Origin of the sequence: Cupriavidus sp. KB_39 (genome assembly GCF_052114485.1) — a bacterium.
In the GTDB taxonomy this organism is placed as follows: Bacteria; Pseudomonadota; Gammaproteobacteria; order Burkholderiales; family Burkholderiaceae; genus Cupriavidus.
In genome coordinates this window covers 1-57,671 of the sequence record NZ_JBFREV010000024.1, presented here as the reverse complement: position 1 = coordinate 57,671, position 57,671 = coordinate 1, and the positions used below count along the sequence as shown (strand labels likewise).

Sequence of the window (57,671 nt, the reverse complement as noted above, 5' to 3'; positions counted from 1 at the left end):
TTTAGCCGGGGGGAATGATGTAGCTCCATGTCTCGGATAGGGTTGTATTGCCGTTGCGAAGATAGCCGCGCAACTCAACCGGCTTTGTCTCGTCCTTGCGGCGCATGAACAGCGTCATGCGCCAGCCGCCCGTGGCTTCGTTGCGGCGGACCGAGGTCTTCAGCAGTTCGCCGTTGGCGTCCGCCGAGATCACGGGGTCCAGCCGCGCATCCTCGGCCAGCTTCTTGAAGGCCGGGCCTTCGAAATCCACGGTCAGCGAGAAACTCGTGTCGTCCTGCTTGCGGGTCAGCCCCTGGCCGCGCCGGGTCTGCGTGACCCACGACAGCGGCGGCAGGTTCTCGCCATCCTTCTGCCATTTCAGGCGGTATTCATAGTCGAAGGCCTGCTTGGGCTTGGGCGGGTTGTCCGGCACCCAGAAGGCCACGATGTTGTCGTTGGTCTCGTCCGGCGTCGGAATCTGCACCAGCTCCACACGGCCCGAGCCCCAGTTGCCCTTGGGCTCCACCCAGCCGCTTGGCCGGCGCTCGTACCACGCGCCCAGCTCCTGGTAATTGTCGAACGTGCGGTCGCGCTGCATCAGGCCGTAGCCCTGCGGGTTGGTCGCCGCGAACGACGTCACCAGCAGCCGCTTGGGATTGACCAGCGGGCGCCAGACCCACTCCCCGGTACCCAGTTGCACGGACAGGCCGTCCGAGTCATGCACCTCGGGTCGGAAGTCCGCATTGGCGGACGGCTGGTTTTCGCCATACAGGTACATGCTGGTCAGCGGGGCCAGACCGAGCTTGGTCACGTTTTCGCGCAGGAACAGGCGCGACTTCACTTCCATCACCGTCTCGTTGCCCGGCTTGATCACGAAGCGGTACGCCCCGCTCATGCGGCGCGAATCCATCAGCGCGTAGATCGTCACCTGCTTGTCGTTGGCGGACGGCCGCTCGATCCAGTATTCGACGAAACGCGGAAATTCCTCGCCCGAATTCARTGCCGTGTCCACAGCCAGCCCGCGGGCCGACAGGCCATACCACTGGTCCTTGCCCAGCGCGCGGAAGTAGCTGGCGCCCAGGAACGAGGCCAGTTCGTCCTTGCGCTTGCCCTGGTTCAGCGGGTATAGCAGGCGGAARCCGGCAAAGCCGAGTCCCTTGAGCTTGGCCGCATCCACCTTGTGCGAGCCGTAGTTGAACGCGCCCGGGTCGAAGCGGAACTCGCGCACGCTGTTGCCCACCACCTCGTTGATGCGCACGGGCTGATCGAACACCATGCCCTCGTGGTAGAACGAAATCTCGAACGGCAGTCGCGCGCCGCGCCAGGCAAAGCGCTCCGGCTTGTATTCGATCTCGCGATAGCGCTCGTAGCTCAGGTCCTTCAGCTCGGCGGGCAGGTTCTGCGGCGCCGGCTTGTAGGGCGCGCCCGAGAGCTGGCGCGCCTTGGCGGCCACGGTCTCGAAGTCGAACGCATGCGCGGACAGCGCCGCCACGGCCAGCACCCCGCCCCCCAGCCAGCGTCCCAGCCCTCCCAGCATCCCGGATAAGCGGCGCGCGGGCGCATCGGTCGGGGCGTGGATGGGGCGGAACGGCGAGGTGGTTGCGGTCATGAAGGCCGGAAAATGGATGGATGGCGACCCGGCACGTCGGCGCGGATCGAAAGTGTTCAACAGACGTTTCAGCGTGCGTCCGACTGTCGGTCGCAGGTCTCCAGAGCAAGAGACGGACCAGGCGTCGGATCCGATTCAGTCGGGATCGGTATCGACCGGTCCGTAACGGATTTGTTGCATTGCGATGCGAAACCATAACAATTCGAGACTTAAAAGTCACGTTTCGCTGGCGCAACGTTTGCAACAAAATGTTCAAGCGGTAGCTCCAAAGCCGCTTGGGACAAGCGTTTCCGGGATATGGGCAGGGTTCGCCCCAGCGTCCGGCCCATGACCGTGCCGCGCCCGGATGGCTGCGCGGACACATGGCAATCCACGCTAGGTCAGCGGCGGCACGGTGTCAAACCGCACTGCGGCGGAGGCGATGCTGCGCCGCACCGGGGCGCCAAGTGTCTCGGGAAGCATCGCGATGCCCCCAAGCGGCGTGGGCGCGCTTACAATCGCCACGTCATCCATTCTCACGAGGAATCGTCATGCACGCCCGGGGTACCCTTCGCCGTTCCCATCTTCGACTGGCGCTTGCCGCCAGCCTTGGCTGCGCCCTGCTGCTTGGCACCGCCCAGCCCGCCCTCGCCTATTTCGACAACTACCTGTCCGGCAGCATCATCGGCACGCTGAACCAGAAGGAAGCCGCCTCGCTGCAACAGACCGTGCGCAAGATCCTCGACGGCGGCCCCGACAACGAAAGCGTGACCTGGAACTACCCGGGCGCCGGCAAGCGCGCCGCCATCCTCGGCACCATCACGCCCGTCACCACCAAGGAAGACAAGGGCCAAAAGTGCCGGCGCCTGAAGTCCGAACTGCAGCGCGGCAGCGCCACCGAAGCGTGGTCGGGCTGGTTCTGCAAGCAGTCCAACGGCGCCTGGAAGGCCCGCCACGTGGCGGAGTAAGTCCGAAGCTGGCCGAGGTTGCACTCACGGCCGCGTGGCCCGGCGATGCGGGTGCGCGGCCGGGTCCACCTCGGCATGGCCCGGCGCCTCGAACCAGCGGGCCTGCGGTACCACCACGCTCTGGCCCGGCTGGTCGATGAAATGGGGCGACATGATCTGCACGCCGTGGGTGTTGAACACATCCTGGATGGCCGCGTGCAGTGCCGACAGCGCAAAAAAGCGATTGCGCGGATTGTCGATCGCCGTGAACAGCTCATATTCGACGTAGAAATCCGATAGCCCGCGCTGGAGCACGAACGGCGTGGGCGCCGCCACCACGTGGGTGGCGTGGGCGGCGGCTTCCAGCAGCATTGCGTGGACCTGCCGCCACGGCGTGTCATAGCCGATGGTGACCGAAGTGGACACCATCGCGCCCTGCTCGGCGGTGCCAGGGTCGCGCGTGGCGCCATGGCGCGAGAAGTTGTGGATGGCGCTGCCCACCACCACTGCGTTCGGCAGCGTCACCTCCTCGTTGCGCAGGTTGACGACCTTGACCGACAGCGCGTCCAGCCCGATCACCGTGCCCACCGTATCGCCAATGCTGACCATGTCCCCCCGGCGCAGCGCGCGCGAATAGACCACCACCATCCCGCTCATGATCTGGTTGACGATATTGGCCGAGCCCAGCGTGATCATGAAGCCGATCAGCACGGACAGGCCCTTGAACACGTCGCTCTGRGAGCCGGGGATATAGGGATAGGCGAAGGTGAACCCGAGCGCCCAGACCAGCACGCTGGCCAGCCGCCGCGTGGCGCCGGCCGTTTCCGGGTGCATGCCCGGCACCGTGATCTGCCCCTTYTGCACGGCGACAAAGATATTGCCGACCAGCCGCTGGATCGCGCGGGTGATCAGCAGGATGACCACCACCGTGACCAGCCCCGGGATCGACTCCACGATCGACACGCCGATATGCCGCAGCAGGCCAAGGAAGAAGGCGCCCATGCGGTCGCCGAGCGGTTCGGTCAGCGGAAACTGCTCGAGCGCGAACTGGAGCCAGAGGAAGCCCAGCGCGATGACCGAGCCCACCGCCAGGATCTGGACGATGCGGCTGACGAGCTGGTAGACCGCGCCGGTCCAGTCGAACTGGCTGCCGCTGCGCTGTTGCAGATGAACGTCCAGCGCGTGTTGCAGTGCGCCGCGCATGCGGCTGCGGGCGCGGCCAATGCCCCAGATCAACCCGACCATCAGCGCCAGGCTGCCCAGCGACAACAAGGCCCCGCGCAGCAGGTTAGGCCAGTAGAGCTGGGCCCGGCGGGCGTCGATAACGGCCTGGAGCCGCGCGCGCGTCTGGGCGGCTGCCACTTCGATCGTCAGGCCATCGGTAGGATCGAGATCGCCCTCGACCAGGGCGAAGAGCACGCGGTCGCCAAGGCGGAAGGCCACGCCGCTGACATCGCCGAGCGTGCCGCTCAACTGGCTCAGTGGCAGCCCCAGCTCTGACTCGCTCAGGTTGTCGAACGTGGTTTCGGCCCGCTCGGCGCGGGTGGCGGGGCCGGCGCCGCCCAGGGTGCCGCGCAGGGTGGCGACGGGCCGGTTCATCAGCCGCAGTTCCACGGGCGTGGACTGGGCTGCGGCCGTGGCGGCCGCCGGAGGAGAGGATGGTGCGGCCGGCGCTGACGCCGCGTGCACCCATCCACAGAAGATGCCGACCAGTCCAATAGTCGTCAGCCAGAACCATGCCACCTGCCGCCATGCGTGCGCCATGCCTGCCCCCTCGTGTGGACGTGAGGCGAAGCATAGCGTGTCGCGGCGGAAAACGGGACCGCTATTGACGAGCGGCCTTAGCCCGTGGCGGTTGGCCTCAGCGGCAGAGCCGGCTCATCAGCTCCCCGGCGAGGGTGCCGGAGGCAATCGGCTGGGGCATGCCCGTCTGCGGGGCGCGGATCGTATATAGCGATTCGCCGCGCGCGTAGCGCTTGCTGTAGAGGGTCTGCTCCACCACCGCGAACATCGACGTGGCGCAATTCAGCACCATCCGCTTCAGCGACGAGCGAATGGCGTCGCCGCTGGCGGTGCGGATCACGCCGCCCGTTGGGGCGTTATGCATCAGCACGACGCCCACCTCGGGGCCGCGACGGCGCACGGCGGTCTGATCGAAGTAGGAGGTCATGCCGGTGGCGCCCACCATCGGCACCCAGCGTTGGGGGTCCGGCGGGGCGGGATCGGCCTGCCCGCCGGCGTGGGCGGTCAGGCAGAAGCACGCGCCGGCCAGGACGGTCAGGCGTGCGAGAAATCGGGGAAATCGCGAAAAATGCGGGAGGAACGCGCGAACAGACATCGGGAAGCCCTCGTCATGACGGGAAAAAAGCAGCCCGCATTGTCGCACAGCGAGGCTGCCTATTCGCCCGTTTGGCGCGATGAAACTGCATCAGATTGCGTCATCGCGCCGGGCCGAAGGCGCCTGAGGCGCCCTTCCGGGCTCCCTCAGCCGTTGATTTCACGCCAGGCGGCGAGGTCTTCGATGGTCAGCACCGGCAACTGGTACATCTCGGCAAACGCCAGCGCCTCGGGGCGGCGCGCCATGGTGCCGTCCGGATTCATCAGTTCGCAGAGCACCGCCGCCGGCGACAGTCCCGCCATCCGCGCGAGGTCCACCGAACCTTCGGTATGGCCGCGCCGCACCAGCACGCCGCCGTCGCGGGCCACGAGCGGGAACACGTGGCCGGGGCTGACCACGGCGTCCGTGCCGGCATCCTCGGCAATGGCCGCGCGGATGGTGGTGATGCGGTCGGCGGCGCTCACGCCAGTGGTCACGCCCTCGCGCGCCTCGATGGAGACGGTGAAGGCGGTGCCGTACTGGCTGAGGTTGTTCTCCACCATCGGGCGCAGGCCGAGTTCGCGGACCTTGGTCTCGGTCAGGCACAGGCAGACGATGCCGCTGCATTCGCGGATCATCATCGCCATATTGGCCGTAGTCAGGCGCTCGGCGGACAGGATCAGGTCCGCCTCGTTCTCGCGGTCGTCGTCATCGAGCAGCACGACGGGACGGCCCTCACGCATGGCCTCGAGCGCGTGCGCGATGCGCTCGGCCAGCGGGCGCGGATCGGCATCGGCGATGGCAAGGTTGGCGCCAGAATTAACGTTCGGGAGATTGACTTCGGTGTGGTGCAGCATTGAAACGCTCCATATATAGGGATCAGTGGGCGTTTCAGGGTGGATCAGCGAAAACCCGCAAAAATACGACGACGCTCCGCCGCGCGGGCGGACGTGTCCACGCGCGCAAGGCCGGCTTGCGGATTTTCGCCCATCTTCTTTCATCCGGACTCTGACCGTCGGCCCTGGCCTCTCACCAGGTCTGCTGACCCCGCACGGGAATGCGGGCGCTCGCGGGCTCGCTGCCTCGCGTCATCGATGCACGACGCTGGCAACATACCGCCGGTGGGGACTTTCACCCCGCCCTGAAGACGTAACGACGCCGTGGCGGCAGGCGTTTTCCGCACTGCCACAACGGCCCGGCGATGTTAGCACGAGCGTGCGATTCTGGCTGAACTACGACTCGAGCGCGCGCTCGGGCGCGGGAGTGCCGGCCAGGGACTCAAACAGGTCRCGGGTGGCCTCGTCGGCCGGGAAGAARCACTCGATGCGCAACTCTTCCAGCGTGACGTCCTGCGGAATGCCCAGCGTGGTCAGGGTGGAGAACAGCGACGCGCGGAACCGTCCAGCCTGGACGATCACGGGCAAGACCGGCGGCGGCGCGCCGTCCGCCTCGGGGTCATCCTCATCCGCCAGCAGCTCGCCGCCGGGCCCCACCATGTCTGGATGCCATGCGGCGATGCGGCGAAACATCTCACGCGCCACCTCATCGTGCGCCTGCGCCTGCAACGCCTGCCAGACCCGGCGCACGAGGTAGCGGCCCACCTGCTGCGCGTTCTCGATCATCGGCCAGAGGCCGTCCGGGTCGAACACGGTCAGCATCAGGTTGATGCGCCGGCCGTCCTCATCGAGCGAAGCGGGCCGGCGCCCCGCCAGCAGCGTGCCGAACATGCGCCGGTACGCGGTGTTGGCGTCCACCAGATTCCAGAACCGGTCCAGCACCACGGCGGGATAGGGCTCCTGCTTGCTSAGGATCAGCGCAATGGCCTGCCGCACCATGTGCAAGGGCGGCGCCGCCAGCGCGTGTTCGCTATAGGCCGGCGCGAAGCCGCTCGCCAGCAGCAAGCGGTTCCGCTGCCGCAGCGGCACGGCGAGGCGGTCTGCCAGCGCCAGCACCATCTCGCGACTGGGCCGCGCCCGGCCCGACTCCAGAAAACTGATATGGCGCTGCGATACACCGGCCGCGAGCGACAGCGCGAGCTGGCTGTAACCGCGCTTGCCGCGCCAGTAGCGCAGCAGGGCGGGGAAATCGAGAGCGGCTTCGGAGCCGGGCGTGAGGGATTCCATGGCGGGTATTACAGCATGGGCCGGGAAGCGTGACGATTCCCTYGCAGGTAATCATCGTGATTCACAGGTTTCAGATTCGTCCCATGTCGCAATGGCGCGCGGCTTTCTAGGATGACGGTTCACCCTCATCCTAGATGCTGGCCATTTAATGCAATACGTTATACCATCGACATCCATGATCCGGACGTTCGCCAATAAAGCCACGGCGGCCCTGTTCTGCGGCCGGTACGTCAACACCCTGCCACGGCATATTCAGGCCACGGCGTTCAGGAAACTCGGGCTGCTGGACGCGGCGGCATCGCTGGTCGACATGCAGGCCCCGCCGGCGAACCGGCTGGAACCCCTGCGTGGCGCGCGGCGGGGCCAATGGAGCATCCAGATTCACAACCAGTGGCGCATCTGCTTCCGTTTTCAGAACGGCGAAGCATGGGACGTCGACATTGCGGACTATCACCGACAACCGGAGCCAGCATGACCATCACGCGTGAAGACCTGCCGCGCCTCGATGCCAGGGACGTCGAAACGGGCGAGCCCCTCGCGCCGGTGCACCCGGGCGAGATCCTGCGCCAGGACTTCATGGCCCCGCACGGGCTCTCGGCCAATGCGCTGGCGATTGCCCTGCGCGTGCCCGCGCCGCGCATCAACGACGTCGTGCGCGGGCGCCGCGCCATCTCGCCCGAAACCGCGTTGCGGCTCGCCCGCTACTTCGGCACGACGCCACAGTTCTGGGCCAATCTCCAGGCGGCGTACGACCTGCGCATCGCCCAGGAGAAGGCCGGCGAGAAGATCGAGCGGGACATCCAGCCGCTGACGGCATGATCCGTGCTTGCGCTGCCGTGCAAGACCGTCCACCGGACGGGCCATTTTCTTGTGACGTGTGCGCCACCGCGCAGTGGTCCGGTCACATGCCGATGGTATGCTTTGACTTTTCAATTCCCGCGCGCATAGGGCGCGCACCCTGATGGAAATAGCCATATTACTGGCGCTCATTCTGGTTAACGGCCTGTTCGCCATGTCCGAGATCGCACTCGTCACGGCCCGCAAGGCCCGGTTGCAGCGGCAGATCGAGAACGGCGACCGTGGCGCGATAGAGGCCGTCAAGCTCGGAGAGGACCCCACGCGGTTCCTGTCCACCGTCCAGATCGGCATTACTTCCATCGGCGTGCTGAACGGCGTGGTCGGGGAATCCACGCTGGCGGCRCCGCTCGGCGAATGGCTCGCGGGCCTGGGCATGTCGCAGCCCTCGGCAGGCTATACCGCCACGGCCATCGTGGTGGCCGGMCTGACCTATTTCTCGATTGTCCTTGGCGAACTGGTGCCCAAACGGCTCGGCCAGCTGGCGCCCGAGGCCATCGCGCGCGCGGTGGCGCGCCCGATCTCGTTCCTCGCCACGGCGTCCACACCATTCGTCAAGCTGCTGGGCGGCTCCACGCGCCTCGTGCTGCGGCTGCTCGGCGTCAAGACCGATCGCGGCCCGGCCGTGACCGAGGAAGAAATCCACGCGCTGCTGGTGGAAGGCTCCGAGGCAGGCGTCATCGAACGTCACGAGCACACGATGGTGCGCAACGTGTTCCGGCTCGATGATCGCCARYTGGCCTCGCTGATGGTGCCGCGCGGCGATGTGGTCTACCTGGACGCCGGCCTCTCCGAAGAAGAGAACCTGCGCCGGATCGAGGAATCGGACCACTCGCGCTTCCCCGTGGTGCGGGGTGGCATGCACGACATTCTGGGCGTGGTCAGCGCGCGTCAGTTGCTGGCCCGCCGCCTCCGTGGCGAGCGTGCCGAACTGACCGCGGTGCTCCAGCCGGCCGTGTTCGTGCCGGAAAGCGTCACCGGCATGGAGCTGCTCGAGAACTTCCGTGCCTCCGGCGGCCAGATCGCCTTCGTGATCGACGAATACGGCGAGGTGCTGGGTCTGGTCACGCTGCAGGACCTGATCGAGGCGATTACCGGCGAGTTCAAGCCCGATGAGGCAGGTGGCGAGTGGGCCGTGCAGCGCGACGATGGCTCGTGGCTGCTGGACGGCATGATCCCGGTGCCAGAATTCAAGGACCGCCTGGGCCTGCGCGCCGTGCCCGAGGAAGACAAGGAGCGCTACCACACGCTGTCCGGCATGCTGCTCTTGCTGCTCGGCCGCCTGCCGCAGACCACCGACAGCGTGCAATGGGGCGACTGGAAGTTCGAGATCATCGACATGGACGGCAAGCGYATCGACAAGGTGCTGGCCTCCCAGGTGCCGCCCGAGGACGGCCCGGAGCCCGAAACCACCGGCTGACCGCCCTGCCCGCCTCACCCCGAAACGGACGCTTATGCGTCCGTTTTTTATTGCCCGCGCCCTAACGCGATTCCTGCTCACTGGTCAAGACGACTTTTGTAGCGACATGCGATTCGTTGTGCAGAATCAAACATCGCTGTTACGCACTGTGCACGTGGGCCTAGCCGTTCTCCTAGTTCTACGCGGCTGCCGTATGATCTGCCTTGCAGCATCCGCAGTACCACGCAGTCGCTAACAAAATCGAGCGGCGCCAGCAGAGCGCCCCGAAAGATGGAATGCATGAACGGGAACGCAAAACGGGTATTGCCGGTGGCTGATGTCTGCCACGGCCTCTACGGCGCCGCGAGTCACTGATGAGCGCGGACACTCACGACACGCCACCAGCCATGGACGGCAACCGCGCGGCCCAGCCGGCGGTGTTCATTGCCGCGCTGGACGAACATCGCGCGCAGGTCGGCACGGCCCATCCTCTGGCCGTGCTGGTCATCCGCCTCGACCGCTTCCAGCATGCCTGCGACACCCTCGGTCCGGCGCGCGCCAATCTGCTGCGCGCAGAGGTCAAGTCGCGGGTGGCAAGCCTCGCCACCATGCCGGCCGTGATGCAATGGCTGGGCCCGGCCGATCTCGGCGTTGCCTGCCTGCTCCCCGAGGGCACGGACGACCCCGGCTGCCTGAGCATGACGATTGCAGCCGTGCTGGGCCGGCCCTATCTGGTCGATGGTTTCGAATTGTTTCTGTCGTGCAGCATCGGCGCGGCGATGGATCACCCCGACAGCGCCACCGAACGCAACCTGCAGCAGGCCTTCGACGCCATGCTGCAGATCAACCGGCGCGGCGGCGACGGCGTTGGCCGCGCCAGCCTGCCCACGCCCCCGCGCATGGCACCGCTGCTCGCCGCCCTGCCCCATGCCATCGCCCGGGGCGAACTGAGCCTGCATCTGCAGCCCCGCGCGTTACTTTCCACCGCCAAGATCGTCGCCTACACGGTGCGGCTGCGCTGGCAGCACGCGGTGCTGGGCCGCATTGCGCCGCACGACTTCCTGCCCGCCGTCGAGGCACTCGGCATGATGGACGAGATGGGGCAATGGATTCTTCAGCAACTGCTGCCCCTGATGCGGGCCACGGAGACCGTGGCGCCGGTGCCCTTCACGCTGCTGGCGTCAAGCTCGCAGTTGCAGTCGCCCGGCAGCATCGACATGCTGCGCCGGGCCGTCGAGGCCTACGGCGTGGGCCCCGGCCGGCTGTGTGTGGAGGTGCCGGTGAGCATCGTGCCGGACAGTCCGGAGACCGCCCACAAGGCTACGCTGCTGCATGACACCGGCATCGGCATGGCGCTCAGYGACTTCACCGACAACGCAGCAAGCCTGCGCGCACTGGAAATCACCCGGCCCGATGTGGTCACGCTCGATGCGCGCCATCTGGGGCACGCTACCCGCAGCGGCGACATCGCCGCCCACCTGCGCGCGGCGTGCGTGCTGGCCCACGCGCATGGCGTACCGGTCTGTGCCAAGGGCGTGGAGACGCGCACCCAGCTGGAGGCCGTGCGCGACTGGGGCTGCGACAGCGTCCAGGGCTATCTGCTCGCCCAGCCCTTCCCCGCGCACTGGCTGGCGCAGACCCACGCGGCCATCGTGGACCGCGCGCGGCAACTGCTCGGCCCCGGCCTTCGCCCTTGATCGGGCACGGTGCCGGAGGGCCTGTTTGTCAGCCGTTTGTAGCCGTTTGTCAGCGTTTTCCTACTTACAAATTGGCACACATCCTGCATCGAGATCGATTGGGGCGACGGTAGAATGTGCCCACTTCTCACTATCCCTAAAGGAGCCACTCGTGAAAAAAGGATGGATCTGGTGCGTACTGTGTGCCACCCTGCTGGCAGGTTGCAACACCATGGCCGGCGTCGGCCAGGACGTGCAGAAGGGCGGTCAGAAACTCGAGAACTCCGCTGAAAAGGCGAAGTAAACGCTCTCCAGCCGAGGCGCCGTAGCGGGCGCTCCGAGGACTAAAAAAGCCGACCGGGAATGAATTCCCGGTCGGCTTTGTAGTTTTTACTCCCCGCTTTCCAGCGGTCGGGCGATCAGCCCTTGCAGAGCCGTGCGGCTTCCTCGGCCAGCTTGCGGATGCGGCCCCAGTCCTTGGCGGCCACGGCGTCCTTGGGCACGACCCACGAGCCGCCCACGCACACCACGTTCGGCAGCGCCAGGTAGTGCTGGGCCTTGATGAGGTCGATCCCGCCGGTCGGGCAGAACTTGAGCTGCGCCAGCGGCCCGTACAGCGACTTCAGCATCGGCACGCCGCCGGCTGCCTCGGCCGGGAAGAACTTCAGGAAGGTGAAGCCGGATTCCAGCGCCGCCATGGCCTCGCTGGCAGTCGCTACGCCCGGCAACAGCGTGATGCCCGCGCCTTGCGCGCCATCGGCCAGCTTGCGCGTCAGGCCGGGCGAGACCGCGAACTGGGCGCCGGCGTCGCGTACGGCGTGAAGCTGTTCCACGGTCAGCACCGTGCCGGCACCCACCACGGCCTGCGGCAGCGCCTTGGCCACGGCCTGGATGGCCTCCAGGGCGACCGGCGTGCGCAGCGTGATCTCCAGCAGCGGCAGGCCGCCGGCGACGAGCGCCTCGCTGACGTGCAGCGCGTCGTCCACCGAGTGGTATTCCAGCACCGGAATCACCGGCACATTGACGAGTCGTTCTAGCAGCGGGGAAGGTTGATTTGGCATGACAGTCCCGATGTTGGGTGGCAAATATGGGGGGCGAAGCACGCCCGTCTGGTTCCAGTCAGGCAATCACCGAAACGGATTGTTCCAGGCGCGCCTGCACGGTATCGGCGCGCGGGATCGGCGCGACCGCGCCGTAGCCCGTAGTGGACAGCGCAGCCGCCACGTTGGCGTAGCGCGCGGCATCGAACGGATCCGCGCCCGCAGCCAGCCGGGCGATGAAGCTCCCGCCGAAGCAATCGCCCGCGCCGGTGGCGTCGAGCGGCCGCACCGGGTACGGCGGCACCAGCGAGCGCGCCTCGGGCGTGGCCACGTAGCTGCCCTCCTCGCCCAGCTTCAGCGCCACCAGCCCGATGCCGCAGCCGAGCAGGTAATCGACGATGGCATCGCGGTCGTCCAGCCCCGTGAGCACGGTAATGTCGTCCCAGCTCGGCAGGCAGACGTCGGTCAGCGAAAACGCCTCGCGCATGATGCCGCGCGCGCGGGCCAGCGACCACAGCCGCAGCCGCAGGTTGGTATCGAGCGACACCTGCGTGCCGCCCTTGCGCGCGTGCTCCATCGCGGCCAGCCCGGCGTCGCAGGCGCTGGTGCTGATGGCCAGGCTGATGCCGGACAGGTGCAGGAAGCGCGCCTGGGCAATCGCCGCCAGCGGCAATTGGTCATGGTGATAGCGGCTCGCGGCCGAGCCCTCGCGCAGGTAGTCGAAACGATGGCCGTGGCTGTCGTGCGAGACGAAATAGACGCCCGTGGGCGCCGCCGCATTCACGCTGACGTGCCGCGTATCCACGCGCTCGGTRGTCCASAGSGCCAGCAGGCGCTCGCCKAAGCTGTCGGCGCCCACCGCGCTGATGTAGCCGGTGGTGGCGCCCTGCCGCGCGGCGGCGATGCAGAAGTTCGAGGTRTCGCCGCCAAAGCCYTGCAGGTAGCGGCTGGCGTCGTCGGGCTGCTGGTTGAATTCCACCAGCGGCTCGCCGTAGGCAAGAATGTCGATGCTCATGTCGCAGGGTCTCCCTCAGAAGAACGTCTGCACGATGTCGATGACGCGCAACTGGTCGTCCAGCACGGGGATGTGCCGCCACTTGTCGAACGTCAGGCAGGGATGCGAGATGTCGAAGGCAATCATATCCCCGACGCGCACATCGTCGCCAGCCTGAATCTGCAAATAGGCATGCTGGTCCATCATGCCGGTCACCTGCCAGTGCGCCGGGGTGTCCACCGGGGCGTCCGTGCCGGGCCGGTACAGGCGCGCGGGAATCGGCATGCCGGCGTCGAACGCGGCATCGCGCTTGCCCATGCCGATGATCGCGCGCGTCGGCTCGGGAATCGACTGCACATAGGCCCAGAGCTGCAGCGCGGGCAGCAGCCCCTCGCGCATCTGCTGCGCCACGGGGTTGTTGGCCAGGATGCGCGTCTGCGCGGCACGGTAGATACCCACGTCGTGGGTCAGGTAGCAGCCGGGACGCAGCACGATGTCGATGGGGGCGCCGATGTCGGCCCGCGAGAACTCCTCGGCCACCACGTCATACCAGGCCGAGCCCGCGCCCGACATGACCACTGGGCTGCGGCTGAAGCGGCCTTCGGCGGCCAGCTGGCGCGTCACGGCCACAGTGCGCTGCAGGAAGGCGCGGATGTCGGCCTCCTGCTGGAGCACGCCTTCGTAGACTTCCACGCCGGCCAGCGCGAGCGCGTCGGGCCAGCGCGCCAACGCGTCCATCACGGCCTGCTGCTGGGCGGCGTCACGCACGCCAGTACGACCACCCTCCACGCCCAGTTCCACCAATACTTGCAGCTTCTGGCCGCGCGCACGGAAAAACGCGCCGAGCTGATCGACGAGATCCGCTGAATCGACGAGCGAGAAGAATTCGAAGGAAGGATCGCGCAGCAGGTCCGCCACGATCTCCATATTGCGGCGGCCAACCAGCTGGTTGGCCATCAGCACGCGTTTCACACCATGCGCGGCGGCGGCTGCGGTCTGGTGCGCGGTGGCCAGGGTGATGCCCCAGGCACCTTCCTGCAACTGTCGCGCAAACAGCTTGGGCGCCATGGTGGTCTTGCCATGCGGCGCCAGCTGCACCCGGTATTCACCCATGAAGCGGCGCATCCATGTGAGGTTGTGCGCGAGACGTTCCTCATAGAGCACAGCCGCGGGCAGGCTCAGGTCCTCCGACAACAGGTTCCAGCCGACCTGGCTGGCGTTTGCGGGGGCCAGCGGGGTGTCCATCCGGCCCAGCGCCTTGTTCAGCGGATCGATGATTCCGGCTTGGTATTCACCCTGATACTTTGTCTCACGCATGCTGTCATCACCCCGCAAAAATTCTGATTGACGTAATCATAGCCTTGAAACTACGATATTTCATCCTTGTTATAAAGTAACATGCCTCGCCCGACAGCCCTGCCGGGGGACGCGCATCCGCCCGCCATGACCGCGCCTTTCGACATCCTGACCCGCATTGCCGAACGTGGCCCCGCGCTGCGTCTGGCCGAGCAGAAGGTCGCCCAGGTGATCCTGGAAGACCTGGCCGGCGCGGCGGCGGCCAGCATCAATGAACTGGCGCGCAAGGCGGCGGTGAGCGAGGCCAGTGTCACGCGCTTCGCCAAGGCCATCGGCTGCCGCGATGTGCGCGACCTGAAGCTGCGGCTGGCCCAGGCCACCGCCGTAGGCTCGCGCTTCCTGCAGCCGGTGCCGCTGGCGGAGCCCGGGGCGCCCGCCTCGCTGGCAGAAAGCATTCACGCCGATGTCATCAACACGCTGGAGGTCAATCGCAAGCTGATCGACCCTGAACGCATCGGCATTGCCGCGCGGCTGTTGCTGGACGCGCGCATGGTCTACGCTTTTGGCATGGGTGGCGGCTCGACGTTCATGGCCGACGAGGCGCGCTACCGGCTGGCGCGGCTCGGCCACCCCGTGGCCTCGTATCAGGACGCGGTCCTCCAGAAGATGGTGGCGGCCACGCTGACGCGCGACGACGTGGTCCTGGCGTTCTCGGCGAGCGGCAACATGCCCGAGATGCTGGCCAGTTGCGACATCGCGCGCGAGTACGGCGCCCGGCTGATCGCTGTGACGGCGCTCGGTTCGCCGCTGGCGGCGCGTGCCGATGTGCTGCTGCCCGTGCGCTCGCTGGAGACGGATTTCATCTTCAAGCCATCGGCCTCGCGCTACGCRATGCTGCTGGTGCTCGACGTGCTCGCCACGCGCCTGGCCCTGCTGACGCAGGAACAGAGTGCYGAGAAGCTGCGCCGCCTCAAATACGTGCTCGACGCCCACCGCGGCGTGAGCCAGGACAGCGACGGGCCGGACAGCCGCCAGCCGCTGGGAGACTGACCATGCCACACCTGTTCGACACCCTGATCCGCCTCGTGAGCCTGATCGACGGCTCGGGCGCCGCGCCCCGGCTGGCCGACGTGGGCATCCGCGACGGCCGCATCACGCGCATCGACGCCCCCGGCGCCATCGACCCGGACACCGCCTCCCACGTGGTGGAAGGCCACGGGATGGTGCTCTCGCCCGGCTTTATCGACGTCCACACGCACGACGACACCAACGTRGTCCGCCAGCCCGAGATGACGCCGAAGATCTCGCAGGGCGTGACGACSGTGATCGTCGGCAACTGCGGCATCAGCGCGGCGCCGGTCACGCTGGCGGGTGAGCCGCCCGATCCGATGAACCTGCTGGGCCGCGCCGAGGCGTTTCGCTACCCGAGCTTCCAGGCCTATGTCGAGGCCGTCAACGCGGCGCAGCCGGCCGTCAATGTGGCCGCGCTGGTCGGCCACACGGCCCTGCGCAGCAACCATATGGACCGGCTCGACCGCGCCGCCACCCCCGACGAGACCGCCGCGATGCGCGCGCAGTTGGAGGAAGCCCTGACCCACGGCGCCCTGGGCCTCTCCACCGGGCTGGCCTACGCCAACGCCTTCTGCGCGCCGACCGAGGAAGTCCTCGCCCTGGCGGAGCCGCTCGCGGACGCCGGCGCGCTCTACGCCACCCACCTGCGCAGCGAGTTCGCCGAGATCCTCGACGCCATGGACGAAGCCTTCCGCATCGGCCGCCATGCGCGCGTGCCGGTGGTCATCTCGCACCTGAAATGCGCCGGCGTGCCCAACTGGGGCCGCAGCGGCGAGGTGCTGGACGCGCTGGAAGGCGCCCAGCGCTGGCAGCCGGTGGGCTGCGACTGCTATCCGTACACGGCCAGCTCGTCCACGCTCGACCTCAAGCAGGTGACCAGCGATTTCGACATCCAGGTCACGTGGTCGGAGTCGCATCCGGCCATGGGCGGCCGCCTGCTGGCCGACATCGCCGCCGAGTGGAATGTCGATCTGGAGGAAGCCGCGCGGCGACTGCAACCGGCCGGCGCGGTCTACCACTGCATGGAAGATGCCGATGTGGACCGCATCCTGCGCCATCCGGCCACGGTGGTCGGCTCCGACGGCCTGCCCAATGACCCGCTGCCGCACCCKCGTCTCTGGGGCGCGTTTCCGCGCGTGCTGGGCCACTACGCGCGCGACCGCGAGCTATTTCCGCTGAGCGTGGCCGTCAACAAGATGACCGGCCTCTCCGCCGAGCGCTTCGGGCTGACCGGGCGMGGCTTCGTGCGCGAAGGCTACTGGGCCGACCTGGTCCTGTTCGACGCCGCCACGATCCGGGACGCCGCCAGCTTCACCGACCCCATGCAGCCCGCCGAGGGCATCGCGGCGGTCTGGGTCAACGGCGAGCTGTCGTGGCAGCAGCGCGAGGCCACCGGCGTGCGCGCCGGCCGCTTCCTGCCGCGCGGCCCCCGCGCCACGGCCTGACCCCTTTCATCATTCAGTAAACAGGAGTTTTCATGGACATCAAGCGTTTCGGCGTGGAAGGCGGCACGGGCCAGGGCGGTTCGCACATGCCGTTCGCCCGCGCGGTAGCCGCCGACGGCTGGCTCTACGTATCCGGCCAGGTGCCGATGGTGGGCGGCGAGGTGATCGACGGCGGCATCGTGGCGCAGAGCCACCAGGCCATCAAGAACGTGCTGGCGATCCTGGCCGAGGCCGGCTACGGCCCCGAGCACGTGGTGCGCTGCGGCGTCTGGCTGGACGACGCCCGCGACTTCACCTCGTTCAACAAGATCTTCAAGGAATACTTCGGCGCCAACCCGCCGGCCCGCGCCTGCGTGCAGTCCAGCATGGTGGTGGACTGCAAGGTCGAAGTGGACTGCATTGCCTACAAGAAAACCGCGGCATAAGCCCGCACGGTGAGCCAACCGATTTATCAACCCGGCCGCTAAGCCCCACAGGAATAGCGGCCTTTTCATAGCGGAAGCGGACCGTCCTCCGGACGGCACCCGCGCAAGGAGACAATATGGGTGCCGTAACAGGAACCACACTCCTGGTTTATGCGCTGATCGCCGTGATCGCGCTGGTCATACTGATCGCCAGGTTCAAGCTCAACCCGTTCATCACGCTGGTGATAGTGTCCGTCGCGCTCGGCTTTGCCGTGGGCATGCCGATGGGCGACATCATCAAGTCGTTCGAGGCCGGCGTGGGCGGCACGCTGGGCCACATCGCGCTGGTGATCGGGCTGGGCACCATGCTCGGCAAGATGATGGCCGAGTCGGGCGGCGCCGAGCGCATCGCGCTGACGCTGATCGACTTCTTCGGCGAGAAGAACGTGCACTGGGCCATGGTGACCATCGCGTTCATCGTCGGCCTGCCGGTGTTCTTCGAGGTCGGCTTCGTGCTGCTGGTGCCGATCGCCTTCAACGTGGCCAAGCGCACCGGTACCTCGATGGTGCTGGTGGGCATTCCGATGGTGGCCGGCCTGTCCGTGGTGCACGGGCTGATCCCGCCCCACCCGGCTGCGCTGCTGGCCGTGACGGCCTATGGCGCCGACATCGGCAAGACCATCATGTACGCGCTGATCGTGGGCGTGCCCACGGCCGCCATCGCCGGCCCGCTGTTCGCCAAGCTGATGGACCGCTACGTGAAGCTGCCCGATGTGAACCCGCTGGCCGCGCAGTTCACCGAGGAAGACGAGGGCGTCAAGGCCACGCACGCCCTGCCGAGCTTCGGCATCACGGTGTTCACCATCCTGCTGCCGGTGATGCTGATGCTGATCGGTAGCTGGGCCGACCTGTTCACCACGCCGAAGACCTTCGCCAACGACTTCCTGAAGCTGATCGGCAACTCGGTGATGGCGCTGCTGATCGCCGCACTGGTGAGCTTCTACACCTTCGGCAAGGCACGCGGCTTCAGCCGCGAGATGATCCTGAAGTTCACCAACGAGTGCGTGGCCCCCACGGCCATCATCACGCTGGTGGTGGGCGCCGGCGGCGGCTTTGGCCGCATCCTGCGCGACTCGGGCATCTCCACGTCCATCGTGGACGTGGCGACCAGCGCCCACGTGTCCGTGCTGGTGCTGGGCTGGCTGGTGGCGGTGATGATCCGTATCGCCACGGGCTCGGCCACGGTGGCCATGACCACGGCCGCCGGCATCGTCGCCCCGATCGCCGCCAGCGTGCCGGGCACCCGCCCGGAACTGCTGGTGCTCTCCACGGGCGCCGGATCGCTGATCCTCTCGCACGTGAACGACGGCGGCTTCTGGCTGGTGAAGGAGTACTTCAACATGTCCGTGGCGCAGACGTTCAAGACCTGGTCGGTCTGCGAAACCATCATCTCGGTGGTGGCGCTGGGCCTGACGCTGGCCCTGGCAACGGTGGTCTGAGCCTTGGTTTTCCCCCTCTCCCGCCTGCGGGAGGGGGAGCGAAACACGGGATTGCGCACAGCCGCCCTCCCCCCTACACTCCCGTTCGATGCGGTCGCCTAGTACCGCACTTTTCGGGAGACTTCGATGACCTTCACCCCGCTGCGGCGCGCCGTCCTGGCGTGCGGCGCCCTCGCCGTCCTGGCATTCCCCGCTTCCAGCTTTGCGGCCGATCCGGTCAAGATCGGGCTGATCGCCCCGTTCTCGGGCAGCTTTGCCGACTACGGCAAGCAGATGGAAGGCGGCGTCAAGGCCTGGCAGAAGCTCCACGGCGACACCGTGGGCGGCCGCAAGATCGAAGTCATCCTCAAGGACACCACCGGCCCGGTGCCGGACGTGGCCAAGCGCCTGGCCCAGGAACTGGTGGTGCGCGACAAGGTGGACATCCTGGCCGGCTTCGGCCTCACGCCCGAGGCGCTGGCCGTGGCGCCCATCGCCGAGCAGGCGAAAAAGCCGATGGTGATCTTCAACGCGGCCTCCTCCGTCATCACCACCAAGTCGAACTACATCGCACGGGTGTCGATGACGCTGCCGCAGATCTCGGCGCCGATGGCGACCTGGGCGGTGCGCAACAACATCCGCAAGGTGGTCACGCTGGTGGCGGACTACGCGCCCGGCATCGACGCCGAAACCGCGTTCAAGACCAACTTCCTGGGCGGCGGCGGGCAGATTATCGAGTCGATCCGCGTGCCGCTGCGCAACCCCGAGTTCGCGCCCTTCATCCAGCGCATCAAGGACGCCAAGCCGGAGGCCGTGTTCCTGTTCCTGCCCGCCGGCGAGCAAGGCGTGGCCTTCATGAAGGGCTTCCGGGAGCGCGGCCTGGCCGCCGCCGGCATCCGCGTGATTGCCACGGGCGACCTGACCGACGACCACGTGCTGCCGGCCATGGGCGACGCCACGCTGGGCGTGATCACCTCGTTCCACTACTCCGCCGCCCATGATTCGAAGGAAAACAAGGCGTTCCTGAAGGCGTTTGCCGAGGCCAACCCGGGCGCCGGCCGGCCCAACTTCATGGCCGTGGCCGCCTTCGACGGCATGGCCGCCATCTACGAAGCCCTGAAGAGAACCAACGGCGTCACGGACGGCGACAAGTTCCTGGCGGCGCTCAAGGGCATGAAGATCCAGAGCCCGCGCGGCGCCATCACCATCGACCCGGCCACGCGCGACGTGGTGCAGACGGTCTACATCCGCAAGGTGGAAAAGGTCAACGGGGAGCTCTACAACGTCGAGTTCGACAAATTCGACGGGGTGAAGGACTCCGGCAAGTAAGCCTGCCCGGCGGCGGCCGTCCTGAAAATCTTTTATTGCGTCGTCAAGAAAGTGCATCACGCGGGTTCCGATTCTTGACCTAAGCTGTTTGATGCACACAAGAAGAACTCCGGAGACGACAAAATGATCAGGACTGCCATATCCTCCGCGGCCGCCGCCGCGATGTTCCTGGCCCTGGCGCCTGCCATGGCCGCCCCCGACAACCTCCAGAAGCTCCAGAGCTTCAAGCCGACCGGCACCGCCACGCCGGAAACCGTGCCGCAGACCGGCACGCGCGCCGACGCCATCCGCGAGAACCTCAAGACGATCAAGCTGCCGCAGGGCTTCAAGATCGAGTTGTACGCGGTGGTGCCCGAAGCCCGCCACATGGCGGTGGAGCCGTCCACGGGCGTGGTCTTCGTCGGCACGCGCAAGACCAAGGTCTGGCAGGTGACGGACCGCAACAAGCGCCGCGTGGCGGACGACGTGGTGCAGTTCGCCAGTTCCGTCGCCTTCAAGGTGCCCAACGGCGTCTGTTTCTCCCCCGACGGCATCCTCTACGTGGCCGAGCAGAACCGCGTGCTGGCGTTCCCGGCCGCCCAGTTCTTCGGCGAGGGCGGCCCCGACGTGGCCGTCGGCGTGGTCGTGCCGCAGGGCAAGCTGGTCCCGACCGAGTTCGAGAGCTTCAACCACGGCGCKCGCGCCTGCCGCATCGGCCCGGACAAGAAGCTCTACGTGGCCCTCGGCCAGCCGTGGAACGTGCCGCCCAAGGACAAGCTGGCCACGCTCGACAAGAACGGCGTCGGCGGCATCATCCGGATCGACCAGGACGGCAAGAATCGTGAGGTCTATGCCCATGGCGTGCGTAACTCCGTGGGCCTGGACTTCAGCCCGGTCGACAAGATGCTCTGGTTCACCGACAACCAGGTGGACGGCATGGGCGACGACCAGCCCCCCGGCGAGCTGAACCGGGCCACCAAGGGCGGCCAGAACTTCGGCTTCCCGTGGTACGGCGGCGGCAAGGTCCGCACGGTCGAGTACAAGGACGCCAAGCCGCCAGCAGACGCCGTCTTCCCGGTGGTGGAGTACGCCGCCCACGCGGCCGACCTCGGCATGTCGTTCTATACCGGCAAGATGTTCCCGGCCAAGTACCAGAACGGCGTGTTCGCGGCCGAGCATGGCTCCTGGAACCGCACCAAGCCGATTGGCGCCCGCATCGTCTACACGCCGGTCAACGCCGACGGCTCGGTCGGCACCACCGAGGTCTTCGCCGAAGGCTGGCTGACGGCCAACGGCGAGTACATGGGCCGCCCGGTGGACGTGCAGCAGTTGCAGGACGGCTCGCTGCTGGTGTCCGACGACTACGCCGGGGCGATCTACCGCATCTCCTACGCGGGGGCCAAGTGACGCGACACGGTTCGCTGACAATCGCCGCCTGGCTGGAGATGGCAATGGCCGTGGCCGGGGCTCCTGCCCTGGCCGCAGACGCCCAGGCCGGCAAGGCCCGCGCACTGCAGTGCCAGGCCTGTCATGGCCTGGACGGCAAGTCGAAGCTGCCCGAGGCGCCGCACCTGGCCGGCCAGAACGAGACCTACCTCGTGAAGGCGCTCAAGGACTACAAGACCGGCGCGCGCAAGGACGAGATGATGAACCTGATGGCCAAACCGCTGACCGACAAGGACATCGCCAACCTCGCGGCGTTCTACAGCGGCTTGAAGCCGTGACCGGAGCGTTCCTTCGGCGGCGATAGCACCGAGATGGCTGACGCCGCCTCGCGCCGGATCAGCCGGATGATCAGCGCGGCGCCGGCGTTGCCGAAGTCCGGCGAGGCCGCGTTATCCAGCGCCGCCGACATCACCCCGAGCGCTTCCTGAATGCGCTCCAGTTGCCGCAGGGCCGGGGCCGACGGCGCCATCGGCCCGGGGAACCCCGGGGTGCCGAGCATGCCGGGTGTAATGGATGTCCGGGAAGACGGTTTCGGTTTGTGCATGGCGATCTCCTGCTGTCTGAGCGGATGATGTCGATCCATGCATTCTGGGAATGAAGCGCGCCCAGAGATATGAGACGTTTCTGAAAAGCAATCAGACTCGTCTTATGCCGTCACCTACGCCACCACCTACGCCACCACCTACGCCGCCACGCTCACCAGCCGATCCAGCAGGGCACGATCCGCAAGCAGCCCGGCGCTCTCGCCGGTGTGCACCACGCGCCCCCGGTCGAGCACCATCGCGCGCTGCGTCATCGCCAGCGCCAGCCGGGCGTGCTGTTCCACCACGATCACCGCCATGCCGCTKTCCGCGATCAGCCCGGCAATCACTCGCCGCAGCTCCTGCACGATGATCGGCGCCAGCCCTTCCATCGGCTCATCGAGCAGCAGCAGTGAAGGATTGACCATCAGCGCGCGCGCCATCGCCAGCATCTGCTGTTCCCCGCCCGACAACTGGTTGCCGAGGTTCTTCCGGCGCTCCTCGAGCCTCGGAAAGACCTGAAAAACGCGGGGGATGTCCCACGGCCCGGGGCGTGCCACGGCGCTCAGGTGCTCCGCCACGGTCAGCGACGGAAACACCCAGCGCTCCTGCGGCACCCAGCCGATGCCACCTTGCGCGCGCCGGTGCGGCGACACGCGGGCGAGGTCGCGCCCCTGCCAGTGCAGGCGCCCGCCGCGCAGCCGCGTGAAGCCCATCAGCGTAGCCAGCAGCGTGGTCTTGCCCACGCCGTTGCGGCCCAGCAGCGCCAGGCTGTCGCCGGCGGAGAGCGTCAGGTCGATRCCGTCCAGCACCAGCGCGTCGCCATAGCCCGCGCTGACGCCCTCCATCCGCAGCAGTTCAGTCATGGGCGGCCTCCCCCAGATACACCTCGCGCACACGCGGATCGGCGGCAATCTCGGCCGGCGTGCCCTCGGTCAACACGCGGCCCGCCACCAGCACCGTGATGCGCTCGGCGAAGCGGAACACCAGATCCATGTCGTGCTCGATAAAGACGATCGTGATGTCGCGCGGCAGCCCGGCGATGACCGCGAACAGCTCCGCGCTCTCGCCCGTGGGAATGCCGGCGGCGGGTTCGTCCAGCAGCAGGATCGACGGCCGCGTGGCCAGCGCCAGCGCCATCTCCAGCAGCCGCTGCTTGCCGTAGGGCAGCTGGCGGGTCTCGACGTCAGCATCGGCGTCCAGCCGCAGCATGGCCAGCACSGCCATGGCYTCRTCGACGAGGGSCGTCTGGGAAGCCACCGTGCGCGCCCAGATGCGTGCGGCCCCGGTGCGCTCGGCCACCGCCAGCACGACGGATTCGAGCACCGTCAGCCCCGGGAACAGCGTGTTGATCTGGAACGTGCGCGTCATGCCGAGCCGCACGCGCGCATGTTGGGGCAGCGCCGTGATATCGCGGTCGCCCAGCCAGATCCGCCCTGCCGATGGCGGCAGCGCCCCGGTCAGCAGGTTGATGAAGGTGGTCTTGCCGGCGCCGTTCGGCCCGATCAGCGCGTGGCGCGCGCCCGGCGCGAAACTGAGCGAGATGTCGCTATTGGCGGCGAAGGCGCCCCAGGACTTGCCGAGCCCTGCCGTGCGGAGCGTGGCCGTCATGGTGCTTCCCCCCGGCCGCGCCGCAGCCGGCCCGCAATGGCGCTGGCCGCGCCCATCACCCCACCCTTGGCGAACAGCACCATCAGCACCAGCAGCAGGCCGATCCAGAACTGCCAGTAGACCGGGTTGATGCCCGCCAGCACGTCCTGCGCGATCATGAACAGCGCCGCGCCGACCAGCGCGCCGTAGAGCCGGCCCGTGCCGCCGAGCACCAGCATGACCAGCAGCTCGGCCGATCGCGGGAAGCCCAGCACATCGAGCCCGACGAACTGCGTGGTCTGGGCCAGCAGTCCGCCGGCCACCCCGGCCACCGCCGCCGACACCGCGAACACCGCCCCGAGCCGGCGCGGCACGTTGGCGCCCAGCGCCGGCATGCGCCGCACGCCCTCGCGCACGCCGCGCAGCGACAGCCCGAACGGCGACGCCACGATCCGGCGCACCGYCACGAACAGCAGGAAGGTCACCACGAGGCTATATAGATAGGCCGTCTTGCCGAACAGGTCGAATTCGAACAGCCCGAGCACCTTGCCCATGGTCACGCCGGACAGCCCATCGACCCCGCCGGTCAGGAAAGCGGCCTTGTTGGCGGCCTCGAACAGCATCAGGCCGATGCCGAGCGTGACCATCAGCCGGGTCAGGTCGCCGCCGCGCACCACCAGGAAGCTGCACAGCCAGCCCGCCAGCCCGGCCACGGCGCCGGCGGCCAGCAGGCCGGAAATCGGCTCGCCCCAGCCGTGCGCGCCCAGCAGGCCCGCCGTATAGGCGCCCAGCCCGAAGAAGGCCGCGTGGCCGAGCGAGACGATGCCGGCATAGCCGAGGATCAGGTCCAGCGACAGCGCGAACAGGCCGGTAATCAGGATCTGGCTGCCGAGGATCAGGTAGTCGGGCAGGAGRAAGAASACCGCCACCGGGGCGAGCCAGAAGACGATTTCGGCCGGATGCCAGCGGCCATCGGGCAGGCGGTGGCGCTGGGCCGCCGCCGGCTGGACGGCTTGATCGGTACGCAGGACGGATTTCATGCGCGCCTCCCGAACAGGCCGGCCGGGAAGGCCACCAGCAGCACGACCATCATCGCGTAGATCACGAACGCGCCCACCGCCGGCACGTAGTACTTGCCGGCTACGTCCGCCACGCCAAGCACGATCGCCGCGAGCAGCGAGCCGCGGATGGAGCCGGCGCCGCCCACGGCCACTACCAGCAGGAAATACACCATGTATTTGAGCGGGAAGGCGGGATCGAGCCCGAGCACGTCGATGCCCAGTCCGCCGCCAAGGCCGGCCAGCCCCGAGCCGAGCGCGAACGTCAGGCTGAACACCCGCTCCACGTTGATGCCGAGACCGCGCGCGGCCTGCTGGTGATCGACGGCAGCCCGTACCTGCGCCCCGAAGCGCGTGCGCGCCACCAGCCACCCCAGCGCCAGCGTGATCACCACCACCACACCGATCAGGAACAGCCGATAGGCGCCCAGGTCGATCCCGGCCACCTGCACCTGCCCGATCAGGAACTCGGGCAGCGCCACCGGCTGCTGGCCGGGGCCGAACAGCCACGTGGCGCCGGCCATCGCCATGAAGGTCAGGCCGATGGAAAACAGCACCTGGTCGAGGTGGCTGGCCCGGTACAGGCGCCGATAGAGCGTGCGCTCGAGCAGCCAGCCCACCGCCGCCGCGCCCAGGAAGGCCAGCGGCAGCGCCGCCAGGAACGGCACGCCGGCGCGGTTCATCAGCACCACGGCCACATAGCCGCCGAGCATGGCAAAGGCGCCATGGGCCAGGTTGACGAAGTTCATCAGCCCCATGGTCACGGACAGGCCAATGCTGATCAGGAACAGCAGGCTGCCGTACGCCAGGCCGTCGAACAGCACGCCAAGGAAACTCGCGATCACCGGGGTCGTCCTCCGTTTTCAGGGTTGCCGCCGGATTGTTCAGTGTGCGCCGCTTTTTTGCAATCGGGCCCCACCCGCCCGTGCCCGATGTTGGCCTGTTGTCTGGTTTACATCGCCCCGGCCACGCGCTAACGTCCTGAAACCCGACCGCGAGGGACATTGCCATGCCGATCGACCGCCGCACCTTCCTGGGACTTTCCGCCGCGCTGGCCGCCTTGCCGGCCACCCCTGCCCTGGCCGCCGCTCATGCAGCCGCTCATGCCGCCACCATGGAGGCGCCGATGCGGCGCAAGATCCCGGGCACCAATGTGCAGTTGCCGGTCATCGGCATGGGCACGGCCGATACCTTCAACGTGGGCACCGGCGCTGACGAACGCACCCCGCTCACCGAGGTCATGGCGCTGTTGCTGCAGCGCATTCCCGGCGCCGTGGTGGACACCGCGCCCAGCTACGGCAGCGCGGAAGCCGTCACCGGCGACCTCCTGCAAGCCGCCAAGGCCCGCCAGCGGGTGTTCCTGGCGACCAAGGTCTCTACCAGCGTGGAGCAGGTGCCGGCGCAGTTCGCCCGGTCGCTGTCCGATCTCCACGTYGACAGCGTGGATTTGCTGCAGGTGCATAACCTGATCGACTGGCAGAACAACCTGCGCTGGCTGCGCCAGCAGAAGGAAGCCGGCAAGACCCGCTATATCGGCATCACCCACTATCGGGAAGACTCGCACGACACCCTGGCGCAGATCCTGCGGCAGGAAAAGATGGATTTCCTCCAGATCAACTACTCGCTGGGCGAGCGCAACGCCGAGAAGACGCTGCTGCCGCTGTGCGAGGAGCGCGGCGTGGCGGTGCTGGTCAACCGGCCGTTCCAGGATGGGCGGCTATTCAGCGCGGTGAAAGGCAAGCCGGTGCCCGACTGGGCCGGCGAGGTGGACTGCACCACCTGGGGACAGCTGTTCCTGAAGTTYGTGGTCAGCCACCCGGCGGTGACGGCGGCCATCCCGGCCACCTCCAAGCCGCGCAATATGGCCGACAACCTCGGCGCGGCGTTCGGCCGCATGCCCGATACGCGCGAGCGGGCCCGCATTGCCGCCGCGCTGGCCTGAGCGCCGGYCATGGCTACGCCCCCGCCCCTGCCCCAGCCTGACGCGGCCCGTCCGCTGCAACGCGGCCTCGGCATGCGCCCCGGCGAAGCCCCCGCCGTGGTGGCGGGCTTCCTGTTCTTCTTCTGCCTGTTCGCCAGCTACTTCATGCTGCGCCCCGTGCGCGAGACCATGGGCATCGCCGGCGGCGTGCAGAACCTGCAATGGCTGTTCACCGCCACCTTCGTGGTGATGCTGGTGGCCATCCCGTTCTACGGCGCCTGCTGCAAGTGGCTGCCCCGTCGACGCTTCGTGCCGTGGGTCTACGCATTCTTCATCGCCAACCTGCTCGGTTTTGCCTTCGCCACGCGGGCGATGCCGGACAACGTGTGGCTGGCGCGCGTGTTCTATGTCTGGCTCTCGGTCTTCAACCTGTTCGTGGTGTCGGTGGCGTGGAGCCTGATGGCCGATGTGTTCCGTCCCGACCAGGCGAAGCGGCTGTTCGCGCTGCTGGCGGCGGGCGCCAGCGCCGGCGGGCTGGCCGGTCCGCTGCTGGGCGGCTGGCTGGTGGGAAGCATCGGGCTGACGGGGCTGATGGTGCTGTCGGCGGCGCTGCTGGCCGCCACGCTGCCCGGCGTGGGTTTCCTGTTCGGCTGGCGACGCCGCTCGGGGGCAGGGATGGCCGGTGTGGGCAGCACGGGTGCGGGGCAGGACCCGGCCGAGCCGGTCGGTGGCGGGCTGTGGGCGGGGCTGGTGCTCGTGGCGCGCTCGCGCTACCTGCTCGGCATCAGCGTGTTCGTGATCCTGCTCGCCACGGCGAGCACCTTCCTGTACTTCGAGCAGGCCAAGCTGGTGGCCGCCGCGTATCCGTCGCGCGCGCAGCAGACACAAGTCTTCAGCGCGCTCGATGCCACGGTGCAGGCGCTGACCATCGTGATCCAGCTGTTCTTTTCGGGCCGCGTGGCGCGGCGCTACGGCGTGACCGCGCTGCTGACCGGCGTGCCTGTGCTGGTGACCCTCGGCTTCCTGGCGCTGGCGGTCTGGCCGACCTTCGCGGTGCTGGCCGGCGCGATGATCGTGCGGCGCGTGGGCGAGTACGCGCTGCTGCGCCCCGGGCGCGAGATGCTGTTCACCGTGGTGGACCCGGAAACCAAGTACAAGGCCAAGAACGTCATCGACACGGCGGTGTATCGCGCGGGCGACGCGGTGAGCGCCTGGGTGCGCACCGCCATCGACGCCATCTCCGGCCATCCCGCCTCCGTGGCGCTGGCCGGCGCGGTGCTGGCCATCGCGTGGGCCTGGCTGGGCTGGTGGCTGGGTCGGCGGCACGAAGGCCAGCTGACACCCGCCGGGGAGGCGTCCACGGTGCTCGCGCGCGGCGCGCCGGGCGGCCGATAATCGAGCATCCGTCTGGCCGCGCGCCGCCGATGGCCGTATAGTCGTGGCCTGTTCGCGCGCCACGCGCGCCGCCCCCACACGCTTGCCTAGGAGCCCCCCATGAAGACCAAAGCCGCCATCGCCTGGAAAGCCGGCGCCCCGCTGACCATCGAAGATGTCGACCTGGACGGCCCGCGCGCCGGCGAGGTGCTCGTGGAAATCAAGGCCACCGGCATCTGCCATACCGACTACTACACGCTCTCGGGCGCCGATCCGGAAGGCATCTTCCCGGCCATCCTGGGCCATGAGGGCGCCGGCATCGTCACCGACGTCGGCCCCGGCGTGACCTCGCTCAAGCCGGGCGACCACGTGATTCCCCTCTACACGCCGGAATGCCGCCAGTGCAAGTTCTGCCTGTCGCGCAAGACCAACCTGTGCCAGGCCATCCGCGCCACGCAGGGCAAGGGRCTGATGCCGGATGGCACYTCGCGCTTCTCGATCGACGGCAAGCCGATCTTCCACTACATGGGCACGTCCACCTTCGCCAACCACATCGTGGTGCCGGAGATCGCGCTGGCCAAGATCCGCCCGGATGCCCCGTTCGACAAGGTCTGCTACATCGGCTGCGGCGTGACGACCGGCGTGGGCGCCGTGCTGTTCACGGCCAAGGTGGAAGCCGGTGCCAACGTAGTGGTGTTCGGCCTCGGCGGCATCGGCCTGAACGTGATCCAGGCGGCCAAGATGGTCGGCGCTGACAAGATCATCGGCGTGGACCTGAACCCGGGCCGMGAGGCGATGGCGCGCAAGTTCGGCATGACCCACTTCGTCAACCCCAAGGACGTGCCGAACGTGGTGGACCACATCGTCCAGCTCACCGACGGCGGCGCCGACTACTCGTTCGAGTGCATCGGCAACACGCAGGTCATGCGCCAGGCGCTGGAGTGCTGCCACAAGGGCTGGGGCAAGTCGATCATCATCGGCGTGGCGGAAGCCGGCGCGGAAATCTCGACGCGCCCGTTCCAGCTGGTGACGGGCCGCGAGTGGAAGGGTTCGGCATTCGGCGGCGCACGCGGGCGCACGGACGTGCCGAAGATCGTCGACTGGTACATGGAAGGCAAGCTCAACATCGACGACCTGATCACCCACACGCTGCCGCTGGAGCGCATCAACGAAGGCTTCGACCTGATGAAGCGCGGCGAATCGATCCGCTCGGTGGTGCTGTACTGATGCAGACCGACCTGGAACTGCTCGCCGAGCATGGCTGCCACGGCGGCGTGCAGCGCTTCTACCGGCACCACTCGGCCGCCATCGGGCTGCCGATGCGGTTCTCGGTGTTCCTGCCGAAGGAAGCGCTGGGCACGGGCACCACGCGCGTGCCGGCGCTGTTCTACCTGGCCGGGCTGACCTGCACCGAGGAAACGTTCCCGATCAAGGCCGACGCCCAGCGCTACGCCGCCGAGCACGGCATGATGCTGATCTCGCCCGATACCAGCCCGCGCGGCGCCAACGCGCCGGGCGAGGCCGATTCGTGGGACTTCGGCGTGGGGGCGGGGTTCTACGTGGATGCCGTCGAGGCGCCGTGGCACATGCACTGGCATATGGAGAGCTACGTGGCGAGCGAGCTGTTCGCCATCGCCACCACSGAATTGCCCGGCGATGCCGCGCGCGTGGGCATCTTCGGCCATTCGATGGGCGGCCACGGGGCGCTGGTGCTGGCGCAACGCTATCCGCACCGTTTCCGCTCGGTGTCCGCCTTCGCGCCGATTGCCGCGCCGATGAAATGCCCGTGGGGCATCAAGGCCTTCAGCGGCTACCTCGGCAACGATCCGGTGCGCTGGGCCGAGCACGACGCCAGCGAACTGATGACCGGGCAGGACGCGCCGCCCTTCCCCGCCGGCATCCTGATCGACCAGGGTCTGGCCGACCGCTTCCTCGAGGAGCAACTGCATCCGGAAGCGTTCGAGGCCGCCTGCAAGGTCGCCGGCCAGCCGCTGACGCTGCGACGGCACGCCGGCTACGACCACGGCTACTACTTCATCCAGACGTTCATGGCCGACCATATCCGGCATCACGCCGCCCAACTCTGACGCTGACACCGAGCCCGCCATGCCTTACGCCGCCGATCCCATCGTCATGCTGTCCGCGCGGGCGCTGTCGCAGGCCATCCACGGGGGCGAGATGTCGTGCCGGCAGGTCATGGCGGCCTACCTGGCCCATATCGCACAGGTCAATCCGGGCAGCAACGCCATCGTGGCCATGCGCGACGAAGCGGCGCTGATGGCCGAGGCCGCCGCCGCCGACGAGGCGCTGGCGGCGGGCCGCTCCGCAGGCTGGATGCACGGCATGCCGCAGGCGCCCAAGGATTTGGCGATGACGCGCGGCATCCGCACGACGTTCGGCTCGCCGATCTACAAGGACAATGTGCCGACGATCGATGCCATCGTGGTCGAGCGCGCGCGGCGCGCCGGGGCGATCCTGATCGGCAAGACCAACACGCCCGAGTTCGGGCTGGGCTCGCAGACGTTCAACCCGGTGTACGGCGCCACGCTGAATCCCTACGATGCCACGCGCACGGCGGGCGGCAGCAGTGGCGGCGCGGCGGCGGCACTGGCGCTGCGCATGCTGCCCGTGGCGGATGGCAGCGACTTCGGCGGCTCGCTGCGCAACCCGGCCGGCTACTGCAACGTATTCGGCTTCCGGCCCTCGGCGGGCCGCGTGCCCTACGGCCCCACGCCGGAACTGTTCCTGTCGCAGCTCGGTTGCGAAGGGCCGATGGCACGCACGGTGGCGGACCTTGCCCTGCTGCTGGCCACGCAGGCCGGCCCCGACGCGCGCACCCCGCAGGCGCTTCCAGCCGACCCGGTGCTGGCCTCGCTCACGCCCGCGAACGTCACGGACGTGCTGCGCGCCGACCTGAACGGCAAACGCGTGGCGTGGCTGGGCGACTGGGGCGGCTACCTGCCGATGGAAGACGGCATCCTGCCGCTGTGCGAGCAGGCGCTGCGCTTCTTCCCRGATTTCGGCGTCAGCGTGGAAGCTATCGGCGCCCCTTATCCGCCCGAGAAAATCTGGCAGACCTGGCTGACCCATCGCCATTTCCTCGTCGGCAACGCCCGCATGACGCTCTACCGCAACCCGGCCACGCGCGCGCAGCTGAAGCCAGAGGCCATCTGGGAGATCGAAGGCGCGCTGAACCAGACCGCCAGCGACCTCTACACCGCCAGCACGGAGCGCTCGGCCTGGTACAACGCGCTGCAACGCACCTTCGCCACGTTCGACTATGTGGCGGTGCCTACGGCACAGGTGTTCCCGTTCGATGTGAAGCAGCCGTGGCCGACATCSATCGCCGGCCGGCAGATGGATACCTATCACCGCTGGATGGAGGTGGTGGTGGCGTGGACGCTGTCTGGCTCGCCAGTCATCAGCGTGCCGGTGGGGTTCAATGCGGAGGGGTTGCCGATGGGCATGCAGCTGATTGGCCGCCCGCGCGACGACCTGGCCGTGCTGCAACTCGCCGCCGCCTACGAGCAGGCGCGCGACTGGGTGGGCAGCCGGCTGCCGCCAGCCATTGCAGACTGATCGCGGTGCACTATCCTGAAGGCTCCCCATCCCCGTATGAAGGAGCCTGCCATGGGCACTTCACGTCACATCGCCCTGGCGCTGGGCCTGCTCTTCGCGAGCAGTGCCGCGCTGGCGCATAACTGTCCCAATGAGATGAAGGCCATCGACGCGAAACTGGCGACCAAGCCGGCGCTGTCGCAGGCCGACATGACCAAGGTCCAGAAGCTGCGCGCCGACGGCGAAGCGCAGCACAAGGCCGGCGATCACGACGCCTCGATGAAGTCGCTCGGCGAGGCGAAGAAGCTTCTCGGAATCTGAACCCGAGCCGGGCCAAATCAGGCCAGGTCAGGCCACGCGCAGCAACTGGCGCGCGTGGCTGGCGAACAGCGGCGCGGCACGATCCGCCGCGAGGCGGATGCGTTCCTGCAGCGGGCCATTGCCGACCTGATAGCCGTCGAAATCAGCCGTCGAGGCATACACGCCAATCGGGAGCGTCAGCGCCTGCAGGAAGCCGAACAGCGGGCGCAACTGGTGCTCCAGCACCAGTGCGTGCCGGTCACTGCCGCCCGTGGCGGCCAGCAGCACCGGCGTATCCACCAGCGCGTTCATCCCGACCAGATCGAACAGATGCTTGAAGTGGCCCGGGAACGAGCCCCGGTAGACCGGCGCGGCGGCGATCAGCAGGTCTGCCGACTCGATGTCCGCCAGTTGCGCCTCAATCTCGGCAGGCAGTTCCTCGCGCGACAGCGCGCCACCCAGCGGGCGGGCAATCTCGCTCAGGTCGACGATGCGGGTGTCGAGCACGAGCCGTTCTTCCAGCGCCTCCAGCAGTGCCTGCACGAGCACACGGGTGCGCGAGGGCTGGTGGACACTGCCATTGACGGCGACGACTTTGAGGGGGGTAGCCACTGGTGGTTCTCCGTTTGGATCGACCCCTACCTTAGCGCCGTCGCCGCCGAGGGCGAACGAAGGAAATCGAGTATGGATAGATGAAGTGCCGATCAGAACGACGGCACCATCGCGCCCTTGTACTTTTCCTTCATGAACTGGCGCACGTCTTCCGACTGGTACGCCGCCACGAGTTTCKTGACCCACGGCTTGTCCTTGTCCTGCGTGCGCACCACGATAATGTTCGCGTACGGGCTGCGGATGTCTTCCATGGCGATGGCGTCCTTGGTCGGCTGGAGGCCGGCGGCGAGCGCGTAGTTGGTGTTGATCACCGCGGCGCTCACATCAGGCAGGGCGCGCGCCAGCTGGGCGGCGTCCAGTTCCACGATCTTGAGCTTCTTGGGGTTCTCGGCCACGTCCAGCGGCGTAGCGTTCACGCCGTTGGTGCCCACGCCCGGCTTCAGCTTGATCACGCCCTGTGCGGCGAGCAAAAGCAGCGCGCGGTTCTCGTTCGACGGGTCGTTCGGCACGGCCACCTTGGCGCCCTGCGGCAGGTCCTTCGGCGACTTCAGTTTCTGCGCGTACACGCCCAGCGGCGAGATATAGGTGTAGCCCACGCTGACCATCTTGTAGCCGCGCTGCTTGACCTGGCTGTCCAGGTACGGCTGATGCTGGAAGCTGTTGGCCTCCAGATCGCCCGCGTCCAGCGCGGCGTTCGGCTGCACGTAGTCGTTGAACTCCACCACCTTCACGTTCAGGCCGTTGCGCTTGGCCACTTTCTGCACCACTTGCCAGACCTCGGCATCCGGGCCGCTCACGGTGCCCACGCGCACGGTCTGTTCCTGGGCCCCGGCGTTGCCGGCGGCCATCACGCCAAATGTCGCCACCACCACGGCGGCGGACAGGGTCTTTGCGAACGAAAGCGTCTTCATACGTCTTTTTCCTCAGGATCGAAGGCCGCGCGCGCGGATCGGCGGCGGCAAGGCCGCGTCGGATGGACGCGGCCGGGACGAAACTTTACCTCAATGTGCCTTGCCGGTCGGGTGGCTCGCACTCATCGTCGGCACGTTGCGCTTTTCAAAATTTGCATATCTCGACAGTTCGAACAGAAAAGCGCCGCCAGTTTCCGAAATAGTCCTGCGGCCATTTCTTCCTAGACTCACTTTGCCTTCAATCGGGACAGGTGAACCAGGAAAACGAACATGTGGATCGTCAGGCTTGCACTACGCCGGCCCTATACCTTCGTTGTGCTAGCCATTCTGCTGTTGCTTGGTGGGATGGTTTCCATCCTGCGCATGCCTACGGACATTTTTCCGTCGATCGACATTCCGGTGGTCAGCGTGGTCTGGAGCTACAACGGTTTGTCTGCCGAAGACATGGCGCAACGTATCGTCACGGAATACGAGCGTTCCCTGACCACCGACGTCGACAATATCGAGCACATCGAGTCGCAGTCGCTACCGGGGGTGGCCGTCATCAAGGTCTTCTTCCACCCCGGCGCTGACATCAACCGGGCGATTGCTCAAGCCACGGCCGGCGCGCAATCGATTCTCAAGCAGATGCCGCCGGGCGCCACGCCACCCCTTGTCCTTAGCTACAACGCCTCTACGGTACCAATCCTGCGCCTGGCGCTAGGCAGCGACACGCTGCCGGAGCAGGAACTGTACGACCTGGGCAACAGCTTTATCCGCACCCAACTGGCCACAGTAGAGGGCGCGTCAGTGCCGCTTCCCTACGGCGGCAARGTACGACAGGTGACGGTGGACCTTAATGTACCGGCACTCCAGGCACGCGGCCTGGCTCCAGTCGATGTCGTGAGCGCGATCAACGCCCAGAATTTGGTTTTGCCTGGCGGCACCGCCAAGATTGGCTCGCTGGAATACCGGGTAGATCTCAATGGCAGTACGCAGACCGTAGCCGCGTTGAACGACTTGCCGGTCCGCAGCGGCCCCAACGGCACGGTCTATGTTCGCGACGTGGCGCAGGTCCACGATGGTTACGCGCCCCAGACCAATGTGGTGCGGCATGACGGCAAGAGAGCCGCGCTGCTGGAAATCGAGAAGACTGGCAGTGCCTCAACACTGACCGTCGTTTCGCAGATCCGGGCCCTGCTGCCGCACATTCTTTCAGGACTGCCGAAGTCGCTCCACGTGCAACCCCTCTCGGACCAGTCAGTGTTCGTATTGTCGGCRATCGACGGTGTGCTGCACGAGGCGCTGGTGGCCGCCTGCCTGACAGCCACAATGATCCTGCTGTTCCTGGGTAGCTGGCGCGCCACGCTGATCATTGCCATCACGATTCCGCTATCGGTACTGGCAGCACTCATCGCCCTGGCGGCGCTGGGGCAGACCTTGAACATCATGACSCTGGGCGGGCTCGCGCTTGCCGTGGGCGTACTCGTAGATGACGCCACCGTGGCAATCGAAAATATTGCCCATCATCGCGAGACAGGCAAGCCACTCGAGCAGGCCATCCTTGACGGTTCGGGAGAAATCGCACTGCCCACGCTGGTGTCCACGATGTGCATCTGCATCGTGTTCCTGCCGATGTTCCTACTCAGCGGCGTCGCTCGCTACCTGTTCGTGCCCCTGGCCGAATCAGTGGTGTTTGCGATGATGGCCTCCTACTTCCTTTCCCGCACGCTCATTCCCACGCTGGCGCACTATCTACTGCGCGGCGAAAATGCGCAGCAGCCCAAGGGCGGACGCCTGGCCAGCTGGTTCAGCGCGGTTCATACGAGATTTGACGCGAGATTCGAACGGGTGAGGCTTTCGTATTCGCGCCTGCTGCGCGCTGCGCTGGCAGCGCCACGCCGTACCGTTTCGTTCTTCGCGCTAGTTTTTTTGGTGTCGATGACGCTTGTGCCGTTCCTGGGCCAGGATTTCTTTCCCACCATCGAAGGCAGCGAGATCCGACTGCATATGCGGGTACGCACCGGCACGCGCATCGAGGAAACGGCGCGTATCGTAGATGAAGTGGAAAATGAGGTCCGCCTGGTCATCGGACCCACCCACGTGGCCGGCATCGTCGACGACATTGGCCTGCCCGTCAGCGGCATTAACCTGACCTACGATTCTGCGCTGCCGATTGGCACCGGCGACGCGGAGATCCTGGTGTCGCTGAAGCCCGATGCCGGCCGTTCTGGCGCGCTGGTCGAACAGCTCGACGCGGCCCTGCGGAAGAACTTTCCCGGGGTCAGCTTTTCGTTTCTGCCGGCCGACATGGTCAGCCAGATCCTCAATTTCGGCCTGCCTGCGCCTATCGACATCCAAATAGTCGGGAAAGACCTGGAAGGCAACCGCAAAGTGGCCGATCAACTGATGCGCAGCCTGGCAGGCGTGCCCGGACTGACCGACCTGCACCTCCAACAGCCGAGCGACCAGCCTGCCCTGAGTCTCAATGTTGACCGCACACGTGCCCTGCAGGCGGGGCTGTCCCAACGCGAAGTGGCGCAGAACCTGCTGATCTCCCTGTCCGGCAGCAGCCAAACAGCGCCCAACTTCTGGCTTGACCCCAAGAACGGCGTCAGTTATCAGGTGGCCGTATCGGTGCCGCAGTATGCAATGGACTCGCTGCAAACGCTGTCGAGCATTCCACTTGGCCTGGGCGCTGACACTGTGCAGCAAGGTGGCGCTGGGCAGCTTGGCCAGTTCGGCACCATCACGCGCTCCAGTCAGCAAGGTGTGGTTTCGCATTACAACGTGCAACCAGTACTCGATCTGTTCGCTGCGGTACGGGGTCGCGACTTGGGTTCGGTGGCCAGCGATGTGCAGCGTATCGTCAGCAAGGCGCACGATCAGTTGCCGGCTGGCTCAGACATCGTTGTCCGCGGCCAGGTGCAGACAATGCATGCATCGTTTGCAGGCCTGCTGRCCGGCCTGGCTGCTGCCATCGTGCTGGTCTACCTGTTGATGGTCGTGAACTTCCAGTCGTGGCTCGATCCACTTGCCATCGTTGGCGCACTTCCCGTAGCRCTCTCTGGCATGGCATGGATGTTATTTGCGACCGATACCACCATCAGTGTTCCCGCGCTCACGGGGGCCATCATCTGCGTTGGCATCGCGACGGCTAACAGCATCCTCGTGATAAGCCACGCGCGCGAAGGGATGGCAGGCGGAAGATCTGCCGTGGATGCAGCATGGGAAGCTGGCTTCAGCCGCTTCCGCCCTGTGGCGATGACGGCGCTGGCCATGCTGTTCGGCATGGTGCCGATGGCTTTGGCGACAAGTGGTGCGGGCGCGCAGAATGCGCCGCTCGGTCGCACCGTGATYGGCGGCCTGGCATTTGGCACAACCGCAACGCTGGTACTCGTGCCAGTGTTCTTTGCCACCCTGCATGACTGGATGGCGGGCCGCACCCGAGTCGACGACTCCGCCACGCTTCGAGAAGACCTGGCATGACACATAGCAAACCTCGTACTACGGCCTCGGCGCCACGTAGCCGGTCACGCCTCGCCATACTGGCGGTATCGGGSCTTTGCGTCGCARCRGCCCTTACTGCCGGGATCTTCCCACGCTGGCACAGCTTTGGCGCTTTGCAGTTGCGCGCCAAAAGCGCGGAAATTCCTGTCGTCAGTGTGGTGTCCCCCCGAAATGCTGCAGCCGTGCGCGATATYACCCTGCCAGCCGATGTCCAGGCCTACGACGATGCCGCCATCCATGCGCGCGTCAACGGCTATCTGCGGCGCTGGTACGCSGACATCGGCACCTCGGTGAAGGCTGGCCAGTTGCTAGCGGAGATTGATGCGCCCGAGGTATCCGACCAGTTGCGCCAGGCTCGCGCCGACGAAGCAACAGCGGCCGCCAACTACCAGCTGGCCAGCACCACGGCCAAGCGCTGGCAGGACCTGCAGGCGACTAACTCCGTCGCGCAGCAGGAAACCGACCAGAAAGTCGCCGACATGCATGCCAAGGCGGCCTTGCTGGCCGCGGCACGCTCAAATACTTCGCGGCTGGCACAACTGGCCAGCTACATGCAGATCCGCGCGCCGTTTGATGGCGTGATTACCGCACGCAATGTCGATACGGGGGCGCTGATTGACGCGGGTAGCGCACCGAGCCAGGACCGCGAACTATTCCATATCTCGGCCGGCACGCGGCTGCGCGTCTATGCTCAGGTCCCCCAGGATGTCAGCGCGGCAACGGTGCCGGGCACGCGCGCTTGGCTGACTTTGCCGCAAGCGCCGGGACAACGCTACCCCGCCACCGTTACGCGCACGGCCGGTGCGATCAACCCCATCACGCGCAGCCTGCGCGTGGAGCTTGACGTCGACAGCCAGGACGGCCATATCCTGCCCGGCACCTACGCCCAGGTGCATCTGGAAGTGGGCAGCGCCCATGCGGGCCTGGATCTGCCAGCCAATACGTTGATGTTTCCCGCCAGTGGCCCTGCGGTGGCCGTTGTGGATGCTGAAAACAAGCTGACGATTCGTCAGGTCGCACTCGGTCGAGATTTCGGTTCGCATGTGGAGGTACTAAGTGGCGTGCAGGAGAACGACCGGGTCGTCGTCAACCCCGGCGACGGCATCGTCTCCGGCATGCCCGTGCGCGTGGCCGCCCCCGCCAAGGGGGACGCGGCATGAGCGGCGACCGGAAGATGAAGCGGGACACGAAGCGCACCACCAGGCCTTCCATCAGGCACACCGCCGTCGTGCTGGCCTGCGCCTGGCTGGCCGGATGCGCCACCGAGCCGTACCAAGTGCCGGCGATGCCGCTGCCGGCCACCTATCAGGAAGCCGAGGCTGTCCAGCACCAGGACGCCATCGCGTCGGACTGGTGGCGCGCCTACGATGACGCCACACTCGACGCCCTACTGGCACGCATTGACGTCTCGAACCAGAGCCTGCTCAAGTCCATGGCCCTGCTGCGCGATGCGCGCGCGCAGGTGGCTGCCGCCCGCGCCGACTACTTCCCCACCGTCGGCGCCGCCGCCAGCGTCACGAGTACACACCTGTCAGCCAACGTGCTGGGCCATTCGCTGGCCGGCAGGACCACGCCCGATCACCTGATTGGTCTCGGTGCCACCTGGGAACCKGACCTGTTCGGCCGCATCGGCAACAACGTCGACGCCGCGAAGGCCCGCCTGCAGGCCAGCGCCGACGATGTGGCCGCCGTCCGCCTGAGCCTGTTGGCGGAAGCCGCCATCGACTACTTCGGCATCCGATCGCTCGACCGCGAGGCGGCGCTGCTGCAGCAGACCGTGGACGCCTACGCATCGGTGCTGCAACTGGTGACCAACCGCTACCTGGGCGGCATTGCGGCGGAAAGCGATGTCGCCCAGGCGAAGGCGCGCGTGGAAGGCACGCGCGCCCAGCTGACCGACCTGCAACTGGCGCGTACGCAGCTGATGCATGCACTGGCCACGCTACTGGGCGAGCCGGCGAGCACCTTTACCCTGCCGGTGGCCACGTCGAATCCGGGTGAGACCAGCATCGCCCTGCCCGCCACGCCGGCGGCCGTGCCGGCCACACTGCTCCAACGCCGTCCGGACATCGCAGCGGCGGAGCGCCGGGTGGCCGCCGCCAACGCGCAGATCGGCGTGGCACGCGCGGCCTTCTTCCCGACGCTGATGCTGAACCTGAACGGCGGACTGGAAAGTTCCGGCCTGGCGGGATGGCTGACGGCGCCGAGCCGCTTCTGGGCCGTCGGCCCGTCACTGGCCGCGACGATCTTCGATGGCGGCAAGCGCCAGGCCGGCGTGGACAGCGCCCGCACCCAGTTCGACGCCAGCGCGGCGGATTACCGCCAGACCGTGCTCAATGCCGTGCAGGATGTGGAAGACAACTACGCGGCACTGCGGTTGCTCGACGAGGAAGCCGCCAGCCAGCGGGCCGCCGTCACGGCATCCGACCGCGCCTTGCAGCAGGCCACCGAGCGTTACCGCAAGGGCGCCTCCGCCTACCTGGACGTCAACGTGGCGCAGGCCACCGCCCTGACCGACGCCCGCGCATTGGAAGCCGTGCACCGGCGCCAGCTGACGGCCAGCGTCTCGCTGTTCCGGGCGCTGGGTGGGGGATGGGATAGAAAGGATGGGAAGACGGGCGAGCCCGCCGAGGCAAGCACGCCGGCCTCAGACTGAGGCTGATGCTCTGTTGGCGCTGCCCSGACGCCCATGCCCCGCTTCAAGCCGATGATGCCCAGCGCCTCGGCGAGCGGCGGGCGTCACCGGGGTCGACGTGCATATACGACACCTCCGCCGGCCGCGCACAATGGCCCTACGCCCGCGGGCCGTATTCTCAAGTCTCACTCACTCCTCAGGAAGACAGAYATGCGCTACATCATTACCCAAGACGGCACCCGCCTGTTCGCGGGGCCGGCGCCATGCTGATCGGCGCTTGAACCGCAGATCCATCGCAGTCCCACTGGAGAATCTCCATGCGTTCGACCCTGTTCCGCTCCGTTCTAGCCGCCACCTGCCTGCTCGGTACCGTGGCCGCCCATGCCACCGACCCAGCCACCAGCCCGTTTGCCGCCGATCGCTACGACTACAGCGTGCTGCCATCCGCCAGCGCTGTGGCCAAAGCACCGGCACCGGTCCGATGCCATGACSGCAAGGCGGCCTGCCATCCGAAGCACTAGGCGCCCTGCCGCGCGTCACGCGCGGTGGCGTGTTCCGGATGCGGCTGGCAAGAAGGGGGCCGCCCCTATACCTTCGTTTAACGCGACACCACCTACGCGACTATTGTGGCCATCCGCACCGGGCTCCTAGCATTCCAGTCAACATCGATTGCTTCCACGGGAGCCGACCATGACAMGCCRAATAACCTGGATGCAGCGCCTCGCCGTTGCCYCCGACCACATCCCCGCACCGGCGCCCCCAACGCACCCTGACATCGCGGAGGCCCTCGTGAGCGAACAGGAAAGCCTGCTGCTGATGTATGGCTGGATTGTCCTTGCCGTCCTGAATCTGATTTTGATTACCGTCGCGTTCCTCCAGTACGCCGACTGAGCGCCCGGCACACCGACCGCATTCGTCCCTGGGTTTTCTCGCCTAGGCAATTTGTAGAGCCACTTCATCCTTTGGTTTGCCTGCGGCATTCCGGGCCTCCGGCATGTCGTGCGAAAACGAAACTGGCTCCGCAAGACGCAATTGCCGCAATCCTTCCTCCTTTACGCTCGGGCCATCACAAGGCATCGAACTCTTTAAGGCAGGAGACCCCGTCATGGCCTTCAAATCAAAGCCCCGCATCGAACCCTATGCCCACGCCGCCGCCGGCTGGGGCGCGCTGAAGTATGTCGCCATCAACCTCATCAAGGAACGCGTGCCGGGCCGTGACTACGCGATGCTGTTCCGCCAGAACCAGCCAGACGGCTTTGACTGCCCAGGCTGCGCCTGGCCTGACCGCGAACACGCATCGACGTTCGAGTTCTGTGAGAACGGCGTCAAGGCCGTGGCAGCTGAATCTACCGGCAAGCGCGTGACGGCCGAATTCCTCGCGCATCACACGGTGGAATCGCTGATGCGAGAGACCGACTACGAGCTGGAGCAGCATGGCCGTCTGACCGRGCCTGTGGTCTATGACGCAACGTCAGATACGTATCGCCCGATCAGTTGGCAGAATGCCTTTTCCCTTATTGGTACCCGGCTGCGCGCCATCCCCGACCCGAATCAGGCTGCTTTCTACACGTCCGGGCGCGCGAGCAACGAGGCCGCCTTCATGTATCAGCTGTTTGCACGGATGCTGGGCACCAACAATTTTCCGGACTGCTCGAACATGTGCCACGAAGCCACCAGTCGTGGCATGCCGCACACCGTAGGCGTCGGAAAGGGCACAGTCACGCTGGATGATTTCGAGACCTGCGACACGATCCTGCTGTTTGGCCAGAATCCCGCCACAAACCATCCGCGCATGCTCTCCGAACTACGCGACTGCGCCAAGCGGGGCGCCACGCTGGTATCAATTAACCCGCTGCGCGAACGTGGGCTTGAGCGCTTCACCAGCCCGCAGAGCCCGGTCGAAATGCTGACAATGTCAGAGACGAAGATCTGCTCGGTGTTCGTGCGTCCGACACTTGGCGGCGACTACGCGCTGATCAAGGGGGTGGCGAAGCGCGTGCTGGAACTGGACGACGAAGCGTTGACCAATGGAACGGCTCGCGTACTGGACACGGCTTTCATTGCTGAGCACACGCACGGCTTCGCGCCWTTCGCGGCCGACCTGCGCGCCGAATCGTGGCCCATCATCGAGCGCGAATCTGGCGTACCGCGCGAAGAGATCGAGGGTCTGGCCACCATCTATGTCCGGGGCGAGCGCGTGATCTGTACCTGGGGCATGGGTCTGACTCAGCACAAGCACTCGGTACAGACGATCCAGATGCTGACCAACCTGATGATGCTGCGTGGCAATATCGGGCGCGAAGGCGCGGGCCTGTGCCCCGTTCGCGGCCACTCCAATGTGCAGGGGAACCGGACGGTCGGCATCGAGGAGCAGCCGACCGGGGCCTTCCTCGACAAGCTCGGCGCAGCCTTCGGCTTTAATCCGCCGCGCGAACACGGCTACGACGTTGTGGAGAGCATCGAGGCGATGCTGCGGGGAGACGTGAAGGTCTTTATCGCATTGGGCGGGAATTTTGCATCGGCTACACCTGATACCGAGCGCACCTGGGACGCCCTGCGCGCATGCGACCTGACGGTGCATATCGCCACCAAGCTTAACCGCAGCCACCTTATCCATGGAAAAGAGGCGTTGATCCTGCCGACACTGGGGCGCACTGAGATTGACCTGCAGGACGGCGCTCCGCAAGGCGTGACCGTGGAAGACTCAGTCTCGCAGGTCCACATCTCCTTTGGCATGAACAAGCCCGCATCACCCGACCTGATGTCCGAAACTGCCATCATTGCCAACTTGGGCCATGCAACGCTGGGCAGCGAGRCGGTCGACTGGCTCTGGTACGCACAGGACTACGCCCGCATTCGGGACAAGATCGCGGAAGTCATCGACGGCTTCGAGCACTACAACGCCCGCATCGCCATGCGCGGTGGTTTTCATCTGTATGTTCCCGCGCGCGAGCGGCAATGGCACACGCCCTCCGGCAGGGCGGAGTTCATTGTCAACGCACTGACTCCGGACACACCGATTGCCCAGGCCCGCGCCCGCTATGGCGAGCGGTTGATGACGCTGATGACCACGCGTTCTCATGACCAGTACAACACGACGATCTATGCGCTGGACGACCGCTATCGCGGCGTCTTCGGGCAGCGGCGCGTGGTCTTCATCCATGCGGCGGACCTGGAAATGCTGGGCCTGCGCGACGGCGACTGGGTCGACATGACCACGGTATGGCACGACGATGTCGAGCGGCGTGCCGACGGATTCCGACTGGTGGCGTACGACATTCCGCGCGGATGCATCGCCGCCTACTATCCGGAAACCAACCCGCTGGTACCGTTGGACAGCGTGGGGGACGTCTGCAATACCCCAACCTCAAAATCCATTCCAGTGCTGTTGCACCCGACGGCCTCCCCTGCCTCGAAGAAGGCATAGCCATGCGATTTGAAAACGCCTGACATGCTCCGAAAATCCCCCACCTGCGCGACCTTCTACGATAGGCCCAGGCGTGAACGAGATCATTCTCCTGATTGCGCTTCACGTCGATCCATCCCAACGAAGCTTCCAGGAGCCAGCATGAAACGCCTGATTCTTTCCCTCGCTATCGTCACCCTTTCCGCCCCGCTCATCGCCTCTGCTGCCACTGACGAAGTCAAGACCGTGAAGCCGTTCAAGATGACTTGCGAGGAGTTCCTCTCGGTCAGCGAAACCTACAAGCCGGCGGTGGTCTACTGGATCGCCAGCGTAGACAAGCTGGGCGTGCGCGAGAACGACCAGATCGTCGTTGACACGCCGCGCACGGTCGCTCACGTGGTTGACGAATGCCGGAAAGCACCCACCAAGAAGCTCTCGGACAAGGTGCGAACGTCGCTGGATAACCAGACGCTGAAGATCAACTACAACGGCGCCTGATGGCTTCTTGCCCGACATGGCGGCGATGCCTGGCGGGCCCTCCAACACCGTCCCTTGGGCGCTTCTGACGCGCGTGAGACTTCCCTATCCATGCAAAGGAAAAATCATGACTGACTTGTCCAGACGAAAGGTAATGATCGGTACGGCAACCGCGGCGTTTGCAGCCGCCGCTGCGTCAGCTCATGCCGCTTCATTCGGCAATCCAGACCGTCCGCCTGAAGGGGCGATCAACGCGCGCAACCGGCAGGGCCTCACCGATCCCGGCCCGCGGGACGATATGCTGGCACGGCAGTTCCCGTCCGCCCAGGACGCGCCGGCCACCGATGTCAACGGCATGCCGCAGTTTTGGTCGTCGTTCAACAATGCGCACAAGCGTATCCAGAACGGCGGCTGGGCACGCGAAGTCACGCAGGAGGATTTTGCCATCTCCAAGGACATCTCCGGCGTGAACATGCGGCTTTCGGCGGGCGGCATTCGCGAGATGCACTGGCATCAGCAGGCCGAATGGGCCATCATGCTCGACGGCAAATGCCGCATCACGACACTTGATGAAGAAGGCCGTTCATCGGTGCAGGACGTCAAAGCAGGCGACCTCTGGTACTTCCCGCCAGGGCTGCCGCATTCGCTGCAGGGAGCAGGCACCACCGGCGCGGAATTTCTGATTGCGTTCGATAGCGGCATGGCGTCCGAATTCAACACGCTGCTGGTAACGGACTGGCTCGCTCACACGCCGCCTGAAGTGCTGGCTGCTAATTTCGGCGTTCCGGTGGAATCGCTCAAGGATATTCCCGTCGACAACCTCTGGATCTTCCAAGGCAAGGAGCCGGGACCACTCGCGGCAGCACAACGTGCTTCCGCCTCGAAGAAAGGTCCACCCGCACTTCCGGTAACGTTTTCGCTGGCAGGGTCCACGCCGGTGCGCAAGACGCGCAGCGGCTATGTACAGATTGCGGACAGCCGCAACTTCAAAATCTCGCAGAATGTGGCCGCGGCGCTGGTCACGGTAGTGCCGGGCGGTCTGCGCGAGCTGCACTGGCACCCGAACGCCGACGAATGGCAGTACTACATCAAGGGCAAAGGGCGCATGACTGTCTTCGATACGGGTCCCAAGGCGATGACCGCCGACTTCAACGCGGGTGATATCGGCTACGTGAAGAAGGGGCTCGGTCACTATGTGCAGAATGTCGGCAACACGGACCTGATCATGGTCGAGGTCTTCAAGGCTGACCACTTTGCGGAGGTGGCGCTGTCCGACTGGCTCACGCATACACCGCCTGAGATGGTCATGCAAACGTTGAACATCAGCGCGGAAACGCTGGCGCAGTTCCCGCGTGACCGCCCCGACATCGTGCCGGAATGACCCGCTTCTTCTTCGCCGCTATCTGACTGAGGATGCTCGACKTCAGTCAGATAGCGTAGCGCCTTCAATAATGCTCGGACGTGACGTCAACCTTGCCTTTGAAGACCGTGTAGCCGCACAGGGTGTAAGCCAGCATCAATGGGAAGACAAAGAGACCAGCCCCCCAGAACATGAACGACAGGCTCGACATCGGCGCAGCAGCCTCATTGATCGTGATGCTGAACGGCACGATGTACGGCCAGAACGAGACGGCGAACATCCCATATGCCACCACGAACAAGGCTGCGGACGCCAGGAATACCGAAGTATCCATCGCCCTTCTTGCCCCATGCCAGACAATCAACACGGCGATCAACCCAACGAACGGTACAAGGAACAGCACTGGACGCTCCGTCCATCGCGCCATGACCGCAAAWTTGGCGTACAACGCGTGGAAGAAGAGTGCGATGAGCAAGACGAGTACGACGACAAGCAAGCGAGGAATCGCCCTGAATGCGGCATCGCGCGTCTCTCCCTCGCACTTCTTCGCCAGCCACCCCGCTCCGAGCAACATGTAGCCGAAGCAAAGCGCAATGCCGGCGACTACGGAGAACGGGCTGAGCCAGCTCATATCGTTGCCCATGAATCGCCCATTTTCGATGGGCAGACCCTCTGCCAACGCGCCAATCATCGCGCCTTGCATAAACGTTGCCACGAGAGATCCAACGACTAAGCCGCAATCCCACACCGGCTTGGAACGATGCGCATGGACACGGAACTCGAACGAAACGCCGCGGAAGATCAAGCCCGCCAGCATGACGCAGACGGGAATGTAGAAGGCACCGAGCAACGTCGAATAGACGATTGGGAATGCGCCCCAAAGCACAACGCCCGCCACGATCAGCCACGTCTCGTTACCATCCCAAATCGGCGCGATTGAAGCCAGCATCGACTTTCTTCGTGCTTCATTCCGAGTCGTGCCAAACAACATGCCGACACCGAGGTCAAGACCATCGAGCAGCACATAGACGAGCATACTGATGGCCAGGATTGCGGACCAGTACGTAATCATGGTTGCCTCACAGAGTAGTCAGTTCATCAATCACGAAACGATTCCGCCGCAGCGACTGCCAACGGTCTGTTGGACGTTCCCGATGGCTCGCGGTCCTGGTCGATCGAAGCGGGACCATTGCGGAGTAGCTTGTAGACGTAATACGTGCCGAACGAGAAGACAATCAAGTACGTCACAACGAAGACAAACAGTGAAGCGCCCGCCGCGCGAGCCGTCAGCGTCGGCGTCAGTGCGTCTGCTGTGCGCAGCACCCCCCATACGGTCCAGGGCTGTCGCCCAACTTCTGCTGCGAACCATCCCGTCAGAATCGCCACGAACGGCAAGGGAAACGAAAGATAGGTTGCCCACAGGAGCGTCTTCTTTTCCTCGATGCTGTTTCTGAAGGAGAACCAGCTACCGAGCCACGCAATAAGCAGCATCGCAATCCCACAGCCGACCATCACACGAAATGCGAGAAACGGAATCAATACCGGTGGCCGCTGCTCCTTTGGAAAACTCGTGAGCCCCACCTCCTTCGAATCGGTGGTCATGGTCGCAATCAGGCTTCCGAGAATCGGAATCGATACTTCGTAGTGATTCGTTTCCTTTTCTTCGTCCGGCCATCCAATGAGCACCTCTGCCGCAGGCTGCTCGTCATGCCAACGCCCCTCAATTGCAGCGAATTTTGCCGGCTGGTCGTCGTGTACATAGTCACCGACCAGGTGCCCGAACACAAGTTGCGCTGGTATGAGAACCGTGGCCAGCGCCAGGCCCATCCGTAGCATCACCTTCGCTTCCGGCTCACAGAGTTTGCGCAGCGTGTACCAGGCACCAGTCGCAGCGACACAGAACGCGCCAGTCAGGTACGACGCCAACAACATATGAGGAAAGCGCACCCAAACGACCGGACTGAAGATGATCTCGGCCCAATCCGTCGGGACAAAGCGAGCATCTATAAAATCGTAGCCAACCGGGTGTTGCATCCAACTGTTGTTGACCATGATCCAGAAGGCTGAGAACGTCGTCCCGAGCGCAACCATCGCTACCGAGAACAAGTAGAAGCCTGGCTTGACCCTGGATCGCCCGAACAGCAGCACCCCGAAGAACGACGCTTCGAGCATGAATGCGGTGAAAGTCTCATACGTCAGCAACGGACCTTGCACGGGTCCGGAGAGGCGCGACAGTTCACTCCAGTTCGTTCCGAACTCGAATCCCAGCACGACACCTGAAACTACGCCAACGCCAAAGGCAACGGCGAAGATCTTCAGCCAGAAATCGAACACGCGTCGATAGACTTCCTTCCGCGTGAACTGATACATACCCTCGAGGAGCGTCAACCAAGCGGCCAGCCCGATCGTGAGCGAAGGGAAGATGATGTGAAACGACACCGTGAACGCAAACTGAATGCGCGAGAGCATGAGTGCGCTGACTTCCATGGAGCACCTTTACCTGGATCATTTCGCTTGTGAAATGATTTTCGCCAAAAGCGAGGTAGCGCCGTTGCAAAGGAAACCGCCCCTTTCGATAGCGCACGACGAAGCGACTGGGCCCATAGGCGCCAGTTATGCGTGCCGCTTCAATTGGAGGATGCCATCGACGAGCGCTATAAGCCCGCCGAGGGACGGAAAGCGCCAGGAAGACCGCCGGCTAACCCGGATGGATTCAAGCAGGTTCCGCGGCGGCGCTTTCCGAYTTKCCAACGCTAATTTATCGGGGCACTCGCCACGGCCGGTGCATCCTGCCAGCCCCCGCCCAGCGCCACGAACAGGTTGATCTGGTCCATGGCGATCTGCGCGTCCGAGGCGGCAAGCGCGGCGTCGTTGTTAGCCAGCGTGCGGTCCGCGTCCAGGCTCTGCAGGTACGGCGAGCGTCCCGCCTGATACAGGAGCCGGTTGTGCCGGGCGGCCTCATCGGCCTTGTCGCGTGCGTCGCGCAGCGCCTGGTTTCGCTCGAGTTCGTGCGTGTAGCTGGACAGCGCGCTTTGCGTCTCGCGCAGCGCGCGCAGCACCACGCCGTCGAAGTGGGCCAGCGCACCCTCTGCACCGGCTTCCATGTTGTGGATGCGGGCGCGCGTGCCGCTGGTCGGAATCGTCCACGAAATCGCCGGGCCCCAGCCCCAGTGCGCGGTCGGCGCCTGGCCCAGGTGATCGAGAATGCCGGTGAAGCCCGCCGAGGCGCCGATGCGGATCTGCGGATAGAGGTCCGCCGTCGCCACGCCGATCTTGGCCGTCGCCGAGGCCAGTTCACGCTCGGCCTGACGGACGTCCGGGCGGCGCTTGAGCAGCGCAGCGCCATCGCCAACCGGCAGGGCCTGACGCAGCATGGGCACGTGCTCGCATGCCACGCTCGACATGTCCAGCGCGGTGGGCGGCTTGCCCAGCATCACGGCCAGCCGGTAGGCAGCGCCTTCCTGTTCGGCGCGGTACTTGGGCAGCACGGCGCGCAGCGAATCGGCCTGCGCCTGCGCGCGCAGCACGTCGGTCGGCATGCCACGTCCGGCATCGACCATCTTCTGGGCGAGCTGTGCGCCGCGCACCTGGAGGTCGAGCTGATGTTGCGCCACGTGCAGTTCATGCGTGGCGGTGCAGCCCTGCATATAGGCACGCACCGTTTCCGCCACCACGCCCACGCGGGCCTGGTCCAGCGCGGCCTGGCTGGCCTGTGCGCCGGCCAGCGCGGCTTCGTCGGCGCGGGTGAGCTTGCCCCAGAAGTCGATCAGGTACGACACGTCGAAGCCGATGTCGCCGAAGTTCATCGCCGGGATCTTTTCTTCCTTCAGCAGCGGCTCGCCGGCAATCTGGCCGCGCTCGGCGCTGGCGCGGAACTTGGCCTCGGGGAAGTTCTCGGCTTCCACCTCGTGATAGACGGCGATGGCGCGCTTCAGGTTGGCGGCGGCCACGCGCAGGTCGGTGTTGGCGACGAGCGCCTGCTTCACCAGCCCTTCGATCTTCGGGTCGTCGTAAAGCTTCCACCAGTCGTTGGGCACGTCGCCGATCGACACCGCCGGGTTGTCCGCGCCCTGGAACGGGCCGTTGGCGGTGGTGGCGTTGACCACGGCATCGCCGGGCACCTTGTGGTCGGGGCCGACGGTCATGCAGGCTGCCAGCGCGAGCGGGAGCATCCCCGCCAGCACGGCACGGCTTAAGCGACTCACTGCGCTGTTCACTGCGTACCCCCTCCGGTCACCGAGACCGTGGCKGTACGTCCGGCCACCAGCCGCACGTCGGCAGGCATCTGGTCGAACTGGATCCGCACCGGCACGCGCTGCGCCAGCCGCACCCAGTTGAACGTCGGGTTGATGTTTGGCAGCAGGCTGTTGCTGCTGGTGCGGTCACGGTCCTCGATACCGGCGGCGATGCTTTGCACATGGCCGTGCAGCACGCCCTTCTCGCCCATGATGCGGATGTCCACCGGGCTGCCGATATGGATGCCGTGCAGCTTGGTTTCCTCGAAGTAGCCTTCCACATGGAACGACCGGGCATCGACCATCGACAGCACGGGCTTGCCGGTGCTGACGTAGTCGCCCAGGCGCGGCAGGCGGTCGTTGACGTAGCCTTCCACGGGGCTCACCACGCGCGTGCGCTCCAGGTTCAGCTTGGCCACGTCCACGGCGGCTTCGGCCTGTGCCAGCGTGGCTTCGCCCTGCTGCACCCTGGCCAGGCCTTCCTCCACGACCTCGCGCGACACCACCTCGGCCAGCTTCTGGCTGCGGTTCGCCTCGCGGCGGWACTGCGCCAGGCTGGCGCGCATCGCGGCGGCGGTGGCCTGGGCCTGACGCAGCGCCAGCGTGTAGCGTTCATGATCGATCTCGAACAGCAGGTCGCCGGCCTTCACGCGCTGGTTGTCCTTGACGGCGATGCGCGTGACCAGCCCCGAGACATCGGGCGCCACCTGCACCACCTCGGCGCGGATATGCCCGTCGCGCGTCCACGGCGCCACGGTGTAGTAATCCCACAGATGCTTGACGACAACCGCGCCGACAGCGGTGACGGCCAGCGTCAGCACGACTGGCCCGAGCGAAGAGAGTTTGAATTTCATGATTGGAACCACGGCACCACGGCAACCACCCCACCCAGGACGATCGCGTACAGCGCCAGATTGAACAGAGAACGGTGCCACACGAGCTTGTAGAACCCCAGGCGCGTCAGCACTGCACGCGCGCCACTCGTGATCGCAAAGGCGGCCAGCATCCACACCAGCAGGCTGGGGATGAACACGCCATAAAGACTGAATTCGCCGGGCATCAGGCGCCTCCGGTAACAGGGGCCGGCACCACGGCCGGCGGGAACAGGGCCACTTGCATCTCCACCAGGGCAGCCAGCGCGATGCGCGACTGCACCTTCTGCTGCGCGTTAGCCAGCCGCGTGTGCAGCGCCGGCGGCGGTCCGTTCAGCTTGCCGTCCAGCCGTGCCTGGTAGTAGCCGGCCACGCTGCGCAGCACGCGCTTGACCGCATGCTGCTCGGGCGCTGACAGGGTGGGCATCTCGCGCTGGAGTGCCAGCGTGGTCAGCTCCACGCGCACCTCGCTGAAGCCATCGGGCGATACCTCGCTCTCGCTGGCGGCCAGCCGGGGCACCAGTTGCGCCAGCCGGTCCAGCATGCGCGCGCGCAGCCGGGTGTGTTCTTCGGGGCGGGTGCCCACCGCGTTGTCGGCGATATCGCCCCAGCTTGACCGCACCAGCCGGCGCGTGGCGGCCGCCGTGCCGAACGGCCGCATCACCAGCGTCCAGACCAGCGCGAAGGCGATACCGGCGATGCCGGCGATATTGCTGTTGAAGAAGGTATGGAAGTCCGCGCTGTAGGCGCCCGAGATGCCGATGTCGTTGGCCGTGACCACTGCCAGCGGCATGCCGATCATCGCCAGGCGCGGCTGCGCCACCAGCAGGCCGATGATCAGGTACGGCACGGCGAACATCAGCACCAGCATCTCGAAGTCATGCGCCACGGGCAGCACGGCGAACAGGAACACCATCGAGATCACCATGCACACCACGTTCCAGTTGAAGAACGACTGGATCATCGGCGCGGGTTCATCAAGGGCGGCGAAGAAGCAGCACGACACCGCGCCCAGCGCCACGGCGCCGGCGCCATCGGCCCAGCCCATGTGGATCCAGAGCATGCCCATGGCGAAGATCGACAGGGCCACCGTGACGGTGGAAAACAGCAGCAGGCCGTGGTCGTAGTGGCGCGTCTGGCCGACGTCCCAACGCCGGAACTCAGGCATCCAGCCGCCACGCACGTCGCGTTCGCCGATGCGCCGGCACAGGGACACGCAGTCGCGCCACAGCGCCACCATCTGTTGCAGGCGGTCTTCGGCGGCAGTGACCAGCGCGGCATCCCAGCCGGGTTCGAGCGGCGTACCGGTCAGCTCGGGCGGCGCGTCTACCGCYCCGCCCTGTATCCATGCGCGGACCGCGCGCATCTGGGTCCGCAGCSCGTCCGGCAAGCCGCCGGCGGCCTGGAGCGATTCCACGATCGCCGCCAGCGAGGACATCACCGGCAGCAGCATCGTCATGCGCCCACGCAGTTCGCGCGCGGCGCGCACCCGGGCGATGCTTTCGGTGTCGTAGCCAAGCTGGCTGATGAGTTGATCGAGGGCCAGGATATCGGCGGCCAGACGGTGACGGCTCTGGTGGCGCGTGACCTGCATGCCGGGGCTGGGCGAGAGCATGTCGCCGGCCCAGAGCGCGGCGTCGGCCATCCACTGGCGCGACTTGTCGCGCAGCACGTCCGCCACGCTCGCCGGGAACACCACGGCGCCGACCACGGCCGCGCACAGAATGCCCAGGCTGATTTCCTCGGCCCGGGCAATGGCGATATCGAAGATGGCGGCGGGATTGTCGACCGCCGGCAGCGCCACCAGCGGCAGCGTGTAGGCGGCGAGCATGAAGACGTAGCTACGGGGGGTGCGGTGCAGCAGCGCGATGTAGAGCAGGCAGCCGGTCCAGAGCGCCACCGCGCCCATCAACAGCGGCGGCGAGTTGACCAGCGAGGGCACCATCGCCACACCGGCTGCGGCGCCCAGCAGCGTGCCGAGCACGCGGTACAGCGCCTTGGAACGCGTGGCGCCGGTCAGCGGATGCGCCACCACGTAGACGGACGCCATCGCCCAATACGGCCGCGGCAGGCCCATGTACATCGCGATCCAGAGCGCCAGCATGGCGGCGGCGAACGCCTTGAACGAGAAAACCCAGTCCCTTGCGGATGGCCAACTACCCATGATGCTCAGGGCTCCAGCTTGGCCGCCGCGGAAGCATTTCCTGCGGCCTTGTACAAGGCGTCCAGCACGCGCAGCGTGGCTTCGAGGTCAGTCTCGCTGATCTCGGCGAACACTTCGGCGCGGAGTTGCTTGAGTTCGACTTCGATCTGCTCGGCCATGCGCTCACCGGCATCGGTGAGCGAGAGCACGTTGGCGCGGCGGTCGCTGGGGTCCACCTCGCGGCGGACCAGYCCGGCGGCRCTCAGTTGATCGACCAGACGGACCAGCGTGGCGCCTTCCACGCCCACGTAGTCCGCCAGYGTCACCTGGCGCACCCCACCGCCGAGGCGGCGAATGAAAAGCAGCGGCGCGGCGGCCGCTGCGGAAATCCCGTGTGCCGTGACCGACGCCTGGCTGATCTGGCGCCATTGGCGGCCCGCCAGCATGAGCTGGCCGGTAAAGGCAAAAAGGAGGGCGTCTATCTTTGGCATGGGCCGAATGATAGACGTGAATTAATTAGGATGCAAACTATTTCTTTCCGAACTAGTTCACGTGATCTGGGGAGCGCTTATCCGGCGGTGGCCTTCAGGTTCTCCAGCATGTCGTCGACCATCTCCGAGAGGCCGAACTTCGGCTGCCAGCCCCAGTCGGTACGCGCGGCGCTGTCATCGATCGAATCGGGCCAGCCCCGGGCGATAGCCTGCCGGTAGTCCGGCGCATAGCGCACGGCGAAGTCCGGCACCCGGCGGCGGATCGCCTCGGCAATCTCGGCCGGGGTAAAGCTCATGCCGGCGAGGTTGTAGCTGCCCCGCTCCCGGATCGATTCGCGCGGCGCTTCCATCAGCTCCAGCGTGGCGCGGATCGCGTCGGGCATATACATCATCGGCAGTCGCTCGTCGGACTCCAGAAAGCAGTCGTAGGGCTGGCCGCGCACCGCGTGGTGGAAGATATCGACCGCATAGTCGGTGGTGCCGCCGCCGGGCGGGGTCTTGTGCGAGATCAGCCCCGGATAGCGCACGCTGCGCACATCCACACCATGGTTCTCGAAGTACCACCGGCACCAGCCCTCGCCCGCCTGCTTGGAAATGCCGTAGACCGTGGTCGGCTCCATGACGGTTTTCTGCGGGGTGTCCACGGCGGGCGTGGTGGGGCCGAACGCGGCGATCGAGCTGGGCCAGAACACGCGCTCGATGCCCTGCTGGCGTGCCAGTTCCAGCACGTTCAGCAGTCCGGTCATGTTCAGGTTCCACGCCCACTGCGGCGCCTTCTCGCCCGTGGCGGAGAGCGCGGCGGCCAGCAGGTAGATCTGCGTGATGCCGTGGCGCTCTACCACCGTGGCCAGTTCGCCCCGGTCCGTCACGTTCAGCATTTCATGGGCGATATGCACGTGGCGGCCGGTAGGCACCACGTCCGAGGTGACCACATGCTCGCGCCCGTGCCGCTCGGCCAGCGCCAGCGCGAGTTCGGACCCAAGCTGCCCGTTGGCGCCGATGATCAGGATCTGCGGCTTGCTCACTGCCTGGCTCATCGAATCAGCCCCAGTTCACGGCCGGCCTGCGCGAAGGCGTCCAGCGCGCGTTGCAGCGTGGGTTCATCGTGCACCGCGCTCAGCTGCACGCGGATGCGCGCCTGGCCCTTCGGCACCACAGGGTAGAAGAAGCCCACCACGTAGACGCCCAGCGCCAGCAGCCGCTCGGCAAGCTGCTGGGCTTTCTCCGCATCGTAGACCATGATCGGGACGATCGGATGGTCGCCCGGCTTGATATCGAAGCCYAGCGCGGCAATCCCCTTGCGGAAGAAGGCGGTGTTGCGCTCGAGCCGGTCGCGCAGGTCGGTGCTGGCCTCGAGGATATCCAGCACGGCGATGCTGGCGCCGACGATGGCCGGGGCCACGGTATTCGAGAACAGATACGGACGCGAACGCTGACGCAGCAGTTCCACCACTTCCTTGCGCCCGCTGGTGAAGCCGCCCGAGGCGCCGCCCAGCGCCTTGCCGAGCGTGCCGGTGATGATGTCGATCTTGCCGAACACCCCGCGCGCCTCGTGCGTGCCGCGCCCGCGTGCGCCCATGAAGCCGCTGGCGTGGCATTCGTCGATGCCAAGCAGCGCGCCGTACTCGTCGCAGATCGCACGGATCTCATCGAGACGCGCCACGGTGCCGTCCATCGAGAACACGCCGTCGSTGAACACSAGCTTGAAGCGCGCGCCGTCAGCGTCGGCTTGTTGGAGTTGGACGCGCAGGTCGTCGAGGTCGTTGTGCTGGTAGCGGTAGCGCTTTGCCTTGGAGAGCCGGATGCCGTCGATGATCGACGCATGGTTCAGCGCATCGCTGATCACGGCGTCGTCCGGGCCCAGCAGGGTTTCGAACAGGCCGCCGTTGGCGTCGAAGGCGGAGCCGTAGAGGATGGTGTCCTCGGTGCCGAGGAAGCGGGCCAGCCGCGCCTCCAGCGTCTTGTGCAGGTCCTGCGTGCCGCAGATGAAGCGCACCGAGCTGAGGCCGAAGCCGTGAGTGCGCAAGGCTTCGTGGGCGGCCTCGATCACCTGCGGGTGCGAGGACAGTCCCAGATAGTTGTTGGCGCAGAGGTTGATCACTTCCCGGCCGTCGGCCGTGCGGATGACCGCGCCCTGCGGCGTGGCGATGATGCGCTCGCGCTTGTACAGCCCCGCGTCGCGGATGGCATCCAGTTCCGCACGGATGGATGCATAGAAAGTCTCGGCACTCGACATGGCCCGGCTCCCGGTGGTAGTGTCTCGGTCGTTCGATTCGATAAATCGAACATGTTCTATATAACGAACGGTTCGTGCACTATAACGAACACATGACGATGACGCAACCCTCCCCGCCCAACTCCCCCAAGCCGCCCGTCCAGTCCGATGGGCCACCCGCCGTGGGAGGCGCGCTCCAGGCGCTGCGGCAGGCCCAGCAGTTGTCGCTGGATGACCTGTCGCGCCGCGCCGGTGTCTCCAAGTCTATGCTGTCCCAGATCGAACGAAACCTGACCAATCCGACGGTGGCGGTGCTGTGGCGGCTGGCCAACGCGCTGGGCGTGAACCTGGCGGACTTCCTGGCCAATGGCGCGGCCAGCGCGCCGGCCCCGGCGATTGCCGTGGTGCAGCCGCACGCCATCCCGGCGCTGAAAAGCCCGGACGGGCGCTGCGAGCTGCGCATCCTCGGGCCGATCGACCTGGCGGGGAAATTCGAGTGGTATGAGCTGACGATCCAGCCCGGTGGGGTGCTGGCGTCCGAGCCGCATGACGCGGGCACGCAGGAGCACCTGTCGGTGCTGAGCGGGTCAATGACCGTGCGTGCCGCAGAGGACGAGAAGAAGCTGAAGCATGGCGATACCGCCCGCTATGGCGCGGACGTGGCCCATGCGATCGCCAATCCGGGCAAGAGTGCCGCCACGGCGCTGCTCGTGGTCGTGCACCCCGCCTGATTTGATTTAATCCACGTCCTTCATCCGCTCGCTGGCAAGCAGATTGCGCTTGGTCTCGAGGATGTGCTCCTCGAGCAGCGACGCCACCTTCTCGGCATCGCGCGCCTTGCATGCTTCCAGAATGCGATAGTGGTCCGCCTGCGGGCCTTCCTTGCCGGTGGCCATCGACATCTGCTCGTGCGTGTAGCGGTCCGTGTTCAGGCAGAACTCCTCGATCAGCCGGCGCAGCCGCTTGTTATTAGCGGGCGCGCACAGCGCCAAATGGAAGCGCCGGTTGTACTCGGCCCACTCCGCGAGCGAATCCGACTGCGAGTACGCGTCCAGAATCTCCTGCATCTGCTGGAAGTCCTGCTGAACCATGTTCGGCACGCCGATGCGCGCCGCGTGGCATTCCAGCGCGACACGGATATCGAGCAACTCGCAGATCTGCGTCGCATCCATCCCTGACACCACCGCGCCACGGTTGCGCTGATAGGTGACGAGCCCTTCCGTTTCGAGCTGGCGCAGCGCTTCCCGCACGGGAATGCGACTCGCGTTGAAGCGTTCCGCCAGCGCGTCCTGGCGCAACTGCGCCCCKGCCGGCARCGTGCCTTTCTGAATTTCGTAGCGAAGCTGATCGCGAATGATCTGGGGTAAACCCTTGGTAGGAGCGCTTGCGCGGCCCGTTTGCGTGGACATGGGAGGTGCTGGAGATCGGTATGCGATTCGAGTGAGGCCCCTATTGTGCCTGAATATCCCGACTGCTAAACTGGATCCAATTTATTAATGTTCATATCCAAAGAAGCTCGTAACGTATATGTCTGCAAACAATTCCTATCCAAAATCCATCAATGAAACGGTCCTGAACYACGCCCCGGGCASCGCCGAACGCGTCGCGCTGACGGCAGAACTCGACAAGCAGCAAGCCTTGGTGCGCGAGATCCCGGCCATCGTCGGCGGCGAGCGCATCCTTAGCGGCGACATCACCGACGTGCGCGCCCCGCACGCCCACGCCCGCCGCCTGGGCGAAGTCCATAACGCCGGCGAGACCACCATCCACGCCGCCATCGACGCCGCAGTGGCCGCCCAACGCGACTGGGCCAACGCCACGCTGGCCGAGCGCTCCGCCGTCTTCCTCAAGGCCGCTGACCTGCTGGCCGGCCCGTGGCGCGCCCGCCTGAACGCGGCGACCATGCTCGGCCAGAGCAAGACCGCCTACCAGGCCGAAATCGACTCGGCCTGCGAACTGATCGACTTCCTGCGCTTCAACGTGCAGTTCGCGCACGAACTGACGGCCGGCCAGCCGATTTCGTCGCCGGGCATGCGCAATCACCTCGAATACCGTCCGCTGGAAGGCTTCGTCTACGCCGTCACGCCGTTCAACTTCACGGCCATCGGCGGCAATCTGGCCATCGCCCCGGCGCTGATGGGCAACACCGTGCTGTGGAAGCCGGCCGCCACGGCGTCGCTGTCGAACTTCCTGTTCATGGAGCTGCTCGAGGCCGCCGGTCTGCCKAAGGGGGTCATCAACTTCCTGCCGGGCGACCCGGTGGCGATCAGCGGCGCCGTGCTGGCGCGGCCCGAACTGGCCGGCATTCACTTCACCGGCTCGACGGCCGTGTTCGACACACTGTGGGGCGAAGTCGGCCGCAATGTGTCGCGCTACCGCAGCTATCCGCGTCTGGTCGGCGAAACCGGCGGCAAGGACTTCGTGCTCGCCCACCCGTCCGCCGATGCCGACACGCTGGCCGTGGCGCTGCTGCGCGGCGCCTTCGAGTACCAGGGCCAGAAGTGCAGCGCGGCGTCGCGCGCCTACATCCCCGSCTCGCTGTGGCCGGCCGTGCGCGAGCGCGTGGTGGCGATGGCCGAGACCATCCAGATGGGCGATGTGACCGACTTCACCAACTTCATGGGCGCCGTGATCGACCGCCGCGCGTTCGACCGCATCCATGGCCATCTGCAACGCGCCGCCAGCGACAGCGCCGTGAAGCTCGTCACCGGCGGCAAGGCCGACGACAGCGTGGGCTACTTCATCACGCCAACCGTGCTGGAGGTGGACAACCCGCGCCACACGCTGATGGAAACCGAACTGTTCGGCCCGGTGCTGTCCGTCTACGTCTACGCGGACGCGCACTGGCCCGAAGTGCTCGAACTGGTCGACGGGACGAGCCCCTATGCACTGACAGGCGCGATTTTTGCGAGGGACCGCGCGGCCATTGCCCAGGCCTCCAACGCCCTGCGCTTCGCCGCCGGCAACTTCTACATCAACGACAAGCCCACCGGCGCGGTGGTCGGCCAGCAGCCGTTCGGCGGCGCGCGCCGCAGTGGCACCAACGACAAGGCCGGTTCGCCGCTGAACCTGCTGCGCTGGGTGTCGCCGCGCACGGTCAAGGAAACGTTCGTGCCGCCGGCCGACTACCGGTACGC

Annotated in this window: 56 protein-coding genes and 1 riboswitch (1 of these 57 running past the window's edge); of the genes, 29 read left to right on the top strand and 27 right to left on the bottom strand. The window is 66.2% G+C overall.

Annotation, left to right across the window (positions count from 1 at the left end; all coding sequences use genetic code 11):
* From mdoH to AB4Z27_RS18470, 3 genes are all read right to left on the bottom strand, one after another.
* Positions 1-29: the start of a glucans biosynthesis glucosyltransferase MdoH gene (mdoH, locus tag AB4Z27_RS18480; RefSeq protein WP_092296668.1), read on the bottom strand. Its footprint begins 2,575 nt before the window's first position; 29 of the gene's 2,604 nt are visible here — the first part of the coding sequence; it begins with the start codon at positions 27-29; its stop codon lies beyond the left edge, outside the window.
* Positions 2-1,516 (bottom strand): glucan biosynthesis protein G, encoded by a 1,515-nt coding sequence (locus AB4Z27_RS18475; RefSeq protein WP_441593336.1) that lies wholly within the window; start codon positions 1,514-1,516, stop codon positions 2-4. Before AB4Z27_RS18475 ends, mdoH begins: the two co-directional genes overlap by 28 nt.
* A 447-nt stretch (positions 1,517-1,963) precedes the next feature.
* On the bottom strand, positions 1,964-2,107 hold the full coding sequence (locus tag AB4Z27_RS18470; RefSeq protein WP_441593262.1) for a hypothetical protein: 144 nt from the start codon (positions 2,105-2,107) through the stop codon (positions 1,964-1,966).
* A gap of 11 nt (positions 2,108-2,118) precedes the next feature.
* On the opposite strand from AB4Z27_RS18470, the gene AB4Z27_RS18465 reads away from it, so the two are divergent.
* Positions 2,119-2,535 carry an RT0821/Lpp0805 family surface protein gene (locus AB4Z27_RS18465; RefSeq protein WP_092296671.1) on the top strand — a complete coding sequence of 139 codons (417 nt, stop codon included), beginning with the start codon at positions 2,119-2,121 and terminating at the stop codon, positions 2,533-2,535.
* Positions 2,536-2,559: 24 nt separating this feature from the next.
* Here AB4Z27_RS18465 and AB4Z27_RS18460 read toward each other — a convergent pair whose 3' ends face one another.
* The 4 genes from AB4Z27_RS18460 to AB4Z27_RS18445 all read right to left on the bottom strand — a co-directional run bounded on the left by AB4Z27_RS18460 (position 2,560) and on the right by AB4Z27_RS18445 (position 6,954).
* Entirely contained in the window at positions 2,560-4,278 is a 1,719-nt protein-coding gene (locus AB4Z27_RS18460) for a mechanosensitive ion channel family protein (RefSeq protein ID WP_092296674.1), read from the bottom strand.
* 97 nt (positions 4,279-4,375) lie between these two features.
* A complete protein-coding gene (locus AB4Z27_RS18455; protein WP_092296677.1) occupies positions 4,376-4,852 on the bottom strand; it encodes a surface-adhesin E family protein in 477 nt (158 codons plus the stop codon).
* 146 nt (positions 4,853-4,998) lie between these two features.
* Positions 4,999-5,688, bottom strand: coding sequence for a 3,4-dihydroxy-2-butanone-4-phosphate synthase (gene ribB, locus AB4Z27_RS18450; protein WP_092296680.1), 690 nt, complete (start codon positions 5,686-5,688; stop codon positions 4,999-5,001).
* Positions 5,689-5,816: 128 nt separating this feature from the next.
* Positions 5,817-5,984, bottom strand: a riboswitch (FMN riboswitch).
* Positions 5,985-6,063: 79 nt separating this feature from the next.
* Entirely contained in the window at positions 6,064-6,954 is an 891-nt protein-coding gene (locus AB4Z27_RS18445; protein ID WP_092296683.1) for a helix-turn-helix domain-containing protein, read from the bottom strand.
* 175 nt (positions 6,955-7,129) lie between these two features.
* Here AB4Z27_RS18445 and AB4Z27_RS18440 point away from each other — a divergent pair, with 175 nt between their 5' ends.
* From AB4Z27_RS18440 to AB4Z27_RS18420, 5 genes are all read left to right on the top strand, one after another.
* The gene (locus AB4Z27_RS18440) at positions 7,130-7,429 is read left to right on the top strand and encodes a type II toxin-antitoxin system RelE/ParE family toxin (RefSeq protein WP_092296686.1); all 300 of its coding nucleotides are present in this window, start codon (positions 7,130-7,132) and stop codon (positions 7,427-7,429) included.
* The gene (locus AB4Z27_RS18435) at positions 7,426-7,773 is read left to right on the top strand and encodes a HigA family addiction module antitoxin (RefSeq protein WP_092296689.1); all 348 of its coding nucleotides are present in this window, start codon (positions 7,426-7,428) and stop codon (positions 7,771-7,773) included. The genes AB4Z27_RS18440 and AB4Z27_RS18435 overlap by 4 nt, the downstream gene beginning before the upstream one ends.
* Before the next feature lie 142 nt (positions 7,774-7,915).
* Entirely contained in the window at positions 7,916-9,229 is a 1,314-nt protein-coding gene (locus AB4Z27_RS18430) for a hemolysin family protein (protein ID WP_441644988.1), read from the top strand.
* A 353-nt stretch (positions 9,230-9,582) separates the two neighbouring features.
* On the top strand, positions 9,583-10,905 hold the full coding sequence (locus AB4Z27_RS18425; RefSeq protein ID WP_441593266.1) for a GGDEF domain-containing protein: 1,323 nt from the start codon (positions 9,583-9,585) through the stop codon (positions 10,903-10,905).
* A 151-nt stretch (positions 10,906-11,056) separates the two neighbouring features.
* A complete protein-coding gene (locus tag AB4Z27_RS18420) occupies positions 11,057-11,188 on the top strand; it encodes an entericidin A/B family lipoprotein (RefSeq protein WP_092296698.1) in 132 nt (43 codons plus the stop codon).
* 115 nt (positions 11,189-11,303) lie between these two features.
* On the opposite strand, the gene AB4Z27_RS18415 is transcribed toward AB4Z27_RS18420, so the two are convergent.
* From AB4Z27_RS18415 to AB4Z27_RS18405, 3 genes are read right to left on the bottom strand one after another with little or no spacing between them, the layout of a single operon-like run.
* Entirely contained in the window at positions 11,304-11,945 is a 642-nt protein-coding gene (locus AB4Z27_RS18415) for a bifunctional 4-hydroxy-2-oxoglutarate aldolase/2-dehydro-3-deoxy-phosphogluconate aldolase (RefSeq protein WP_092296701.1), read from the bottom strand.
* A 58-nt stretch (positions 11,946-12,003) separates the two neighbouring features.
* Complete coding sequence (locus AB4Z27_RS18410) at positions 12,004-12,939, bottom strand: sugar kinase (RefSeq protein ID WP_441644987.1); 936 nt, start codon at positions 12,937-12,939, stop codon at positions 12,004-12,006.
* A gap of 15 nt (positions 12,940-12,954) precedes the next feature.
* A complete protein-coding gene (locus tag AB4Z27_RS18405) occupies positions 12,955-14,235 on the bottom strand; it encodes an amino acid deaminase (protein ID WP_441644986.1) in 1,281 nt (426 codons plus the stop codon).
* Positions 14,236-14,361: 126 nt separating this feature from the next.
* On the opposite strand from AB4Z27_RS18405, the gene AB4Z27_RS18400 reads away from it, so the two are divergent.
* The 7 genes from AB4Z27_RS18400 to AB4Z27_RS18370 all read left to right on the top strand — a co-directional run bounded on the left by AB4Z27_RS18400 (position 14,362) and on the right by AB4Z27_RS18370 (position 21,644).
* Positions 14,362-15,264: a MurR/RpiR family transcriptional regulator gene (locus AB4Z27_RS18400; protein WP_441593273.1), complete on the top strand. Its 903-nt coding sequence runs from the start codon at positions 14,362-14,364 to the stop codon at positions 15,262-15,264.
* Between the two features lie 2 nt (positions 15,265-15,266).
* Positions 15,267-16,730: an N-acyl-D-amino-acid deacylase family protein gene (locus tag AB4Z27_RS18395; protein WP_441644985.1), complete on the top strand. Its 1,464-nt coding sequence runs from the start codon at positions 15,267-15,269 to the stop codon at positions 16,728-16,730.
* Positions 16,731-16,762: 32 nt separating this feature from the next.
* Positions 16,763-17,155: a RidA family protein gene (locus AB4Z27_RS18390; protein WP_092296716.1), complete on the top strand. Its 393-nt coding sequence runs from the start codon at positions 16,763-16,765 to the stop codon at positions 17,153-17,155.
* Positions 17,156-17,271: 116 nt separating this feature from the next.
* Complete coding sequence (locus AB4Z27_RS18385; protein WP_092296719.1) at positions 17,272-18,633, top strand: GntP family permease; 1,362 nt, start codon at positions 17,272-17,274, stop codon at positions 18,631-18,633.
* Between the two features lie 126 nt (positions 18,634-18,759).
* Positions 18,760-19,941, top strand: coding sequence for an ABC transporter substrate-binding protein (locus tag AB4Z27_RS18380; RefSeq protein ID WP_092296722.1), 1,182 nt, complete (start codon positions 18,760-18,762; stop codon positions 19,939-19,941).
* Positions 19,942-20,064: 123 nt separating this feature from the next.
* Positions 20,065-21,327, top strand: coding sequence for a PQQ-dependent sugar dehydrogenase (locus AB4Z27_RS18375; protein WP_441644984.1), 1,263 nt, complete (start codon positions 20,065-20,067; stop codon positions 21,325-21,327).
* On the top strand, positions 21,324-21,644 hold the full coding sequence (locus AB4Z27_RS18370; protein WP_441644983.1) for a c-type cytochrome: 321 nt from the start codon (positions 21,324-21,326) through the stop codon (positions 21,642-21,644). The genes AB4Z27_RS18375 and AB4Z27_RS18370 overlap by 4 nt, the downstream gene beginning before the upstream one ends.
* Here AB4Z27_RS18370 and AB4Z27_RS18365 read toward each other — a convergent pair.
* The 5 genes from AB4Z27_RS18365 to AB4Z27_RS18345 form a co-directional block, all read right to left on the bottom strand.
* Positions 21,623-21,910 carry a hypothetical protein gene (locus AB4Z27_RS18365; RefSeq protein WP_143093916.1) on the bottom strand — a complete coding sequence of 96 codons (288 nt, stop codon included), beginning with the start codon at positions 21,908-21,910 and terminating at the stop codon, positions 21,623-21,625. The two genes, AB4Z27_RS18370 and AB4Z27_RS18365, sit on opposite strands and share 22 nt — an antisense overlap.
* A gap of 138 nt (positions 21,911-22,048) precedes the next feature.
* Complete coding sequence (locus AB4Z27_RS18360; RefSeq protein WP_441644982.1) at positions 22,049-22,753, bottom strand: ABC transporter ATP-binding protein; 705 nt, start codon at positions 22,751-22,753, stop codon at positions 22,049-22,051.
* Entirely contained in the window at positions 22,746-23,498 is a 753-nt protein-coding gene (locus AB4Z27_RS18355; RefSeq protein ID WP_441644981.1) for an ABC transporter ATP-binding protein, read from the bottom strand. Before AB4Z27_RS18355 ends, AB4Z27_RS18360 begins: the two co-directional genes overlap by 8 nt.
* Positions 23,495-24,517, bottom strand: coding sequence for a branched-chain amino acid ABC transporter permease (locus AB4Z27_RS18350; protein ID WP_441644980.1), 1,023 nt, complete (start codon positions 24,515-24,517; stop codon positions 23,495-23,497). The genes AB4Z27_RS18355 and AB4Z27_RS18350 overlap by 4 nt, the downstream gene beginning before the upstream one ends.
* Positions 24,514-25,377: a branched-chain amino acid ABC transporter permease gene (locus tag AB4Z27_RS18345; RefSeq protein ID WP_177219959.1), complete on the bottom strand. Its 864-nt coding sequence runs from the start codon at positions 25,375-25,377 to the stop codon at positions 24,514-24,516. The genes AB4Z27_RS18350 and AB4Z27_RS18345 overlap by 4 nt, the downstream gene beginning before the upstream one ends.
* Positions 25,378-25,544: 167 nt before the next feature.
* On the opposite strand from AB4Z27_RS18345, the gene AB4Z27_RS18340 reads away from it, so the two are divergent.
* From AB4Z27_RS18340 to AB4Z27_RS18315, 6 genes are all read left to right on the top strand, one after another.
* Positions 25,545-26,477 (top strand): aldo/keto reductase, encoded by a 933-nt coding sequence (locus AB4Z27_RS18340; protein WP_441644979.1) that lies wholly within the window; start codon positions 25,545-25,547, stop codon positions 26,475-26,477.
* A 9-nt stretch (positions 26,478-26,486) separates the two neighbouring features.
* Complete coding sequence (locus AB4Z27_RS18335) at positions 26,487-27,851, top strand: NTP/NDP exchange transporter (protein WP_092296748.1); 1,365 nt, start codon at positions 26,487-26,489, stop codon at positions 27,849-27,851.
* Positions 27,852-27,950: 99 nt separating this feature from the next.
* Positions 27,951-29,057, top strand: coding sequence for an S-(hydroxymethyl)glutathione dehydrogenase/class III alcohol dehydrogenase (locus tag AB4Z27_RS18330; RefSeq protein ID WP_092296751.1), 1,107 nt, complete (start codon positions 27,951-27,953; stop codon positions 29,055-29,057).
* Between the two features lie 11 nt (positions 29,058-29,068).
* The gene (gene fghA, locus AB4Z27_RS18325; protein WP_092296873.1) at positions 29,069-29,917 is read left to right on the top strand and encodes an S-formylglutathione hydrolase; all 849 of its coding nucleotides are present in this window, start codon (positions 29,069-29,071) and stop codon (positions 29,915-29,917) included.
* A 19-nt stretch (positions 29,918-29,936) separates the two neighbouring features.
* Complete coding sequence (locus AB4Z27_RS18320) at positions 29,937-31,409, top strand: amidase (RefSeq protein ID WP_092296754.1); 1,473 nt, start codon at positions 29,937-29,939, stop codon at positions 31,407-31,409.
* A 51-nt stretch (positions 31,410-31,460) separates the two neighbouring features.
* Complete coding sequence (locus tag AB4Z27_RS18315) at positions 31,461-31,709, top strand: hypothetical protein (protein WP_441593287.1); 249 nt, start codon at positions 31,461-31,463, stop codon at positions 31,707-31,709.
* A 27-nt stretch (positions 31,710-31,736) separates the two neighbouring features.
* Here AB4Z27_RS18315 and msuE read toward each other — a convergent pair whose 3' ends face one another.
* Both msuE and AB4Z27_RS18305 read right to left on the bottom strand, forming a co-directional pair.
* On the bottom strand, positions 31,737-32,300 hold the full coding sequence (msuE, locus tag AB4Z27_RS18310) for an FMN reductase (protein WP_092296760.1): 564 nt from the start codon (positions 32,298-32,300) through the stop codon (positions 31,737-31,739).
* A 92-nt stretch (positions 32,301-32,392) separates the two neighbouring features.
* Positions 32,393-33,148 (bottom strand): MetQ/NlpA family ABC transporter substrate-binding protein, encoded by a 756-nt coding sequence (locus tag AB4Z27_RS18305; protein ID WP_441645002.1) that lies wholly within the window; start codon positions 33,146-33,148, stop codon positions 32,393-32,395.
* A gap of 333 nt (positions 33,149-33,481) precedes the next feature.
* On the opposite strand from AB4Z27_RS18305, the gene AB4Z27_RS18300 reads away from it, so the two are divergent.
* From AB4Z27_RS18300 to AB4Z27_RS18265, 8 genes are all read left to right on the top strand, one after another.
* Positions 33,482-36,679 (top strand): efflux RND transporter permease subunit, encoded by a 3,198-nt coding sequence (locus tag AB4Z27_RS18300; protein WP_441644978.1) that lies wholly within the window; start codon positions 33,482-33,484, stop codon positions 36,677-36,679.
* 140 nt (positions 36,680-36,819) lie between these two features.
* Complete coding sequence (locus tag AB4Z27_RS18295) at positions 36,820-37,860, top strand: efflux RND transporter periplasmic adaptor subunit (protein WP_441644977.1); 1,041 nt, start codon at positions 36,820-36,822, stop codon at positions 37,858-37,860.
* Between the two features lie 14 nt (positions 37,861-37,874).
* Positions 37,875-39,356: an efflux transporter outer membrane subunit gene (locus tag AB4Z27_RS18290; RefSeq protein WP_441644976.1), complete on the top strand. Its 1,482-nt coding sequence runs from the start codon at positions 37,875-37,877 to the stop codon at positions 39,354-39,356.
* 296 nt (positions 39,357-39,652) lie between these two features.
* Positions 39,653-39,856, top strand: a complete 204-nt coding sequence (locus tag AB4Z27_RS18285) for a hypothetical protein (protein WP_441644975.1) — start codon at positions 39,653-39,655, stop codon at positions 39,854-39,856.
* Positions 39,857-40,046: 190 nt separating this feature from the next.
* A complete protein-coding gene (locus AB4Z27_RS18280; protein ID WP_441644974.1) occupies positions 40,047-40,226 on the top strand; it encodes a hypothetical protein in 180 nt (59 codons plus the stop codon).
* A 214-nt stretch (positions 40,227-40,440) separates the two neighbouring features.
* Positions 40,441-42,762, top strand: a complete 2,322-nt coding sequence (locus AB4Z27_RS18275) for an FdhF/YdeP family oxidoreductase (RefSeq protein ID WP_441644973.1) — start codon at positions 40,441-40,443, stop codon at positions 42,760-42,762.
* Positions 42,763-42,903: 141 nt separating this feature from the next.
* Entirely contained in the window at positions 42,904-43,239 is a 336-nt protein-coding gene (locus tag AB4Z27_RS18270) for an HdeA/HdeB family chaperone (protein WP_177219956.1), read from the top strand.
* A gap of 106 nt (positions 43,240-43,345) precedes the next feature.
* Complete coding sequence (locus AB4Z27_RS18265; RefSeq protein ID WP_441644972.1) at positions 43,346-44,599, top strand: cupin domain-containing protein; 1,254 nt, start codon at positions 43,346-43,348, stop codon at positions 44,597-44,599.
* 64 nt (positions 44,600-44,663) lie between these two features.
* Here the strand turns inward: AB4Z27_RS18265 and cydB are convergent, their stop codons facing one another.
* From cydB to kbl, 9 genes are all read right to left on the bottom strand, one after another.
* A complete protein-coding gene (gene cydB / locus AB4Z27_RS18260) occupies positions 44,664-45,650 on the bottom strand; it encodes a cytochrome d ubiquinol oxidase subunit II (RefSeq protein ID WP_441644971.1) in 987 nt (328 codons plus the stop codon).
* A 26-nt stretch (positions 45,651-45,676) separates the two neighbouring features.
* The gene (locus AB4Z27_RS18255; RefSeq protein WP_441644970.1) at positions 45,677-47,065 is read right to left on the bottom strand and encodes a cytochrome ubiquinol oxidase subunit I; all 1,389 of its coding nucleotides are present in this window, start codon (positions 47,063-47,065) and stop codon (positions 45,677-45,679) included.
* A gap of 266 nt (positions 47,066-47,331) precedes the next feature.
* Positions 47,332-48,783, bottom strand: coding sequence for an efflux transporter outer membrane subunit (locus AB4Z27_RS18250; RefSeq protein WP_441644969.1), 1,452 nt, complete (start codon positions 48,781-48,783; stop codon positions 47,332-47,334).
* Between the two features lie 8 nt (positions 48,784-48,791).
* A complete protein-coding gene (locus AB4Z27_RS18245; protein WP_441644968.1) occupies positions 48,792-49,667 on the bottom strand; it encodes an efflux RND transporter periplasmic adaptor subunit in 876 nt (291 codons plus the stop codon).
* The gene (locus tag AB4Z27_RS18240; RefSeq protein ID WP_092296794.1) at positions 49,664-49,873 is read right to left on the bottom strand and encodes a DUF1656 domain-containing protein; all 210 of its coding nucleotides are present in this window, start codon (positions 49,871-49,873) and stop codon (positions 49,664-49,666) included. The genes AB4Z27_RS18245 and AB4Z27_RS18240 overlap by 4 nt, the downstream gene beginning before the upstream one ends.
* Positions 49,873-51,849, bottom strand: a complete 1,977-nt coding sequence (locus AB4Z27_RS18235; RefSeq protein WP_441644967.1) for an FUSC family protein — start codon at positions 51,847-51,849, stop codon at positions 49,873-49,875. Before AB4Z27_RS18235 ends, AB4Z27_RS18240 begins: the two co-directional genes overlap by 1 nt.
* A 5-nt stretch (positions 51,850-51,854) precedes the next feature.
* Positions 51,855-52,319: a MarR family winged helix-turn-helix transcriptional regulator gene (locus AB4Z27_RS18230; protein ID WP_092296800.1), complete on the bottom strand. Its 465-nt coding sequence runs from the start codon at positions 52,317-52,319 to the stop codon at positions 51,855-51,857.
* Positions 52,320-52,396: 77 nt separating this feature from the next.
* Complete coding sequence (locus tag AB4Z27_RS18225) at positions 52,397-53,356, bottom strand: NAD-dependent epimerase/dehydratase family protein (RefSeq protein ID WP_441593309.1); 960 nt, start codon at positions 53,354-53,356, stop codon at positions 52,397-52,399.
* Positions 53,353-54,555, bottom strand: a complete 1,203-nt coding sequence (gene kbl / locus AB4Z27_RS18220) for a glycine C-acetyltransferase (RefSeq protein ID WP_441644966.1) — start codon at positions 54,553-54,555, stop codon at positions 53,353-53,355. Before kbl ends, AB4Z27_RS18225 begins: the two co-directional genes overlap by 4 nt.
* A gap of 98 nt (positions 54,556-54,653) precedes the next feature.
* On the opposite strand from kbl, the gene AB4Z27_RS18215 reads away from it, so the two are divergent.
* Complete coding sequence (locus tag AB4Z27_RS18215) at positions 54,654-55,265, top strand: helix-turn-helix domain-containing protein (protein WP_092296882.1); 612 nt, start codon at positions 54,654-54,656, stop codon at positions 55,263-55,265.
* A gap of 6 nt (positions 55,266-55,271) precedes the next feature.
* Here the strand turns inward: AB4Z27_RS18215 and AB4Z27_RS18210 are convergent, their stop codons facing one another.
* Positions 55,272-55,943, bottom strand: coding sequence for a GntR family transcriptional regulator (locus AB4Z27_RS18210; RefSeq protein WP_092296809.1), 672 nt, complete (start codon positions 55,941-55,943; stop codon positions 55,272-55,274).
* 118 nt (positions 55,944-56,061) lie between these two features.
* Here AB4Z27_RS18210 and pruA point away from each other — a divergent pair.
* On the top strand, positions 56,062-57,671 hold a 1,610-nt coding region (pruA, locus tag AB4Z27_RS18205; protein ID WP_441644965.1), incomplete at its 3' end, for an L-glutamate gamma-semialdehyde dehydrogenase.

What these genes read in the sequence shown, in the direction of transcription:
- AB4Z27_RS18215 (WP_092296882.1), top strand. Translation starts at nt 54,654, where the DNA reads ATGACGCAACCCTCCCCGCCCAACTCCCCCAAGCCGCCCGTCCAGTCC.
- AB4Z27_RS18465 (WP_092296671.1), top strand. Translation starts at nt 2,119, where the DNA reads ATGCACGCCCGGGGTACCCTTCGCCGTTCCCATCTTCGACTGGCGCTT.
- AB4Z27_RS18270 (WP_177219956.1), top strand. Translation starts at nt 42,904, where the DNA reads ATGAAACGCCTGATTCTTTCCCTCGCTATCGTCACCCTTTCCGCCCCG.
- AB4Z27_RS18365 (WP_143093916.1), bottom strand. Translation starts at nt 21,910, where the DNA reads ATGCACAAACCGAAACCGTCTTCCCGGACATCCATTACACCCGGCATG.
- AB4Z27_RS18240 (WP_092296794.1), bottom strand. Translation starts at nt 49,873, where the DNA reads ATGCCCGGCGAATTCAGTCTTTATGGCGTGTTCATCCCCAGCCTGCTG.
- ribB (WP_092296680.1), bottom strand. Translation starts at nt 5,688, where the DNA reads ATGCTGCACCACACCGAAGTCAATCTCCCGAACGTTAATTCTGGCGCC.
- AB4Z27_RS18390 (WP_092296716.1), top strand. Translation starts at nt 16,763, where the DNA reads ATGGACATCAAGCGTTTCGGCGTGGAAGGCGGCACGGGCCAGGGCGGT.
- AB4Z27_RS18415 (WP_092296701.1), bottom strand. Translation starts at nt 11,945, where the DNA reads ATGCCAAATCAACCTTCCCCGCTGCTAGAACGACTCGTCAATGTGCCG.
- AB4Z27_RS18335 (WP_092296748.1), top strand. Translation starts at nt 26,487, where the DNA reads ATGGCTACGCCCCCGCCCCTGCCCCAGCCTGACGCGGCCCGTCCGCTG.
- AB4Z27_RS18225 (WP_441593309.1), bottom strand. Translation starts at nt 53,356, where the DNA reads ATGAGCCAGGCAGTGAGCAAGCCGCAGATCCTGATCATCGGCGCCAAC.
- AB4Z27_RS18315 (WP_441593287.1), top strand. Translation starts at nt 31,461, where the DNA reads ATGGGCACTTCACGTCACATCGCCCTGGCGCTGGGCCTGCTCTTCGCG.
- AB4Z27_RS18255 (WP_441644970.1), bottom strand. Translation starts at nt 47,065, where the DNA reads ATGGAAGTCAGCGCACTCATGCTCTCGCGCATTCAGTTTGCGTTCACG.
- AB4Z27_RS18385 (WP_092296719.1), top strand. Translation starts at nt 17,272, where the DNA reads ATGGGTGCCGTAACAGGAACCACACTCCTGGTTTATGCGCTGATCGCC.
- AB4Z27_RS18455 (WP_092296677.1), bottom strand. Translation starts at nt 4,852, where the DNA reads ATGTCTGTTCGCGCGTTCCTCCCGCATTTTTCGCGATTTCCCCGATTT.
- AB4Z27_RS18380 (WP_092296722.1), top strand. Translation starts at nt 18,760, where the DNA reads ATGACCTTCACCCCGCTGCGGCGCGCCGTCCTGGCGTGCGGCGCCCTC.
- AB4Z27_RS18265 (WP_441644972.1), top strand. Translation starts at nt 43,346, where the DNA reads ATGACTGACTTGTCCAGACGAAAGGTAATGATCGGTACGGCAACCGCG.
- AB4Z27_RS18405 (WP_441644986.1), bottom strand. Translation starts at nt 14,235, where the DNA reads ATGCGTGAGACAAAGTATCAGGGTGAATACCAAGCCGGAATCATCGAT.
- AB4Z27_RS18435 (WP_092296689.1), top strand. Translation starts at nt 7,426, where the DNA reads ATGACCATCACGCGTGAAGACCTGCCGCGCCTCGATGCCAGGGACGTC.
- AB4Z27_RS18440 (WP_092296686.1), top strand. Translation starts at nt 7,130, where the DNA reads ATGATCCGGACGTTCGCCAATAAAGCCACGGCGGCCCTGTTCTGCGGC.